This window comes from Pedobacter sp. R20-19, assembly GCF_000708265.2.
GTDB lineage: Bacteria > Bacteroidota > Bacteroidia > Sphingobacteriales > Sphingobacteriaceae > Pedobacter.
The window spans coordinates 173,015-230,685 of sequence record NZ_JCKI01000008.1; the positions used below are offsets into that span (position 1 = coordinate 173,015).

General features: G+C 35.4%; 58 protein-coding genes (2 of these 58 running past the window's edge). 36 read left to right on the plus strand and 22 right to left on the minus strand.

Features of this window, described 5'->3' with window-relative positions:
* From AN34_RS17610 to AN34_RS17620, 3 genes are all read left to right on the plus strand, one after another.
* Positions 1-1,194 carry the 3' end of an outer membrane beta-barrel family protein gene (locus AN34_RS17610; protein WP_029287575.1) on the plus strand. The gene continues 1,296 nt to the left of window position 1, outside the view, so the window shows 1,194 of its 2,490 coding nt (coding positions 1,297-2,490); its start codon lies beyond the left edge, outside the window; it ends in the stop codon at positions 1,192-1,194.
* A gap of 82 nt (positions 1,195-1,276) precedes the next feature.
* Positions 1,277-1,831 carry an NUDIX hydrolase gene (locus tag AN34_RS17615; RefSeq protein WP_029287577.1) on the plus strand — a complete coding sequence of 185 codons (555 nt, stop codon included), beginning with the start codon at positions 1,277-1,279 and terminating at the stop codon, positions 1,829-1,831.
* An 84-nt stretch (positions 1,832-1,915) separates the two neighbouring features.
* On the plus strand, positions 1,916-2,650 hold the full coding sequence (locus AN34_RS17620; protein WP_029287579.1) for a 1-acyl-sn-glycerol-3-phosphate acyltransferase: 735 nt from the start codon (positions 1,916-1,918) through the stop codon (positions 2,648-2,650).
* A 133-nt stretch (positions 2,651-2,783) separates the two neighbouring features.
* Here the strand turns inward: AN34_RS17620 and AN34_RS17625 are convergent, their stop codons facing one another.
* A complete protein-coding gene (locus AN34_RS17625) occupies positions 2,784-3,533 on the minus strand; it encodes a LytTR family DNA-binding domain-containing protein (protein ID WP_029287581.1) in 750 nt (249 codons plus the stop codon).
* Positions 3,534-3,592: 59 nt separating this feature from the next.
* The gene (locus tag AN34_RS17630; RefSeq protein WP_029287583.1) at positions 3,593-4,624 is read right to left on the minus strand and encodes a sensor histidine kinase; all 1,032 of its coding nucleotides are present in this window, start codon (positions 4,622-4,624) and stop codon (positions 3,593-3,595) included.
* A 244-nt stretch (positions 4,625-4,868) separates the two neighbouring features.
* Between AN34_RS17630 and AN34_RS17635 the strand changes: the two genes are divergently transcribed.
* Genes AN34_RS17635 through AN34_RS17645 form a run of 3 tightly spaced genes read left to right on the plus strand, consistent with a single transcriptional unit; the run spans position 4,869 to position 6,833 of the window.
* Positions 4,869-5,126: a hypothetical protein gene (locus AN34_RS17635; RefSeq protein ID WP_029287585.1), complete on the plus strand. Its 258-nt coding sequence runs from the start codon at positions 4,869-4,871 to the stop codon at positions 5,124-5,126.
* Between the two features lie 4 nt (positions 5,127-5,130).
* On the plus strand, positions 5,131-6,039 hold the full coding sequence (locus tag AN34_RS17640; protein ID WP_029287587.1) for an ABC transporter ATP-binding protein: 909 nt from the start codon (positions 5,131-5,133) through the stop codon (positions 6,037-6,039).
* A gap of 2 nt (positions 6,040-6,041) precedes the next feature.
* Positions 6,042-6,833 (plus strand): ABC transporter permease, encoded by a 792-nt coding sequence (locus AN34_RS17645; RefSeq protein WP_029287589.1) that lies wholly within the window; start codon positions 6,042-6,044, stop codon positions 6,831-6,833.
* A gap of 163 nt (positions 6,834-6,996) precedes the next feature.
* Here AN34_RS17645 and AN34_RS22160 read toward each other — a convergent pair whose 3' ends face one another.
* Positions 6,997-7,227: a LuxR C-terminal-related transcriptional regulator gene (locus AN34_RS22160; protein ID WP_029287591.1), complete on the minus strand. Its 231-nt coding sequence runs from the start codon at positions 7,225-7,227 to the stop codon at positions 6,997-6,999.
* Positions 7,228-7,429: 202 nt separating this feature from the next.
* Between AN34_RS22160 and AN34_RS17655 the strand changes: the two genes are divergently transcribed.
* From AN34_RS17655 to AN34_RS17690, 8 genes are all read left to right on the plus strand, one after another.
* Positions 7,430-7,819, plus strand: a complete 390-nt coding sequence (locus tag AN34_RS17655) for a hypothetical protein (RefSeq protein WP_029287593.1) — start codon at positions 7,430-7,432, stop codon at positions 7,817-7,819.
* A 3-nt stretch (positions 7,820-7,822) separates the two neighbouring features.
* Positions 7,823-8,482 (plus strand): hypothetical protein, encoded by a 660-nt coding sequence (locus tag AN34_RS17660; RefSeq protein ID WP_029287594.1) that lies wholly within the window; start codon positions 7,823-7,825, stop codon positions 8,480-8,482.
* Positions 8,483-8,511: 29 nt separating this feature from the next.
* Positions 8,512-9,240: a sensor histidine kinase gene (locus AN34_RS17665; protein ID WP_197285557.1), complete on the plus strand. Its 729-nt coding sequence runs from the start codon at positions 8,512-8,514 to the stop codon at positions 9,238-9,240.
* Between the two features lie 3 nt (positions 9,241-9,243).
* Positions 9,244-9,885 (plus strand): response regulator transcription factor, encoded by a 642-nt coding sequence (locus AN34_RS17670; RefSeq protein ID WP_029287598.1) that lies wholly within the window; start codon positions 9,244-9,246, stop codon positions 9,883-9,885.
* A 112-nt stretch (positions 9,886-9,997) separates the two neighbouring features.
* The gene (locus AN34_RS17675) at positions 9,998-10,375 is read left to right on the plus strand and encodes a BlaI/MecI/CopY family transcriptional regulator (protein ID WP_029287601.1); all 378 of its coding nucleotides are present in this window, start codon (positions 9,998-10,000) and stop codon (positions 10,373-10,375) included.
* Complete coding sequence (locus AN34_RS21960; protein ID WP_029287603.1) at positions 10,372-12,375, plus strand: TonB family protein; 2,004 nt, start codon at positions 10,372-10,374, stop codon at positions 12,373-12,375. The genes AN34_RS17675 and AN34_RS21960 overlap by 4 nt, the downstream gene beginning before the upstream one ends.
* A 14-nt stretch (positions 12,376-12,389) precedes the next feature.
* On the plus strand, positions 12,390-13,013 hold the full coding sequence (locus AN34_RS17685; RefSeq protein ID WP_029287605.1) for a TonB-dependent receptor: 624 nt from the start codon (positions 12,390-12,392) through the stop codon (positions 13,011-13,013).
* 21 nt (positions 13,014-13,034) lie between these two features.
* Positions 13,035-13,754 carry an energy transducer TonB gene (locus AN34_RS17690; protein WP_082468460.1) on the plus strand — a complete coding sequence of 240 codons (720 nt, stop codon included), beginning with the start codon at positions 13,035-13,037 and terminating at the stop codon, positions 13,752-13,754.
* A gap of 289 nt (positions 13,755-14,043) precedes the next feature.
* Here the strand turns inward: AN34_RS17690 and AN34_RS17695 are convergent, their stop codons facing one another.
* The 6 genes from AN34_RS17695 to meaB all read right to left on the minus strand — a co-directional run bounded on the left by AN34_RS17695 (position 14,044) and on the right by meaB (position 20,359).
* On the minus strand, positions 14,044-14,814 hold the full coding sequence (locus AN34_RS17695; protein ID WP_029287610.1) for a succinate dehydrogenase/fumarate reductase iron-sulfur subunit: 771 nt from the start codon (positions 14,812-14,814) through the stop codon (positions 14,044-14,046).
* Positions 14,815-14,907: 93 nt separating this feature from the next.
* Positions 14,908-16,887, minus strand: a complete 1,980-nt coding sequence (locus AN34_RS17700) for a fumarate reductase/succinate dehydrogenase flavoprotein subunit (protein ID WP_029287612.1) — start codon at positions 16,885-16,887, stop codon at positions 14,908-14,910.
* 19 nt (positions 16,888-16,906) lie between these two features.
* Positions 16,907-17,587, minus strand: coding sequence for a succinate dehydrogenase cytochrome b subunit (locus tag AN34_RS17705; RefSeq protein WP_029287614.1), 681 nt, complete (start codon positions 17,585-17,587; stop codon positions 16,907-16,909).
* 689 nt (positions 17,588-18,276) lie between these two features.
* Positions 18,277-18,468, minus strand: coding sequence for a cold-shock protein (locus tag AN34_RS17710; protein WP_010599638.1), 192 nt, complete (start codon positions 18,466-18,468; stop codon positions 18,277-18,279).
* A 292-nt stretch (positions 18,469-18,760) separates the two neighbouring features.
* Positions 18,761-19,264 carry a hypothetical protein gene (locus AN34_RS17715; protein ID WP_029287617.1) on the minus strand — a complete coding sequence of 168 codons (504 nt, stop codon included), beginning with the start codon at positions 19,262-19,264 and terminating at the stop codon, positions 18,761-18,763.
* 195 nt (positions 19,265-19,459) lie between these two features.
* Complete coding sequence (gene meaB / locus AN34_RS17720; protein ID WP_029287619.1) at positions 19,460-20,359, minus strand: methylmalonyl Co-A mutase-associated GTPase MeaB; 900 nt, start codon at positions 20,357-20,359, stop codon at positions 19,460-19,462.
* Between the two features lie 153 nt (positions 20,360-20,512).
* Between meaB and AN34_RS17725 the strand changes: the two genes are divergently transcribed.
* The 4 genes from AN34_RS17725 to AN34_RS17740 all read left to right on the plus strand — a co-directional run bounded on the left by AN34_RS17725 (position 20,513) and on the right by AN34_RS17740 (position 25,188).
* The gene (locus AN34_RS17725; RefSeq protein WP_029287621.1) at positions 20,513-21,391 is read left to right on the plus strand and encodes a hypothetical protein; all 879 of its coding nucleotides are present in this window, start codon (positions 20,513-20,515) and stop codon (positions 21,389-21,391) included.
* Positions 21,392-22,378 (plus strand): glycosyltransferase family 2 protein, encoded by a 987-nt coding sequence (locus AN34_RS17730; protein WP_029287623.1) that lies wholly within the window; start codon positions 21,392-21,394, stop codon positions 22,376-22,378. It begins immediately after the preceding gene.
* A 128-nt stretch (positions 22,379-22,506) separates the two neighbouring features.
* The gene (locus AN34_RS17735) at positions 22,507-24,342 is read left to right on the plus strand and encodes an ABC transporter ATP-binding protein (RefSeq protein ID WP_029287625.1); all 1,836 of its coding nucleotides are present in this window, start codon (positions 22,507-22,509) and stop codon (positions 24,340-24,342) included.
* Between the two features lie 3 nt (positions 24,343-24,345).
* Positions 24,346-25,188: a hypothetical protein gene (locus tag AN34_RS17740; protein WP_029287628.1), complete on the plus strand. Its 843-nt coding sequence runs from the start codon at positions 24,346-24,348 to the stop codon at positions 25,186-25,188.
* On the opposite strand, the gene AN34_RS17745 is transcribed toward AN34_RS17740, so the two are convergent.
* Positions 25,185-26,078 carry a glycosyltransferase gene (locus AN34_RS17745; RefSeq protein WP_051666704.1) on the minus strand — a complete coding sequence of 298 codons (894 nt, stop codon included), beginning with the start codon at positions 26,076-26,078 and terminating at the stop codon, positions 25,185-25,187. The two genes, AN34_RS17740 and AN34_RS17745, sit on opposite strands and share 4 nt — an antisense overlap.
* Before the next feature lie 162 nt (positions 26,079-26,240).
* On the opposite strand from AN34_RS17745, the gene AN34_RS17750 reads away from it, so the two are divergent.
* The gene (locus AN34_RS17750; RefSeq protein WP_029287633.1) at positions 26,241-27,266 is read left to right on the plus strand and encodes a hypothetical protein; all 1,026 of its coding nucleotides are present in this window, start codon (positions 26,241-26,243) and stop codon (positions 27,264-27,266) included.
* The gene (locus AN34_RS17755; protein WP_029287636.1) at positions 27,259-28,332 is read left to right on the plus strand and encodes an acyltransferase; all 1,074 of its coding nucleotides are present in this window, start codon (positions 27,259-27,261) and stop codon (positions 28,330-28,332) included. The genes AN34_RS17750 and AN34_RS17755 overlap by 8 nt, the downstream gene beginning before the upstream one ends.
* A 233-nt stretch (positions 28,333-28,565) precedes the next feature.
* Here AN34_RS17755 and AN34_RS17760 read toward each other — a convergent pair whose 3' ends face one another.
* Together AN34_RS17760 and AN34_RS17765 are read right to left on the minus strand one after the other, a co-directional pair.
* Positions 28,566-29,420, minus strand: coding sequence for a hypothetical protein (locus AN34_RS17760; protein WP_029287638.1), 855 nt, complete (start codon positions 29,418-29,420; stop codon positions 28,566-28,568).
* A complete protein-coding gene (locus AN34_RS17765) occupies positions 29,401-29,715 on the minus strand; it encodes a hypothetical protein (protein ID WP_029287640.1) in 315 nt (104 codons plus the stop codon). The genes AN34_RS17760 and AN34_RS17765 overlap by 20 nt, the downstream gene beginning before the upstream one ends.
* Positions 29,716-30,152: 437 nt before the next feature.
* Between AN34_RS17765 and AN34_RS17770 the strand changes: the two genes are divergently transcribed.
* On the plus strand, positions 30,153-30,407 hold the full coding sequence (locus AN34_RS17770) for a helix-turn-helix transcriptional regulator (protein ID WP_051666705.1): 255 nt from the start codon (positions 30,153-30,155) through the stop codon (positions 30,405-30,407).
* A gap of 29 nt (positions 30,408-30,436) precedes the next feature.
* Here AN34_RS17770 and infB read toward each other — a convergent pair whose 3' ends face one another.
* The 4 genes from infB to AN34_RS17790 form a co-directional block, all read right to left on the minus strand.
* Entirely contained in the window at positions 30,437-33,523 is a 3,087-nt protein-coding gene (gene infB / locus AN34_RS17775; protein ID WP_029287642.1) for a translation initiation factor IF-2, read from the minus strand.
* A gap of 60 nt (positions 33,524-33,583) precedes the next feature.
* Positions 33,584-34,828, minus strand: coding sequence for a transcription termination factor NusA (nusA, locus tag AN34_RS17780; protein ID WP_029287643.1), 1,245 nt, complete (start codon positions 34,826-34,828; stop codon positions 33,584-33,586).
* Between the two features lie 2 nt (positions 34,829-34,830).
* On the minus strand, positions 34,831-35,295 hold the full coding sequence (gene rimP, locus AN34_RS17785; protein ID WP_029287645.1) for a ribosome assembly cofactor RimP: 465 nt from the start codon (positions 35,293-35,295) through the stop codon (positions 34,831-34,833).
* A gap of 121 nt (positions 35,296-35,416) precedes the next feature.
* The gene (locus AN34_RS17790; RefSeq protein ID WP_157263352.1) at positions 35,417-35,848 is read right to left on the minus strand and encodes a hypothetical protein; all 432 of its coding nucleotides are present in this window, start codon (positions 35,846-35,848) and stop codon (positions 35,417-35,419) included.
* Positions 35,849-35,864: 16 nt separating this feature from the next.
* On the opposite strand from AN34_RS17790, the gene AN34_RS17795 reads away from it, so the two are divergent.
* Entirely contained in the window at positions 35,865-36,209 is a 345-nt protein-coding gene (locus AN34_RS17795; protein ID WP_029287649.1) for a phage holin family protein, read from the plus strand.
* A gap of 136 nt (positions 36,210-36,345) precedes the next feature.
* On the opposite strand, the gene AN34_RS17800 is transcribed toward AN34_RS17795, so the two are convergent.
* The 4 genes from AN34_RS17800 to panC all read right to left on the minus strand — a co-directional run bounded on the left by AN34_RS17800 (position 36,346) and on the right by panC (position 40,077).
* On the minus strand, positions 36,346-37,485 hold the full coding sequence (locus AN34_RS17800; protein ID WP_029287651.1) for an acyl-CoA dehydrogenase: 1,140 nt from the start codon (positions 37,483-37,485) through the stop codon (positions 36,346-36,348).
* Positions 37,486-37,673: 188 nt separating this feature from the next.
* The gene (locus AN34_RS17805; protein ID WP_029287654.1) at positions 37,674-38,672 is read right to left on the minus strand and encodes a lysylphosphatidylglycerol synthase transmembrane domain-containing protein; all 999 of its coding nucleotides are present in this window, start codon (positions 38,670-38,672) and stop codon (positions 37,674-37,676) included.
* 3 nt (positions 38,673-38,675) lie between these two features.
* Positions 38,676-39,026: an aspartate 1-decarboxylase gene (gene panD, locus AN34_RS17810; protein ID WP_029287657.1), complete on the minus strand. Its 351-nt coding sequence runs from the start codon at positions 39,024-39,026 to the stop codon at positions 38,676-38,678.
* 205 nt (positions 39,027-39,231) lie between these two features.
* The gene (gene panC, locus AN34_RS17815) at positions 39,232-40,077 is read right to left on the minus strand and encodes a pantoate--beta-alanine ligase (RefSeq protein ID WP_029287659.1); all 846 of its coding nucleotides are present in this window, start codon (positions 40,075-40,077) and stop codon (positions 39,232-39,234) included.
* Between the two features lie 149 nt (positions 40,078-40,226).
* Here panC and AN34_RS17820 point away from each other — a divergent pair, with 149 nt between their 5' ends.
* The 3 genes from AN34_RS17820 (at position 40,227) to glmS (ending at position 44,420) form a co-directional block, all read left to right on the plus strand.
* Complete coding sequence (locus AN34_RS17820; RefSeq protein WP_029287661.1) at positions 40,227-41,051, plus strand: glycogen/starch synthase; 825 nt, start codon at positions 40,227-40,229, stop codon at positions 41,049-41,051.
* A 21-nt stretch (positions 41,052-41,072) separates the two neighbouring features.
* The gene (locus tag AN34_RS17825) at positions 41,073-42,455 is read left to right on the plus strand and encodes a DUF4270 domain-containing protein (RefSeq protein WP_029287663.1); all 1,383 of its coding nucleotides are present in this window, start codon (positions 41,073-41,075) and stop codon (positions 42,453-42,455) included.
* Positions 42,456-42,581: 126 nt separating this feature from the next.
* The gene (gene glmS, locus AN34_RS17830) at positions 42,582-44,420 is read left to right on the plus strand and encodes a glutamine--fructose-6-phosphate transaminase (isomerizing) (RefSeq protein WP_029287665.1); all 1,839 of its coding nucleotides are present in this window, start codon (positions 42,582-42,584) and stop codon (positions 44,418-44,420) included.
* Positions 44,421-44,476: 56 nt separating this feature from the next.
* Here glmS and AN34_RS17835 read toward each other — a convergent pair whose 3' ends face one another.
* Complete coding sequence (locus AN34_RS17835) at positions 44,477-44,917, minus strand: single-stranded DNA-binding protein (protein ID WP_029287667.1); 441 nt, start codon at positions 44,915-44,917, stop codon at positions 44,477-44,479.
* 69 nt (positions 44,918-44,986) lie between these two features.
* Positions 44,987-46,033, minus strand: a complete 1,047-nt coding sequence (mutY, locus tag AN34_RS17840) for an A/G-specific adenine glycosylase (protein WP_029287669.1) — start codon at positions 46,031-46,033, stop codon at positions 44,987-44,989.
* Between the two features lie 169 nt (positions 46,034-46,202).
* Between mutY and AN34_RS17845 the strand changes: the two genes are divergently transcribed.
* The 11 genes from AN34_RS17845 to AN34_RS17895 all read left to right on the plus strand — a co-directional run.
* Complete coding sequence (locus AN34_RS17845) at positions 46,203-46,505, plus strand: HU family DNA-binding protein (RefSeq protein WP_010601128.1); 303 nt, start codon at positions 46,203-46,205, stop codon at positions 46,503-46,505.
* Positions 46,506-46,515: 10 nt separating this feature from the next.
* Positions 46,516-47,394: a M48 family metallopeptidase gene (locus AN34_RS17850; RefSeq protein ID WP_029287672.1), complete on the plus strand. Its 879-nt coding sequence runs from the start codon at positions 46,516-46,518 to the stop codon at positions 47,392-47,394.
* 285 nt (positions 47,395-47,679) lie between these two features.
* Positions 47,680-49,230, plus strand: coding sequence for an Rne/Rng family ribonuclease (locus AN34_RS17855; RefSeq protein ID WP_029287674.1), 1,551 nt, complete (start codon positions 47,680-47,682; stop codon positions 49,228-49,230).
* Between the two features lie 2 nt (positions 49,231-49,232).
* Positions 49,233-49,469, plus strand: a complete 237-nt coding sequence (locus AN34_RS17860) for a hypothetical protein (RefSeq protein WP_029287676.1) — start codon at positions 49,233-49,235, stop codon at positions 49,467-49,469.
* 108 nt (positions 49,470-49,577) lie between these two features.
* Positions 49,578-50,021: a 50S ribosomal protein L13 gene (rplM, locus tag AN34_RS17865; RefSeq protein ID WP_029287677.1), complete on the plus strand. Its 444-nt coding sequence runs from the start codon at positions 49,578-49,580 to the stop codon at positions 50,019-50,021.
* 3 nt (positions 50,022-50,024) lie between these two features.
* Complete coding sequence (rpsI, locus tag AN34_RS17870; RefSeq protein ID WP_029287678.1) at positions 50,025-50,411, plus strand: 30S ribosomal protein S9; 387 nt, start codon at positions 50,025-50,027, stop codon at positions 50,409-50,411.
* A gap of 18 nt (positions 50,412-50,429) precedes the next feature.
* The gene (gene rpsB, locus AN34_RS17875) at positions 50,430-51,263 is read left to right on the plus strand and encodes a 30S ribosomal protein S2 (protein WP_029287679.1); all 834 of its coding nucleotides are present in this window, start codon (positions 50,430-50,432) and stop codon (positions 51,261-51,263) included.
* Between the two features lie 107 nt (positions 51,264-51,370).
* Positions 51,371-52,216, plus strand: a complete 846-nt coding sequence (tsf, locus tag AN34_RS17880; RefSeq protein ID WP_029287680.1) for a translation elongation factor Ts — start codon at positions 51,371-51,373, stop codon at positions 52,214-52,216.
* 160 nt (positions 52,217-52,376) lie between these two features.
* Positions 52,377-53,462 carry an N-acetylglucosamine-6-phosphate deacetylase gene (gene nagA / locus AN34_RS17885; protein WP_029287681.1) on the plus strand — a complete coding sequence of 362 codons (1,086 nt, stop codon included), beginning with the start codon at positions 52,377-52,379 and terminating at the stop codon, positions 53,460-53,462.
* Between the two features lie 20 nt (positions 53,463-53,482).
* Positions 53,483-54,445 carry an MBL fold metallo-hydrolase gene (locus tag AN34_RS17890; RefSeq protein ID WP_029287682.1) on the plus strand — a complete coding sequence of 321 codons (963 nt, stop codon included), beginning with the start codon at positions 53,483-53,485 and terminating at the stop codon, positions 54,443-54,445.
* A 54-nt stretch (positions 54,446-54,499) separates the two neighbouring features.
* Positions 54,500-57,671 carry the 5' portion of a TonB-dependent receptor gene (locus tag AN34_RS17895; RefSeq protein WP_029287683.1) on the plus strand. The gene runs 98 nt beyond the window's last position, so 3,172 of the gene's 3,270 nt are visible here — the first part of the coding sequence; its start codon is at positions 54,500-54,502; the stop codon falls past the right edge of the window.

A 57,671-nucleotide genomic window follows, 5' to 3' on the forward strand; every position in this document is an offset into this window, starting at 1 on the left:
CGTGTTTTTAATAGGGGTGATAACTCCAACTATAATATCCAAACAGATTATAGCGTACCTGTTGGCAAAGTGGGTAAAGTGGAAGTAGGCTACCGCAGCCAGATTCGCTTAGCTGACAACAACCAATACGCAGATTCTATTTTAACAAACACCAGCGTTTATATAGAAAACAACAAACTAATCAATAATTTTAATAGCAAAGACCAGGTGCATGCCCTTTATGTGAACTATCAGAATCAAATTAAAGATTTTGGGTATCAATTGGGTTTAAGAGCAGAAGATGCCCGTTTGGATACGCATTTAGATGGCTACACCAATAATGTACTAACTTCAAGCGAAGGAAATATTCACTATAAAAGATTATATCCAAGTGTATTTTTAACGCAAAAGCTAAAAGGTGATAACCAGGTTCAGCTCAGCTATACCCGCCGTGTAAATCGTCCACGCCCATGGGATACCAATCCATTTTTGGATGTATCAGATCCATTTAACTACAGAGGTGGTAATCCGAATTTATTACCGGAAGACGTACATTCCTTTGAGTTAGGCTACAGCAAATACTGGAAAAAAGTAACCTTAACATCCAGCTTATATTTCCGCCAAACCAATGATGTGATTCAACGGGTAAGAAGCTCACCGGTTAATGGTATTATCACTTCAACGCCTCAAAACTTATCACGCCAGATTAACAGCGGTTTAGAATTAATTGGTCGTTTTGATTTGGTAAAGGCCTTAAACTTCACCACCAACGTAAACCTTTACCAGGCAAAATTTGATGGAGATGCCCGATTTGACATCCCCACCAGCAGTGGCTTTAGCTGGAATGCCAATTTAACAGCAAACTTAACGGTTGTTAAAAATTTATCAGTACAGGTTCGTGGTGATTATCGTGCACCGGAAGTAATGGCACAAGGTAAACGTAACGCCATGTATGGCATTGATGGTGGTGCGAAATATGACTTCCCGAACAAAAAATCATCATTGAGTTTTAACGTGAGAGACATATTTAATACCAGAAGATGGAGCATGACTACTGAAGACAAATTTACAATTGTAGATTTTCAGCGCCAGATGCAGGGAACAATGGGAAATTTAACCTACTCTTACCGATTTGGAAAAACTACATTTAGCAATGTAAAAAAACAGAAAAAAGATGAACAGCAGGATAACCGACCTGATGAAGGTTCATTCTAAATAATAGCAAGGCGTTTCGAATATCGGAACGCCTTTTTTGTTTAATTACATCTTGTAAAAATGATATTCATTATCTTGCGCTATGGAAGATCAAAACCCCTGGAAAACACTTGACAGTGAAGTAAAATACGATAACAACTGGATCAGGGTTACAGAACATCAGGTCATTAATCCATCTGGCGGTTCAGGAATTTACGGCGAGGTCCATTTTAAAAATTTTGCCATCGGTATTTTACCACTTGATGGAGAAAAAAACACGTGGTTGGTTGGACAATATCGTTTCCCACTTCAAGCTTATAGCTGGGAAATTCCGGAAGGCGGTGGTCCTTTTAATGAAGACAACCTGGAAAGTGCAAGACGTGAGCTATTGGAGGAAACAGGATTAAGTGCTAAAAACTGGAAAGAGATTCAGCGGATGCATCTTTCCAATTCAGTAAGTGATGAACTGGCCATTATTTATCTGGCAACCGATCTTATTCATGGCATAGCCATGCCGGAGGAAACAGAGCAACTGGTTATTAAAAAAGTACCTTTTGAAGCCGCCTATCAAATGGTTATCAATGGCGAAATAACCGATTCGATGAGTGTCGCAGCTATTTTAAAGGCAAAACTGATGCTGTTAAATGGCGAATTATAATCATATCTTAACAAACCTAACAGTTAACAAAAACCTGCCGGGTTTATCTAAGTCTTATTATCTTTGCGAACTATTTAAATCAATATGAGCAAGCTTTTTGGCTATATTTTAAGCCCTGTTTTCTACTTTTTCTTTGGATTGACACTTTGCATTTTTCATCCCATTCAGTGGATCTGTTATCGCTTTTTTGGATACAAGGCACATAAAGTTTCTGTTGATATCCTCAACTTTTTTTTAACTTATTGCCAAATATTTTTATTTAATTCTGTTCGCTTTAAAAACGATTATCAGCTTCCTACCGATAGGCCAATTATCTTCACTGCTAACCATCAAAGCATGTATGATATTCCTGCTATGATCTGGTTTTTAAGAAAACACAGTGCGAAATTTATCTCGAAAATAGAACTCACTAAAGGCATCCCATCCATTTCCATTAACCTAAGATTAGGTGGTGGCGCAAACATCAACAGAAAAGATAATAAACAGGCCATCTCCGAAATTATTAATCTTGGCCGTAGAATGAAACAAAACAACTGGAGTACCGTAATTTTTCCTGAAGGTACGCGGGCAAAAGACGGACAGGTTAAAACCTTCCAATTTGGTGGAATTGCGACTTTATTAAAGGTTGTTCCAAATGCATTGGTTGTACCTATTGCAATAGAAAACTCCTGGAAAATTGTGCGTTTCGGCATGTTTCCGCTCACTACAGGCCTAGCCTTAAAATGGACCGTATTAAAACCAATAGAACCTGAAGGAAAAACGGCAAACGACATTACTCTTGAAGCCGAAACAGAAATTAGAAAGGTGCTTGGGCAATAGAAGTATTAAAAGATTAGTATCAAGATGGAAATATCAGGTATCAAGACTAACGTATTAGGTATCGAGACCTATTGTGATTCTAGACTTTTGACTTGATACTTGATACTCATAACTATGGACTAAAGACTCCAAACTAAATATTCTTATTCCCGATTACCTTAAAAAACTCATCTCGATAAGTATCTCCAACCGGAATGATTTTCTGATTGATAGTGATCCTGCTTCGCTCAATACTTTCAATTTTATCTACCGCTATAATGTATGATTTGTGTACCCGAATGAATTGACTTTGTGGCAAAGCTTCTTCCATTTTCTTCATGCTTTGAAGCGTAATTACCCGTTCGGTTTTGGTAAAGATAGAAATGTAGTCTTTCAAACCCTCAATGAACAGAATATCATGTAAATAAATCTTCTGGATTTTATGTTCCGTTTTTACGAAAATATAATCCTGAACAGGATTTGCAGGAGCTGAAAAGGGTGCAGGTGTTACAATTGGCTGGGCCACACTTGCCGGTGCCTCAACGGGTTTAAATTGGTTATGAACTTTTTCTACTGCCTTATAAAAACGATCAAATGCAATTGGTTTCAAAAGATAGTCTGATACATTAAGATCATAACTTTCCAAAGCATATTGTGGATAAGCGGTTGTTAAAATATAATGGCATTTGTTTCCGGCAATTTTTAAAAATTGAATTCCGGTGAGTTCTGGCATTTGAATATCCAGGAAAACCAGGTCTATACCACCAGCCTGAACAATCTGCAAAGCTTCAATTGGATTTTCGCACCTTTTAACAAAATTTAAAAAAGGTACTTTTGAGATATAATCTTGTAGAATATCAAGCGCCAATGGCTCATCATCAACAACAATACAATTTAAGTTCATTTTAGCTTTTAGTTTAATTCATGATTTCTATAACATCCGCCAGTATTTGGATTTTCGGATTATATATCAATCATCAGTTCGCAGGTATAGTGAGTAGCCGAATTTACAACATTTAATTTATATCTGTCAGGATAAACCAATTGTAATCTTCTTTCTACATTGGTTAAACCAACCCCACCTTGCGCATCTTTATTCTGATTATTTTTCTTATTGATTACACTAAAATGAAGGATTTTTTGGTTGGCAATGATATTAATTTTCACTGGGTGTTCGGGATCATTTACCACGCCATGTTTAAATGCATTTTCTACAAAAGAGATCAACATTAGCGGAACAATTTTCTGATCGTCTATTTCTCCATTTAAAGTCAATTCAATATATGCACCATCCTTAAACCTGATTTTCTGTAAATCGATATAATTCGTTAAATAATCAACTTCTTTGCTTAAAGCTACCGTTGGCGTATTGCTTTCATAAATCATGTATCGCATAATTTCCGAAAGCTTCATGATGGCATCAGCCGTTTTATCTGACTTCTGGTAAGCAAGTGAATAAATGTTATTCAGTGAATTAAATAAGAAATGTGGATTTAATTGCGATTTCAGAAATTGTAATTCCATTTCACGGCGTTCACTCTCAAGATTTCGCTGAATGCGTTCATTGGCAAACCAATCTGCCGCAAATTTGATCAGGCAACTGGAAACCAGAAAGAAACCACAAAGAAACAATTGTGCGAAGAAATATTGGTCTACAGATATTGTTTTTCGCTTGCCTTCATTCATATACTCCATCATCTCTTTCGGATTTAACACTGCAATTGCAGTTTTAATAAATGCAGCTACGCCAAGAAGGATAATAAAAATGAAAATATAAAGAAAGTATTTTTTTTTCTTTTTAATGAATTGAGGAATGAGGATCAGGTAGTTAATATAAAACAGCGAAACATTTATAATCCCGAACAATACAAGCGATAATAAAAAGTGCTTTATATTTTTTGTATCAGAATCAAAAAAGGCACTCAATGCAATGATGATTAATATAACCGCCCAGTACAACGCATGCAATATAATAGGGCCTTTGCTTTTTGTCATTATTCTCCGCTTATTACAAATCGTATTTATCTTTCGATTTGAGCATCCAAAGTAAAAAAACTTTCCTTTCTAATCCAACACAATCTACCAACTGGCTTTTTTTTTCTACGAACGGCCAAAACGTTAAAATTTATCGACCAACGCCAAAATTAACCCGTTGATCTATAATCTTGAACACTTGGTATAATAGATTTTAACAGCCAGTTTTCATTCTGTTCCTTTGAATCATCAAAACGAAACAACCATGAAAAATTCAGCAGCAATCAACTTCACTAATCAAACAGTAATTACTAATGATGCTTTCACAACCTCTCATATTAAATTAAACGTTATGAAAAAATTAGCCAATACCTCGCCATTTTTACTTTTATTATTACCGGTTTTTATGATGATCATATTAACGCTTACCGTTAATACCAATCAAAATGATGCTGAAATAGTAGTTAAACCCGCTAAGGCACCTACTTCAATAGTGAAACAAGCTACGGCTATTTTTAAGTAGTGTAATGAGCACTTTTGCAATAGAAACCGTAGGACTAAATTTTAACTTTGGTCAACAGGCAATTTTAAATAACTTAGCCCTACAGGTTCCCAAAGGTAGCATTTATGGTTTTCTTGGACCAAATGGAGCTGGAAAAACCACTACAATAAAAATTCTGCTTAACCTCTTAAAATCTCCATCTGATCAGGTTTTTATTTTCGGAAAAGAGATTAACAATAACCGCATTGCCATATTAAAGCGAGTGGGTGCGCTGGTAGAGCAACCCGCTATTTATGGGCATCTTACTGGAAAAGAAAACCTGGTTAACAGGTGTTTACTTTTGGGTATTAAAAGAAGTAAAGCTGATGAAATGCTGGCGATTGTTGGCTTAACTGAAGCTGCAAATAAAAAATCAAATCAATATTCTCTAGGGATGAAACAGCGGCTGGGTATTGCCCTCGCTTTAGTTTCCGACCCCGAGCTCTTGCTTTTAGATGAGCCAACAAATGGCCTTGATCCAAACGGCATCATCGAGATCAGAAACCTGATGATTGAGCTGACTACAAAACACCACAAAACCATTCTGGTATCCAGCCATCTTTTAGCTGAAATAGAAAGAACTGCAACCCACGTCGGCATCATTAATAAAGGAGAATTACTTTTTCAGGGCACCATTCAGGAGCTTCAGTTACTTAATAAGCCTTTGCTTGAAATTGATGTGAATGATATTGATGGGGCATCAATGCTGCTCACAGAAAATGGATATGAAATTGCAACCAAAACGGATGCAAAAATTTGGATTCCATTTGTATCTCAAACAGAAAGTGGAATAATAAATACTTTATTGATACAAAACGGCTTTACAGTAACCAGTCTTTCACTGCAAAGAAAAGATTTGGAAAACCTATTTCTGGATATTACTAAAACAAACTAAAAATGCGCTCTTTATACATTTCAATATACTCAGAATTTTATAAATCCAAAAAAACACTTGCATTTTGGGCATCTATTTTATTGCCGCTAATTATTTGTAGTTTAATCACTTTTGGCTTTTATAGCAGTTCAGAAAAGATTTTAAATCTTCACCAGCCACCAATGATTCTTTGGCTGCGTTACATAGGTGCAGCCCTTGGTGTAATGGGCATACTGATTTTGCCATTTTATGTGATTTTTATGGCATTTTCAGTAAATAACATCGAACACAAAAACGACACATGGAAATCTCTCTTTGCTCAACCACTTAATAAATTCTCTATTTACGCAGCAAAGTATATTTTTGCCATCATCCTCATATTTTTATCACTGTTCCTGTTTTGCAGTCTTACTTTTGCATTCGGACATTTATTGCAGCTCCTGGTGCCAAAATTTAATTTTAATCAATATGATCCTTCAATGATTCTCATTAAATTTTATGTTAAACTCTTTTTATCCTCACTGGGAATCTTGTCTATCCAGTTTATTTTAAGTTTGCTTTGGGGAGATTTTTTGAAACCAATGGGGATTGGTTTTGTGGGTACTATTATGGGCATTATTGCAGGCAATGTGGGTTGGAAATATGCTTATTTAATCCCTTATAGTCATCCATCATTGGTTTTAAGTGGCAGTAAGGCTGCAGCAAATCCTTTAAATTTCCCCATTTTCACACCTGAAATTTACAGCAGTTTAATTTATGCCTCCATCCTTTTCATACTGGGTTATTTCATCGTCATGAAAAAAAGTATTAAATAACCTTGCGTTTCAATTGCTGCAATAAAATCCCCATCACCTTCTGGTAATTAAAAGCAGATCTTATAATCATACAAAAGCCTGCTTTTTTGATCATTTCTGATCAAAAGGCAGGCTTTGTTGTTTAGAGAGAGAGATGCGTTAAATGGAGAGCGTTATTCCTTTGCTAAAAGGACAAAATTCTTTGTTTAAATGCCCAAACTATGAGCTGATAAGAGTTGCGTAAATCAAGTTTTCTTACCATATTTCTTCTATGTGTATTTACAGTATGCTCACTGATAAAGAGCATATCGCCAATTTCCTTACTGTTATAACCTTTTGATAAAAGACGTACAATGTCTATTTCCCGTTCAGTTATCAAACTATTATTTTCATTAACTAAAACATCGTTTATCATTTCAAAAAATAAATGTGGTGAACAATAGAATCTATATTTCGTTTGTTTCTATAATCAAAAGTACATGCATCTACTGATTTATGAGTAGCATAAAACACCCTAAATAAAAAGGTGATTTTACGGTATTAAAAAAAACGTTCGCTCTTGCCTGCCATCATCTAAATTCCGACTTTAGGGATCTAAATCATTTATAAATACTAATATGGAAAAAGTAAACAAATCGCAGCCTATTGATAAAGATATAGCGCAAAAAATGGTTAATGCTTATAGTGAAGAGGCTACAAGCCTTAACTCCAGGTCATATACAAAGGCAGTATGGTTCCCCGCAGAACAGATTCTGGCAATGGCAAAAAAAATTAGTGAGGGTAAACATGATGGTTTGAGAATATACTTTGCTCAATATATATCTGAATCTTTAGAAGGTTTACCTGAAGATCATAAAGGGCGGAATACGGTACTGTTAGTGCCTACTTATGCAGCTGGCGAGACCAATGCACGTGGTGAGGTAACCAATCCGCATGAGGATGATATAGATGATATAGAAAACAGAGGCGAGCTTTGTCCGACCATGTGTGATGGAGTAGAATTGTAATTTATGAATTTTTTTACCCCTATTGTTATAGCAGAACTAATCTGTCTGATCACAGCTGTATTTTTTTTATTTAAGGATAACATTTCATTCTGGAAAATTAATATTGCTTATCTGTTGATTGCATTATCTGCGGAAGCGAGAGGATCATTTCTTGCTGCTCACCATCACCATAACGTGGGGTTGTTTAATACATTCGTTTTATTTGAAATTGCATTTATTTCTTATGGGATGTATTATTGTTTAAAAAAATACACCAATCCAAGGCCTGTAATATTTACGGGCCTTGGTATTTGTTACCTGATCTTTACCTTCTTTACAGTTAAAAACGGCATACGCGCTTATAATGATGTATTCAATGACATTACGGTAAGTATAATGTCTGTAATATTTGTATTATATTGCCTTTATTACTATTACAAGCTTTTGAATGATGAAGAGGTTCTTGATCTAAAATATCATCCGGAATTTTGGTGGGTAAATGGGGTTTTATTCTATTATTTTGGCGGCACAGCCATTAATCTCTTTTATGGCCTGTTTAATATCCGCATATTTGAGCATATTCCTCTTCGGTTATTTATTTACAATATCATTAACATTATCCTTTATAGTAATTGGATATACAGTTACCTATGCAGAGCCAAGCAACGCAAATTGCAATCTTAATCTTGATTACAACATTTATATTCCTGCTCATGCCTTTATTTCTGATTATTTATATCAGATCATATACCAGGCATAAGAAAAATCACTTGTTGGAAAAAGAGCATATGCGTCAAAAATTCGAATCAGAAATTTTGCATGCGAGGATCGAGGTACAAGATCAAACCATGCAAACCATCGCCACAGAACTGCATGATAATATTGGTCAGCTCCTTAGTCTGACCACTTTAACACTTAATTCTGTAAACCTGGATGATAGTGAAAAAGCAGGAAAAAAAATTGGCAATTCTTTATCACTGATTAATAAATCAATCAAAGAGCTGAGGGAGCTGGCAAAGCTCTTGCATGGAGAACAAGTTGTTGAAAATGGAATCGGTTATGCTCTTGATCAGGAAATAAACTGGTTAAACAAAACGGGCGCTTACGAAATAGAAATAAACAATAGCCTGGTTGATCTGACAGAAAAATCACCAGATAAAGACCTGATCATTTTACGGTTATTGCAAGAAATCATCAACAATATTATTAAGCATGCCAATGCTACAGCAATTACTTTTAATGCTCATTATGAAGATAAGATTCTTCATTTGCAGATTAAGGAAAATGGAATTGGCTTCAATTATGAACAAGCTGCAGTTGCACCATCGGGAATGGGTTTAAATTCTATCCACAAAAGAATAGAAATGATCAATGGAAAATTAATATTAAATTCGTCACCTAGTAACGGTACAAATATTTTAATTGAAATTCCCTATCCCTAAAACATGCCTGCCCTATCCATCTCTATTGCTATCGTTGATGATCATACACTTTTTCGTTCAGGTTTGGCGAGTTTGTTAGATGAGTTTGATGAAATTAAAGTATTGTTTGAGGGCATTAACGGCTTGGATCTTCAAAACAAAATCAAAAATCATCCTGATTTGCAGCTTATTTTAATGGATATAAATATGCCTGTAATGGATGGATATGCAGCTACAAAATGGGTTAAAGAAAACTATCCTAATATAAATATACTGGCACTAAGCATGCTGGAGGATGAGAAAGCCATTATCGGAATGCTGAAAGCTGGTGCAGGCGGCTACATGCTTAAAGAATCTACACCGATAGATCTCCTAAATGCCATCAAAGCCATTACAGAAAAAGGATTTTATGTTAATGACCTGGTGTCTGGCCGATTGTTGGTGGCACTTAAAGATGGTGATGCTAAGCCGATTTTTAGTGCACGTGAATTAACATTTCTCCAACACTGTAGTAGTGAGCTCACCTATAGAGAGATTGCAGATCTTATGAATGTTAGTCCGCGGACAGTAGATAATTATCGGGAATCTCTATTTGCCAAACTAAATATCAAATCTCGTACTGGCCTGGTGGTTTATGCCATTAAAAATAACCTGATTAAGATATAACTTCTTAATTTTCTAGACATTAATTTCTAATATAATTTGGATAACTAAGTAATTAGTTTTAACTTTAGTTATGACAACATTTTGTTGTTCATCCTTATTGTAATAATTTATCATGGAAATTAAAGATTTAACTAAAGCCGAAGAACAGATTATGCAGGTTTTATGGCAACTGGAAAAAGCGTTTGTTAAAGAAGTTATAGACCAACTTCCTGTACCTAAACCCGCATACAATACAGTTTCAACAATTATCAGGATTTTGGAAACGAAAGGCTTTATTGGTCATGAGGCTTTTGGAAAGGCACATCAGTATTATCCCCTAATCAGTAAAGAGGAATATAAGCGCCATGCTACAGAAAAACTCCTGGGAAATTACTTCGAAAATTCTGTAGAAAGCATGTTTTCCTTTTTTGTAAAAGAAGAGAAACTGGATTTAAGTGATGTAGATGAAATTTTAAAAATGATAAATAAAATTAAACGCAGTCCAAAATGAGTTTCGCCCACTACCTGCTGCAGGTAAACTTATACCTGATTGTTTTCTATAGCTTTTATAAATTACTGTTAGATAAGGAGACCTATTTCTTACTCAATCGGATCTATTTAGTGGTTTCGGGTATGTTATCTTTATGCATACCCTTTATACGACTGGAATGGATTACCCGGCAGGAAGCTGCGCAAAAGGTTTACACCACGGTAAACTGGGAAGCCCTTTTAGAAAAGGCAACAATAGTCCCTGATCATCAAACAGGTTTGGGCTGGGCAAGTGTTCTTGCCTTCATCTATTTTACAGGTATATTGTTCTTTTTTGGTAAACTAATAATTAATTTATTGGTGGTTAAAAATCTGATCAACTATGCGAGAGCTGGTTCAGCATTTTCATTTTTCAGCAGAAAAGTAATAGACAAAAACCTGCCTTTATCAAATGTAATTGATGTACATGAGGATGCACATGTTAAGCAATGGCATACGCTGGATATTTTATTTTTTGAGGTATTGGGTATTTTAACCTGGGTAAACCCATGTATATATCTCTATAAAAAATCAATCAAAAATATACATGAATTTTTAGCTGATCAGCAGGCTGCAGAATTTCAAGGTGATAAGGCAGACTATGCTATGCTGATTCTGAGCCAATCTTTTGGAGTATCTCCAAATAGCTTAACGAATGGTTTTTTTGAAAAATCACTCATTAAGAAAAGAATCTTCATGCTTCAAAAAGAAAGATCTAAAAAGGTAGCCATTATGAAATATGGCTTTTTTATCCCCCTGTTTGCTATTTTAATCATCTTTTCTTCAGCTACAGTTCGGAAGAATAAGAAACTGATGGCCCTTTCGGATCAGATTCCTTTAGAAAAACCTATCGAAATTATGCAGGATATGGTGGATCCAAAAAATGAACTTTCAAATGAAACATTATCCAAAAAAGTGATTTTTCCTTCAGTAGAGAAAATAGATGTAAACTGGGCTGGATTTTATCGTTTCATGGCCAAAACAATAAAATATCCGTCAGAAGCTCATCAAAATAATTTACAAGGCAATACCCAGATTAAATTTACACTTCAAAATAATAAAGTAACTCAAATAAGTAGTGTTGTAGATTTAGGTGATGGTTGTGATGAGGAAGTAATGAAAGCAATACTCTCATACAGAAGTTTTAAAAATATACCGAATGGTAAATATACTTTAGCGGTTGGATTCAGATTAGCTGATCGCAAATCGGCCACTAAAAACAAAAATTTTATTGCTGTACCCTCCTACCAAAAATTATCTACCATTAATATTGTTGGCTATTCTGCTACACAAAAAGATAATCTTCACCATGAAAAAGTATTCGATTTCGTGTCCATTGATCAACAGCCTGAATTTCCCGGAGGAATTGCTAAGTTTTATGAATATTTAGGAAAAAGTATTAAATATCCTGCACAAGCAATACAAAATAATGTTCAGGGAAAAGTGTTTTTATCTTTTATTGTGGAAAGAGATGGCAAGCTATCCGATATAAATATCACACGTGGATTAGGTAGCGGAACAGATGAAGAAGCAGTAAGAGTAGTTAGTGGATCACCCAGATGGAATCCTGGTATTGCAGACGGAAGACCGGTTCGTGTAAAATACAACCTTAATGTAAATTTTAAAATGAACGCGAATGACGAGCCATCAGTTCCTTCGAAAATACAAAGTCTCACTTTTAGATCAGATCAAAACCTGACTTCTATTCATTTAAATGAGGATACATTTAAGGGGATGATTTTTATTGATGGGACTAAAATAGCAGATAAGAAGGTTTTAAATACAATGAATCAAAAGAATATTGAATCTGTAAATGTATTAAAAGGCAATGCTGCGACCAGCTTATATGGTTCAGAAGCAAGAGAAGGTGTAATACTAATCACTACTAAAAAGGGAAAGACTAACTTATTTAGAGATCTGAATCAAAAAGAAATTACGATTGACAGGAATACGACTGTAGACTATTTACCTAAAAAATTCTAACCTAAATCAATGATATGAAAAAGATATTAATTTTAATTATTGTACTGGGCTTTGGTTTGCAAGTTTACGCACAACAAGCAGATACAGTTAAAACACAATCCAGCATATCATTCCCTGGTTTGTCTAAATCAGACAGTAAGGAACCGTTAATTATTATTGATGGAAACAAGCAATATTTAAGAGGTACTACACCACTAAAAGATATGAATCCAAATAATATTGAATCCATAAATATTTTGAAAGATAGCGCTGCAATGCGTAAATATGAATTTGATGGCAGTGCGGGTGTAATTGAGATTACAACCAAAAATAGCCAGGCAGGATTTTATAACAAAGCCATCGATACAGATCATATAATTTTAAACGGTAAAATCAAGCCAGGCTTTCGGTCGACACATCCACCAAAGGTTATCATTAGAAACTTATTACAAAAAGACCTAGATCCTAAGGCTAAACCCATGTATGTTGTAGATGGTGAAGAGGTTCAGGATATTAAAAATCTAGATCCAGGCACCATAGCCGCTGTTAGTGTGATTAAAGATGCTGCAGGAAAATCATCATATGGTGATAAAGGAAGAAATGGAGTTGTTATAATTACCACAATAAAAGCTAACAAAAAGTCTGAAAAGAAAAACTAAATAAAACCTTAATAAAATTTAATGATGAGAAAGCTAATGATTTTAGCCCTAATGGGCATCGCCATGTTTGTTAATGCTGTAAAGGCACAGAAAATTTATGATTTTGTATCTGTAGAGAAGCAACCAATTTTTCCTGGTGGTATTGCAAAATTTTATGAATACCTCGGTAAGGAAATTAAATATCCGGAGGTAGCAAAAAAGAATAAAACACAGGGAAAGGTATTTGTAAGCTTTACTGTTGAGCAGAATGGAAAATTAAGTAATGTTAATGTAACTAAAGGCCTGTCTGCAGAAACTGATGCGGAGGCACTTAGAGTACTTAAAAACTCCCCTAACTGGAACCCCGGCATATTAAATGGTAAGCCAGTAAGGGTAAAGTATAATATTAACGTTAATTTTAATCTCTCAACAAAAACAGAGAAAATGACAGCGGTTAAATCTGGCATACAACCAGAATATCCAGGAGGCACAAGTAAACTTTATAGTTATTTGGCAAAGCATATTAAATATCCTGCTCAGGCCAAAAAAGATAAAGTAAAAGGGAAAGTATTTTTAGCTTTTAATGTAGAACAGGACGGCACATTATCAGATTTGCAGGTTACAAAGGGGCTCTCAAAGGAAACCGATGCAGAAGCCTTAAGAGTCATGCAATCTGCTCCAAGATGGAATCCTGCGATTGATGCAGATGGTCATCCAGTTAAAGTTAAATACCAAATGGCGATCAACTTTACCATGATTTAATTAGATCCAATTTAAAAACACAAAAGCCCTGCTAAAAAATAGCCGGGCTTTTGTGTTTTCTCTCCTGTCTCGGAAGTTTAAATCTATAAATTTTTTAGGGTTTATACAAACTTTACAGAATATAATTTTTAATAGTAAAATTTTTAATATGCTAACATAGAATTATTTACGTTTTACAAACTTATATTTTGTTGCATTTGATTTCAAAAGCATTCAGCTAAAACTAAAAAGCCCCAAACTAGGTTTGAGGCTTAAGATTCAACTTTTCAGCTGAATGCACAGTATATTTTTAAACTGTTTCTTCCGAAACAAATTTTGCACTGGCAAAGTCGCGATTCATGCGTGCTATATTTTCCAGAGAAATCCCTTTAGGACATTCCGCCTCGCAAGCACCCGTATTGGTACAGTTACCAAAACCTTCAGCATCCATTTGTGCAACCATGCTTTGTACACGACGATAGCGCTCTGGCTGACCTTGTGGTAATAACGCCAATTGAGAAATCTTAGCGGATACAAATAGCATTGCTGAAGCATTCTTACAAGTGGCCACACAAGCACCACAACCAATGCACGCCGCAGCCTCAAATGCTGCATCAGCCTGCATTTTCGGAATTGGAAGGTTGTTGGCATCCTGCGCATTACCAGTATTCACAGAAATGAAGCCACCTGCTGCAATAACCCTATCAAATGCAGAACGATCTACAGTTAGATCTTTTACTACCGGAAAAGCAGCTGCTCTCCATGGCTCTACCACAATAGTATCACCATCTTTAAAAGAACGCATGTGTAACTGGCAAGTGGTAACTAGGTCTTTCGGTCCGTGAGGGCGGCCATTAATGAACATGGAGCACATACCACAAATACCTTCACGGCAATCATGATCAAATACCACTGGTTCTTCACCTTTCGTAATCAGATCTTCGTTTAACACATCGAACATCTCCAAGAAAGACATATCTGGTGATATACCAGCTAGTTTATAATCTACCAAAGCACCTTTGGTATTGTTATTTTTTTGACGCCAAACTTTTAGCGTTAAGTTCATATTTCCTGTACTCATGATATTGAGATTTTGGACATCAGACAGGAGAAATTAGATTTGAGATTTGAGACATTATTGCCCTTCTCACATCTTACATCTCACATCTCATATCTATTTATAACTTCTTTGTGCTACTTTAATATTTTCAAACTTCAATTCTTCTTTGTGAAGTTCGAAGTTTACACCTTCTTTAAATTCCCATGCTGCAACATATGCAAAGCCTTCATCATCCCTTAAGGCTTCACCTTCTTCCGTTTGATATTCTTCACGGAAGTGACCGCCACAACTTTCATTACGGTTTAAAGCATCGATACACATTAACTCACCTAATTCAATGAAATCGGCTACGCGACCAGCTTTCTCCAGTTCAGGGTTTAATTCTTCAGCAATTCCGGGTACCCGAACATTACTCCAGAACTCAGCACGTAAGGCCCTTATTTCTTCTATAGCTTCTTTTAAACCCTTCTCATTACGGGCCATACCACATTTTTCCCACATAATGTGACCTAAACGCTTATGGAAATGATCTACAGATTTAGTACCTTTTATATTAATCAAGGTATTTAATATGCCTTTTGCTCTTTCCTCTGCCTCTACAAATGCAGGATGATCCGTTGGAATGGCTTTTACTGAAATTTCTTTTGATAAATAAGCACCAATAGTATAAGGAAGAACGAAATAACCATCAGCCAAACCTTGCATCAAAGCAGATGCACCTAAGCGGTTTGCACCGTGATCAGAGAAGTTCGCCTCACCTGTACAATATAAACCAGGAACAGATGTCATTAAGTTATAATCCACCCATAGTCCACCCATAGTATAGTGTACTGCCGGATAAATCCGCATTGGTGTTTCATAAGGATTTTCGCCTGTGATTTGCGCATACATATCAAACAGGTTTCCGTATTTTGCTTTAATTACCTCAGTACCTAAGCGCATACAAGTTTCTTTATCCGGATTGTGAATACCTGATTTAGAGGCTTCAATTTTACCGTAACGTTCTGTATTTGCTTTGAAATCAAGATATACCGCTAATTTAGAAGCTCCTACGCCATAACCAGCATCACAACGTTCTTTTGCAGCACGTGAGGCCACATCACGAGGAACCAGGTTACCAAAAGCAGGGTAACGACGCTCTAAATAATAATCTCTTTCATCTTCAGGAATTTCTGAAGCTTTACGGTTATCATCTTTCTTTTTCGGAACCCAGATCCGTCCATCATTACGTAATGATTCAGACATTAGGGTTAGTTTAGACTGGTGATCTCCGGAAACCGGAATACAAGTCGGGTGAATTTGCGTATAGCAAGGGTTTGCAAAGTAAGCACCTTGTTTATGTGCCTTCCATGCTGCTGTAACATTACTTCCCATGGCATTGGTAGAAAGGTAAAATACGTTTCCATAACCACCTGTACCTAATACTACTGCATGACCAAAGTGACGTTCAATTTCGCCAGTAATTAAATTGCGGGCAATAATACCACGTGCTTTACCATCAATTTTTACCACCTCTAGCATTTCATGGCGGGTATACATCTCTACTTTACCCATGCCAATCTGGCGTTCTAAAGCAGAATATGCACCTAATAATAATTGCTGACCTGTTTGGCCGGCTGCGTAAAAAGTACGTTGTACCTGAGTACCACCAAATGAACGGTTATCTAACAGGCCACCATATTCACGTGCTAATGGCACACCCTGAGCCACACATTGATCTATAATGTTGGCACTTACTTCTGCCAAACGATGCACATTGGCTTCGCGGGCACGATAGTCACCACCTTTAATGGTATCATAGAAAAGACGGTAAACACTATCACCATCATTTTGATAATTTTTTGCTGCATTAATTCCACCCTGAGCTGCAATAGAGTGCGCTCTACGAGGAGAATCCTGAAAACAAAAACATTTTACTTTATAACCCATTTCAGCTAAGGTAGCTGCTGCAGAGGCACCTGCCAAACCTGAACCTACTATAATTACTTCAATCGTTCTTTTGTTCGATGGGTTAACCAAAGGCACAGAAGACTTATATTTAGTCCATTTATTGGTTAATTCACCTTCTGGAATATTTGAATTAATATCTGACATATCTCTTTTGTGCTAAAAACTAATTAATTAAACCGGTATAAACTGCTATTGGCATCAATGCGAAAACGATCGAAATGATAATTGAGTACCAAACACTAGCTCCCTTAATTATTCCATTATATTTTGAATGATTCCAACCCATTGTTTGGAAAGCAGAAGCAAAACCATGTAATAAATGATAACATAATGAAATCATTAGTAATACGTAAGCTGCAACTCTAACAGGATCCTGAAATTTTTCCCTCATCACCGCATACAAATCTTCATGTCCGTTAGCATCAACAGTTGGAATACCTGTAAAGCGAGATACTACCCAAAAGTCTTTTAAGTGAATTACCAAGAAGATCAGTAATAGGGTACCTAATAAGCCCATGGAACGGCTGTACCACTTACTGTTCGCACTACCATTATAAACTGCATAAGTTTGTGGCCTTGCTTTTTTATTCTGAATAGTTAGGTTTATAGCTTGGTAAATGTGTACCAATAACCCTAAAAACAAAATGTATTCACCAGCCCTGATGATCCAGTTGGTTGCCATAAAATGAGCTCCAACATTGAATGTTAAACCATTATCATCAAGAAAAATTAACGAGTTAATACCCGCATGTACTATTAAAAAGAGTATCAGGAATATTCCTGTAACACCCATCACGTATTTTCTTCCTATTGATGAAGAAAGTGCATTTCCAAAACCGCTCATTTGATTAGGATTTATATCTAAATTTCTTGCAAAAGTATCTAATTATGAGTTTAATTTATAAACGATTATGACAAAACGGCGATAAAACATTTATTTAGAAACATTCTAAGTCAGAAACGAAAGAAATTGAAAGATTTTGCTTTAATCTAAATTTAGGAGGTATCAAAAGTGAATTGGAACATAAGATTTTTTTAATGGTTCAAAAAGGTATTAATGAAATAATAGGGTGCAATAAAAGGTTAAGCGTTAAGTACAATAAGATCAACACCATTTAATTAGCATGCTAACTAACATAATTTTTAAAACTTAATGTATCAACGGTTCAAAAACAATAATAGAAAAGGAGGTAAAGTATTTTATGATATCATTGGCTGCGTCATTCGCGTACACAAGCACCGGGAAATAGCCTATAAGAAAGTGTTTATGAAAAATGCCTGAGCTATGAATTAGAGAAAATGAATATTAGGTTATTAGCAAGCAATTTTTCCAGTCGAATATGACGACTTATTCATAGACGTAGGATTATGAATGGACTTAATTGGTAGATAATAATATTATCACCGTGGAACTTAAAACTGTTGAACATACAACATCTTAAAGGATGAGCACTTACACCATCCAAATATTTAGGCACAAAAAAAGTCCCGATTTGCATCGGGACTTTCAACGATTTATGTGTTCGAGTTTTCTTAAGCTACTTTTACATTTACCGCGTTAAGGCCTTTTCTACCTTCTTCTACATCGTAGTTTACGGTATCATTCTCACGAATGTTGTCAATTAAGCCTGAAGCATGAACAAAAATTTCGGCATCGCCATTAGATGGAGTGATAAATCCGAAACCTTTAGTTTCATTAAAAAATTTTACTGTTCCTTGTTGCATTATATTGTATTTTAATTTGCACCAAAGATAGGCTTAAATACCTATAAACCAATTTTTTATTTTAAAACAATAAAATTGGTTTGAAAATACTGGCTGATTGGCCGTTAAACGCTATTTATTTGATGAATTAAATTCAGAAATACTTTCAAAATCCGGAAATTAGATCATATTTTGAGCACTAAATCATAATCCTCAGGCTATAATGTGCCTAAAATTGTTCTTTATTAATGATGCTTAATCGCTTTAGTCAGTCGATATATGATATGTCTATTACTCACCAGAGATACAATCATTAAGCAAGTTTTAAGTTTTTATCATAATTTACGACTAAATCATCTGTCAGTTTAACCATAAATATTTCATTAAAACTATCTTTTGAATGATAACTTAGAATTAAATAGTCGTCGATAGTTTTATGCAAAATCATTTTCGGACTTGTATAGGTTATCTCCACAACGTGAGCGGCCTTATTCAATAGGTCTGAGGAAAGGATATGAAGTTCAGCCCAATCGAAAAGAATTGATTGCCCTTGCAAATCAATCAAGTCAGGCATTTTATTTTTTAAAGAAATCAATATATCCATTACAGATGATTCCAGTTTTTGATGCAAAGAATAGGCTTTCGCATTTTCTTTCAACATTTGAGAAAAGGTATGTGAACTTTTACCCTGGTTATAAGGCTTAGACTTTTTTTGAAATTCGCGATAGGTACTGTGAAATATGTTTCGTTCAAAATCCGTTCTGCACATGAAGTTAATGTATTGTTTTGAACTGAGGTTAACGTAAGCTAAAGCCATATAACTGTTTTATTATTGATCCAAATACGAATAATTGACTATTAAGTTCACCTTTACTAGCCAATCGATAAACGATTAAATAACACGCATATTATAAACATGCGGTTAACATCGTTTTTAATTAAAACGTTCAATCTTGGCAATTCGCTTCAATAACAGAAAAATTAAATAGATGCTGTAACAGTCAGCTAATTATTATCCATTAATGAAGTGATCTGCAAAACGATAAATATTAAAATCTGCTTGTTTTAACGCCTTCTGAATATCCTTTATAAGCTTCTTTTTGTCAACATTACGCATTTTATTGTTTTGAATCAGCTTCCAGGCCTTCTCGGCAAAAAGAAATTCCTGTCGATGACTGGTATTGAAAATTGGTTCCATAATCCAGCGCCCTAACTCATCAATGCCTATATCTTTATCTGCTACTGTTTTTAAAACCGGAATTAATTTCACCCCTTGATGAACCATTTTTTTTAGATTATTAGCAAAAGTATCGGCCCCTTCACGATCGGCTTTGTTCACAACAAAACAGTCAGCAATTTCCATCAATCCTGATTTAATATGCTGAACATCATCTCCTGATTCGGGAACTAAAACTACAATCGTTTTGTCGGCTAAACCAGCAATTTCCACTTCAGATTGCCCAACACCTACTGTTTCAATCAGAATAAGATCAAAATTTGATGCCTTTAAAACATCCACCATTTCAATTGTTTTTGCAGAAATGCCACCTAATGCACCTCTAGTAGCTAAAGATCTTATAAAAACATTAGGATTATTAAACTGTCCGGCCATCCTGATTCGGTCGCCAAGTAACGAACCAAAATTAAATGGAGAGGTTGGATCAATCGCCAGAATGGCAATTCTTTTATTTTTAAGGGTAAAAAAATTCGTTATGGCATTTACCAGTGTACTTTTTCCTGCGCCAGGGGGGCCTGTAATACCAATAACGGGAGTTCCTGAACGACTATCCAGATTTTTGAGAATAGAATCCGCTGGCGAAACATCATTTTCAACAAGCGTTAATGTCCGGGCTAAAACCCTGTAATTACCTTGTTTAACTTCGCTTAAAATGGATAGAGGGGTATTATTCATCAATAAAACTATCTTTGTACAAATTAACAAAATAATACCAACCAAGCGCAAAACAATGTAGACAGAATGAAACCATTATGATTTACCAGAACCTATAGGGAAATTATAAACAAATCATGATCACATCATTACCGTTAAAACATATTTAAACCGATGAAAGTTACCGGCTTTACCTTCTTAAGAAATGCAGTTGCTAATGATTATCCGGCAAAGGAAGCCATACTTTCAGTTCTCCCTTTATGTGATGAATTTATAGTGGCATTGGGTAATTGTACTGATGAAACAGCCTATTTAATTAAGAGCATTGACTCAAAAAAGATCATCATTATTGATACCATTTGGGATGAATCCATCCGTGAGGGGGGACGTGTTTTTGCTGATGAAACCAATAAGGCACTGGCAGCAATTTCAAAAGATACGGATTGGATGATTTATATTCAAGGTGATGAAGCTATCCACGAAGACTATCTTCCACTGATTAAAAAGGAGATGGAACTGGAGCTCAAGAATAATCGGGTTGAGGCCCTGCTATTAAAATATAAACATTTTTATGCCTCTTATGATTACCTAGCAGAATCAAGACGATGGTACAGAAGGGAAGTTAGAATCTTAAAAAATTTACCAGGGATTCATTCTTATCGGGATGCACAAGGGTTTAGAATTAACAACAGGAAATTGAATGTTAAATTAATTGATGCCTATATTTATCATTATGGTTGGGTAAAACCACCAAAAGGTTTACAGGGAAAAGTTCGAAATTTTAATCAATTCTATCAGACAGAAGAATGGATTGAACAAAATTATCCCATTCAGGAAACGTTTGATATGCATAATGCAGATCGGTTAGTGCATTTTAAAGGCACACACCCTAAAGTGATGGAACAGAGAATTGCTGCTGCGAACTGGAAATTTGATCAGGATTTAACCAAAGTAACCCCAGAAATGAATTTCAGAAGAAAGCTCTTGCAAAAAATTGAAGATTTGACAGGGCTGCGTATTTTTGAATATCGTAATTATAAAATTGTGAAGTAAATGCAAAAAAGCGTTTCTATTGTCATCCCCAATTATAATGGCAAACATTTGCTGGAAAAATATCTGCCTTCTGTTTTTGTTGCAGCACAGAATGCCGAAACAGATTTCGAAGTGATCGTGATTGATGATGGCTCAAAGGATGATAGCATCAACTTCATTAAACAGCATTATCAAAATATCAAACTTCTGATTAACGATAAAAACAGAGGCTTTTCTTATACCTGCAACCATGGCATCAGTGAATCTAAACATGAGCTAATTTTATTATTAAATTCAGATGTAAAGCTAGATCCTGATTATTTTAAGCATCAATGGAAATATTTCAGCAAAACTGATACATTCGGCGTAATGGCCAGAATTATGAGTTTTGATAAAACCAGAATAGAAGATGCTGCCCGATTACTTTACTATTCAGGTTGCCGGGTAAAGGCGAATAAATTCTATTATAGCGAGAACACTGAAGATGAAAATGTTTATACGGCTTATCTTTCTGGTGCTAATGCATTAGTTGATGCAAAAAAGCTCAAAGAATTAGGGGGCTTTGATGAAATTTTTTCTCCTTTTTCATCAGAAGATTTTGATTTGAGCCTACGTGCATGGCAATTGGGATGGAAATGTTATTATGAACATCGATCTTTTTGTTTTCATCATGTTAGCGGAAGTACTAAAACACAAATCAAATCAAATTTTATTAAGAAAGTATATTACCGAAACAGATTTATCTTACAGCGCATTCACCTGAAAGGTATTCGATTGAGTTTACTCCCCTTTTATTTATTATTCGCAGAAGTTATTCCTAAAATTTTAGCAGGAAAATTTTGGATCTGGGATGCTTACAAACAATATTTAGCCTCCTTTACAGCAATTAACTACAGTCGTGATCAATTGACTAATTTAAAAGAGAAATATCATTCTGCCACAAGTATTGCTGATGTAATAGAAATTATTAACAAATCTATAAAAGATAAAAACATAAAACGATTGTAATTTTATGACTCGCAAAGATTCAGAATTTAAAGGTCTGTATGAAAACCGTACATTTGCTAAGTTTTATTTAGATTTTTAAGGAGAAATTTTAGACTGTTCTCTAGACTTATTATATACATTTTTCATAAATGAAAATTTACTTTCGCTTATTATCGTTTGCAAAACCAATTGAGAAGTTCGCTATTCCCTATGTCATTGCCACATTATTATCTATTCTGTTTGGAACATTTAACTTGGCCCTTCTATCGCCTTTATTTGAAACTTTATTAAACGCAAATAAACCTGCGGCTAAAACACCTACACTTACTGATAAAGCTACTGAATCATTCAGTTTGCTAGGAAAACTTAGAGAACTGGTTACCGATTCAATAGCCAAAAATTCGATTGAAAAAACCTTACTTTACGTATGCGCCATCATCGTGATATCTGTTCTATTATCGAATCTATTCAGGTACTTTTCTCAACGTTACATGGAAGATTTAAGGGTACATACCTTACTAAATTTCAGGAAAAGGGTATTTGATAATGTGATGAATTTGCATGTAGGTTTTTTTAGTAATGAGCGCAAAGGCGATATCATTTCAAAAGTAGCTTCTGATGTTCAGGTGGTGCAATTCACCGTAACCAATACATTGCAGGTAGTTTTTAAAGAGCCTGTTACTTTAATTGTATATGTAGTTCTACTATTTAATATTTCTGCGAAGCTTACATTATTCTCGCTTTTAGTAATTCCGATCTCTGCTTTTATCATTAGTAAAATTGTGAAAAGATTAAAACAACAAGCAAAGGAAGCTCATGAGTCTTTTGCAAAAATGATTGGTTTTTTAGATGAAGCTTTAAGCGGTATAAAAATAATTAAAGCTTTTAATGCAACAGAAAGGACAAAGGATAAATTCAATAATGAAAATATCTTCTATTCTAATTTAAATCGGAAAATGGTAAGAAGACAGCAATTAGGTTCCCCGGTTTCTGAATTTTTAGGTGTATTAATGATCGCTATTATTGTTTGGTATGGTGGAAGTTTAATATTGCATAACGATAAAAATGCACTCGCAGCAGCCGATTTCATAGCCTACATTGCTATTTTTTCTCAAGTGATGCGCCCGGCTAAAGCATTAACGGATTCGTTTAGTGGTATTCATTCTGGAATTGCTGCCGGAGAACGCGTTTTAGAATTGATCGATACTAAACCAGAAATGGTTAATAAAATTGATGCAATAAGTATTGCTACGTTTAATAAGGCATTAGTTTTCGATAATGTTGCTTTTAGTTACGGAGAGAAACAAATTTTAAAGAATATAAATCTTGAAATAAACAAAGGTCAAACGATTGCTTTAGTTGGTCCTTCTGGTGGTGGAAAAAGCACATTAATGGATCTAATTCCTAGGTTTCATGACCCTAAATCTGGAGCAATCAAAATTGATGGCTTAGATTATAGAGATGTAAAAGTTGAAGATCTCCGTTCACAAATGGGTACGGTTAATCAAGAGTCTTTTTTATTTAATGACACTATTTTTAATAACATCGCATTTGCCAAACCGAATGCAACTGAAGCGGAAGTTATAGCAGCCGCAAAGATTGCCAATGCACACGAGTTCATTTTGAATACAGAAAATGGTTATCAATCTTCAGTAGGAGATCGTGGTAATAAATTATCTGGTGGGCAAAGACAGCGTGTGTGTATAGCCAGGGCTGTTCTGGCAAATCCGCCAATTATGTTATTGGATGAAGCAACCTCTGCGTTAGATACGGAATCAGAGAAGCTGGTTCAGGATGCATTGAACAATTTAATGAAGAACCGCACATCAATCGTAATTGCTCACCGTTTAAGTACCATACAACATGCAGATAAAATTTTGGTGATTGATAAAGGCGAGGTGGTAGAAACCGGAAGCCATGCTGAATTGATGGGTAAAAATGGATTGTATAAAAGGTTAATTGACATGCAGACTTTTACGGATTAATAGATGAGTTTAGCTTTAAATATTGCTCGTTCTGTTACTGTACCAATATATGAGTATGAATATTCAATTTGTACACTCGTAACACGCAAAGCAGAATATAATGAAATGCTCAGCTCGTTTTTGCAAAAAGGCTTTGATGAGCAGAGTTGTGAATATTTATTTATAGATAATTCAGAAAAATGTACATTCGAGGCATTCAGTGGATTGAACCATTTTCTCCAACAAGCTAAAGGGAAGTATATCATTCTATGCCATCAAGATATTATCATACACGATCATGACCGAAAACATCTGGATGCAAAAATTGCAGAGATTGAAAGAAATGATCCAAATTGGGCATTACTGGCAAATGCAGGCGGAATTAATTTTAAGTGGATTGCTACCAATTTAACACAGGGATCTGGGAATAGGATTAAAGAAAAACGTTTGCCACTACTTACTAAAACTGTTGATGAAAACCTTATGATTGTAAAAAATAGTGCTAACCTTGCACTTTCTCATAATTTGTCTGGCTTTCACTTGTATGGAACTGATTTATGTCTTGTTGCTGATGTTTTAGGCTTTAATGCCTACATCATTGATTTTAATATCATTCATAAAAGTGACGGTAATGCAGATCATAGTTTTTATAAGTTGCGGAAAGAATTTATACATAAATATGAGTACGCCTTTCGAAGCAGATTTTTAACTACTACTATCACTCGTTTTTATCTATCCGGTAATTGGTTCACAGCCAGGTTTTACAATCTGCAACCTGTGAAATTCTTTGTTAGACAATACTATAAGGTCTTCTTGCATAAAAAAAAGTATTTATTAAAAGATAACACAACAAATCAGGCCAATTAAGCTTTTTTTTTGAAAAGAAAATATTTGTAGATATAATAACTTAACTTGTAAAATAACATACTCGGAATTTTGCCCTGTCTGTAGTATTTAAGAAGCAGTTCTTGGATGAAATTTATACTGTAATCCATATTAACCAATTTTTCTATAAATAAGCGAAAAGCTCTTTTCTCTATCTGGTATAATTCATCTTCTTCGATAGCTACAGTGCTCAAAGGCAAGATGCCCATAAACTTATCATGCACCTTTATGGTATCTTCAACCCATCCTCTAGTATAAGTTCCTTCAGAAAAATGTTCCATAAGTATACTAAAGGTAACAGCGATATCATGTTTTCTTCCTGCCGATAAGCAAAAATCAATATCGTAGCAATGAAATCCTGTTAATAATTTTTCATCAAATGGATTATCTCTTGCCACTTGTCTAGTCGTACAAATCCACATCCCATCTACAGTTACTACATTAGCCAAATCTGTATTGGTTGGGTTATAATAGATCAGTTCGGAGGCCTTATTCAAGTGTTTGTAAGATTGAATATAGTTTGAGAACTTTACTAAATTCATTTTAGATTCAGCACCCCATCCTGATGGAGAGATTGATTTATATGCACTGCCTACAACGCCAAGTACGCCAATTTTATTATTTTTTTTGAATATATCTATAACGATTAAGCCCCAATCTTGAGTAAGTATTTTGAGGTCTTCATGCATGTAGCATAAAATTTCAAACTTTGCATTTTTAGCACCCTCATTATATATCCTACAAATTCCGCTTTCTCCTTTGCTGTTATCAACAGATATGATTTCGAAGGGAACACCAATTGTCTGATTTATATTTTGATTAATATCTGTTAAATATTTGTCGTTTGCAGAAGATATAATAATTGAAATCATAGTTCAAATGAGTATTCAAAGATACCAAAATGTTTAACTTTGACCCCCAGCATCATTTTCTCATCTTAAGTAATATTTATATGACCAGGTTTATCATATCTAAAGTTTATCACACTTCTCTGTAACAATTGTTTATTTTTGAAACCATTGTAAACCTTGCAAATGCAATTTAGTTTAGATTCCAAGATATATATATTTTGCCCGGCGAACTTTGCAACCGGTGGCCCTGAAGCATTACATCAACTAGGATATTGCTTAAAATCTTTAGGGTATGATGTTTATATGCATTATTTTTACTTAGATAAAGGAGATCCTGTGCATGAAAGTTATAAAAAATATAATTTACCATATACCAATGAACCGTTAAATAGTAAGGGAAATTACATCATCACCCCAGAAACATATTTAGATCCTATATTTAAGAAGGAATATGCTTTTTTGATAAAAATCGTTTGGTGGCTTAGTGTTACAAACTATAATATCACGCTGGGTTATGCAATAGATGAAGTTAAGCATAAGAAATTTTATAATTTAAAATCTCTTCTTAATCCAAAAAAGTATAAGCCTTTACCAACCATTTCATCACTTAAAAAGAAAGGCATTTTAAGCTTGGCCCATTCCTATTTCTCTTTGGATTTTCTGAAGAAAAATAAGATGAACATCCTTGGGAAAATATCTGATTACATGAGTGATTCCTTTTATGAAAGAGTGAATATGGCAACTGTTAAAGAAGATATCTTACTATATAATCCTAAAAAAAATGGTGAGTATTTAGAATTGCTTAAGGCAAAAAGTCCTCATTTAAATTGGAAAGCTTTAATAGATATGTCCCCAGATGAAGTTGCCTATTGGATGAATAAGAGTAAATTATACATAGATTTTGGCTACCATCCTGGACAAGAGCGAATGCCAAGGGAGGCGGTTTTAATGGGATGTTGTGTCATTACGGGGAGTAAAGGTTCTGCTGCTTATCACGATGATGTACCTTTACCAGATGGATTTAAATTTGATGAGGATAAAGATTTACCAGAAAAGGTCTTTTGTCTGATCGAAGAGGTATTGATTAATTTTGATACGAATATCAAGCTCTTTGAAAATTATAAGAAAACAATACTAGCTGAGAAAGAAAATTTCGATAAAGCAGTACGAAATGTATTTGGAGGCGAAAAAAAAATAAAAAATGATTAATCAGAAAACTTCAAAAATTAATTACGATTTTATTGATTCATTAAGGTTTATTTCCATGTTTGGAATTGTAATGGAGCATAGCTCATTTTTTTTTGGCGCAAAGTTCAAGTCATTTGATGAAAAGATAGTTCAAATTTTTAGTCTTCAGTTTTTCAAATTTGGAACCATTATATTCTTTCTTCTTGCCGGATTTTTAATAGGAGATAAGTTTAATAGGTATAGTACGAAAGAATATTTAAAAAGAAGAATCGACAATACGGTAAAGCCCTGGTTTTTTTGGGTAGTACTATTATTTATTCTTAATTATATAGATGTAGCAGTTCGAAATCTAAAATCAGGCGAATCAATTTTTATGGGAAAGACTCTTGTAAACATTCTAGTTGATTTTGGAGATATCGTTTTTAATACAAGTTTTTGGTTTATACCTAACTTTCTTATTTGTATAGCTATTTTACTATTGTTTAGGAAATATTTATACAATAAGTTCTTTGGTATATTTTTGCTTTGTCTATCTTTATTTTACTCCATTAATCTTTATTTTGATATTTTTCCAACTTCACATACAACAGCTTTATTCGGTTTTATATTTTATTTATGGCTTGGCGTTCAAATCAATAAACATTATGAAAATTTTAAAGAGTTAATTCGGAAAACTTCTCTTTTACTTTTAGTAACGTTTACTATTGTAACATTCATTCTATCGAGTTTAGAAAGTTATTACCTCTTGGTAAAACTTCCAATAGATCCTTTTAATACTTTAAGAATCTCTAATATCATTTATTCTCTTATATGCTTTTCATTATTATATAAGCTAGGTGATAAAATTGCAATTAAGCGATTTAACTCTAGTACATTGACATTTGGAATTTATTTGGTTCACCAGCTATTAATTTTTAGATTAATGCCTCTTATTTTCAGACCGCTTCATATTGACTTCGAAAATAAATCTGCATATTACTTTTTAATCATTCAGTTATTCACTTTTGCCATTGTTTATACAGTAAGTGTTTTAATCGTTTATTTAATTAATAAAAACTCAAAAATTAAGTGGGTCATTGGTAGATAAACCGCTCAAAGAAATTACAATTTAACATAAATGATGCCTTTGATGTATTAATAAATTGAAGTTTGATTTGTAGTATTTCGCATGCTATAAATATTTCCCATTTTAGTTAAATAATTAACTTCAAAAAATAGCCTCAATAATTAATTGAAGCTATTTTAATATTTATTTAGCTGACATACATAGATATCTATGATATATCAGACGCTTAATTTAAAAAGTAATAATAATATCTACTACTGAACGTAGAATGCAATTCCTTCATATTGCCAATCCCGAACGCCAGCCAATTCACCAGCATCTCTAGTATAAACTCGGTCACCACTTTTTGAATTATAATACTTATAAACTGCCTTAGTGTCATTGCCAGATGAAATAAGAACATATCCTGCTATTCCTTCACTATCATACCCGGGAGGAGGAGTTGGGTTATTTGGTTGAAATACATGATCATCAGCACGAGGTCTATAAAACCTATATAGTGGAACATAAGAACCTTCTTGTACAACTTTAATAAGTCCGTAATCACCTTCAGATTGCCATCCTATTTTCAATAGTTCTCTTTTTTCCTTTACTGAAGCAGTAATCATATGCCGCCCCCCACTTGGATTGAAAATACGAGTTAGAAGCATCATATTTGAAGATGGAACAAGCATAATCGGCATAGAAAAATTAGTTGAGTTATCGTTTGATTCACCTTCAGCACGAAATTTTAGTCTTATATTACCAGTTGTAAAGCCTGCTGGTAAAGTAAAATTAAAGCTGCCTTGATAAAGTCTTGCAGCGCCCATAGCGAACAACGGAAGGTTAATAGGATTGTTTATAGGAGTATCTGTACCATCATCAGCATGGTGATATAGTATTACTTCAATTGATCTTGGAGCAGCTTGTTCTATTGAAAAGAAATTAAGGGAGGCAGTGAATGGTGTTGGCGTAGAAGCTACAACAGGTAGCTTATCATAGAGTATAGAACCATTTGAAATTTCGATAGTCAGTGGTCTTACAAGAGCTTTTGTTGCTAAATTTATTGAAAACAAAAACAATAATGATAGTAATAGTATTTTCTTCATTTTACTTTCCCTCACTTTCATATTCAGCTTGATAAACATTTGAATTATTATAAAGATTCTCTATCATTTCACGTTCAAAATGATTGCTTCCAAAAACATATTGATTAGAAGTTGGATTAAATTTTACATTGTCAAAAGGAACTTCTGATATTATAGAGATAAACTTTCGAACTTTTAAAATCTTAACAGATTCTTGAGTATTAACAACCTTAGGTAATTTACTAACTTGTTGTAAATCTTTTTTACAACCCAGCATAAGTAATATTGATGCTAATGTAATTGACATGCAACAATAACGAAGAATATTTTTTTTCATATATTTTTTTTTAAAATTAGCAATGAAAAATATAAAGTATGACAACTATTAGTTGTCATACTTTATATTTTTCATACATCATTGAATAGTTAAAAACTATCTTTTAGAGATGACAGTTTACGTGAGAATAGTTATTATATTGAAAAAATTTCTTTTGTATCTCTATTCTCCTGCAGCTTGCAAAGGCAAATGATAATAAAAAAAATATAGTAGCATATTTATATCTATACCAATCTTTTGTTGTGATGTGAATTTCCAAATCTTAACTCTTAAATAATCAATCGATTACAGCAATACTAATAAAAGACGTTAATGCAATATTTAAGACACAAATTAAGCCATTTAAATTATTAATATTGATAATCTTTACATATTAATATTTACTTATTATACCTACATTTGCACACTAGAAAAACTAATTATTATCAGTTCTTAGCATGTTAGATATAGGAAATACCTTAAGAAGATATAGAGATGAACGCAAATATACCCAGCAATACGTAGCCAATATCATAGGGATAAGCAGAGTAGCCTATAGAAAATGGGAAAACAATGAAGTTGATTTTGCCCTCTCCCAATTAAAGAAAATAGCCGATTTGTATGAGATTCACATTCATGAAATCATTATCCAATCGAAATTTAATAAGAATCAAATAATTCCAATACAACAAAAAGGGCATCAATATTATTGATGCCCTTGGTATATCTATTTACTAGCTAATTACAATTTTCTAGCTACTTCTACTTGTTCGTAAGCTTCTACAATATCACCTACTTCAATGTTGTTAAAGTTCTGGATGTTCAGACCACATTCGTAGCCTTTAACCACTTCTTTTACATCATCTTTAAAGCGTTTCAATGATGCTAATTCACCAGTGTAAACGACAACCCCGTCTCTAACGATACGGATTTTGCTGTTACGGGTAATCTTACCATCCAACACCATACAACCTGCAATGGTACCCACTTTAGTGATTTTGAAAGTCTCGCGAATTTCAACGTTAGCCACAATTTTCTCTTCAAATTCTGGATCCAACATACCTTCCATCGCAGATTTAATCTCATTAATGGCATCATATATGATAGAATATAAACGAATATCGATTTGCTCTTGCTCAGCTAATTTACGTGCACCAGTCGATGGACGAACCTGGAAACCAATAATAATCGCATCAGAAGCAGAAGCTAACAATACATCAGACTCTGAAATCTGACCAACACCTTTGCTGATGATATTAATTTGGATTTGCTCAGTTGAAAGTTTCAATAATGAATCGGCTAATGCTTCAATTGAACCATCAACATCACCTTTAACAATGATATTAAGTTCTTTAAAGTTACCAATAGCCAAACGACGACCAATCTCATCCAATGTAATGTGTTTCTGTGTACGTAATCCCTGCTCACGTTGTAATTGCATTCTTTTGTTTGCAATATCACGTGCCTCAGTTTCACTTTCCAATGCATTGAAACGATCACCTGCTGTAGGTGCACCTTGCATACCCAATACTTGTACTGGTTGTGATGGACCTGCTGAATCTACTTTAGCACCACGCTCATTAGTTAATGCCTTAACACGTCCGCTAAAGCTACCCGCTAAGATCGGATCACCAACTCTTAATGTACCCGCCTGAACCAATACTGTAGTTACAATACCTCGACCTTTATCTAATGCAGATTCAATAACTGAACCTGTAGCTCTTTTATTAGGGTTAGCTTTAAGTTCTAATAACTCAGCTTCTAGTAATACTTTATCTAAAAGTAAATCAACATTTAATCCACTTTTGCTTGAGATTTCCTGTGATTGATATTTACCACCCCAGTCTTCAACCAAAATGTTCATTACCGATAATTGCTCACGAACCTTATCTGCATTTGCACCAGGTTTATCCACTTTAGTAAAAGCGAATACCAAAGGTACACCTGCAGCTTGTGCATGATTAATAGCCTCTTTTGTTTGAGGCATCACTGCATCATCCGCAGCAATAACAATAATTGCAATATCGGCAACCTTCGCACCACGGGCACGCATCGCTGTAAATGCTTCGTGACCAGGTGTATCTAAGAAAGTTACTTTTTTACCAGTTGGTGTTGTTACCATATAAGCACCGATGTGCTGGGTAATACCACCTGCTTCACCAGCAACTACATTTGCTTTACGGATATAATCCAGCAATGAAGTTTTACCGTGATCGACGTGCCCCATAATTGTAACAACCGGAGCTCTTTCAATTAAATCAGCTTCGTTATCTTCTTCCTCAATTACGTTTTCTTCATCTTCGTCTGGTTTAACGAATTGAATTTCATAACCAAATTCATCAGCAACAATGGTTAATGTTTCAGCATCTAAACGCTGGTTGATGGAAACAAACATACCCAAGCTCATACATGTACCAATAATTTTGGTTACCTGTACATCCATCATACTTGCTAACTCATTAGCCGTAACAAATTCTGTTACCTTTAATATTTTAGATTGAGATTCAAGTTCATTTGCTGCTTCTTCTGCATTAAAGGCAACATCATCACGTTTCTGACGACGCAATTTAGCACGTTGAGCAAATTTACCAGACTTACCAGCTCCACTTAAACGAGCAAGTGTTGCCTTAATCTGATCTTGAATTTCTTTCTCAGTAGGCTCTTCTTTAGGTCCGCTTGGTGTAGCATTTCTATTTTGGAAACCTGGTCTGTTATTATTTCTATTTCCTTGATAAGGTGTACCACCTTGTCCGGCAGGGCGGTTACCTTGATAAGGCGTACCTCCACCTGGCCTGTTACCTTGATATGGTGTACGTGGCGTACCTGATGCACCTGGCTGACCCTGACCTGCAGGATTTTGTCCTTGCTGACCTTGGCCACCATGTTGACCTGGCTGCCCTGGGGCTCCCGGAGTTTTTTTACGCTTACGTTTACGCTTGGCAGCTTCACTATCGCTAGATGATGCTACCGGACCATTTCTTCTATCAGGAGTGGTAGGTAAAACAATCTTACCAATAATATTTGGGCCTGTTAATTTTACAGTACGGGCTTTGATTACTTCTGGCTCGTTGCTCACTGGCTTAACCTCTGGTTTTGCTTCTACAGGTTTTTCTTCCGCTTTTGGCTGCTCAACAGGTTTTACCGGTTCAGGTGCTTTTGCAACTGATGAAGGTGTAGGCGCAGTAGTAACTGGAGTTTCCTCTTTCTTAACCTCTACAGGTTTTTCTTCAACTTTAGGCTGTTCTACAGGCTTAACTGGCTCAGGTGCTTTTGCAACTGGCGCAGGTGTAGGTGCCGGAGCAGCAGGAGTTTCCTCTTTCTTAGCAGGGCGTGTTTTTGAATTAAGATCGTTTAAATCAATCTTTCCTACAATTTTAACGCCTGGTAATCCACTCTCTTCAGCTTTATCTTCTGCCTTATTTGCAGCTACTGGTTCTGCTGCCGCAGGAGTCGGTGCCGGCGTTTCAACCTTCGGCGTTTCAACAACCTTAGGTTTTTCTACCGGAGGTGTAAATGTTTGAGTATTCTTGATCAGAATCTCTTCATTTTTCTCAAAATCGGTATTTTTCTTCGGCGCTTCTACTGGCTTTTCAGTCTCAGGCTCGTCACGACGTATTTTACCAATCACTATTTGCTTGGCTTCTTCTCTTACGATCTTATCTCCCTGATACTCTTTCAATAAGGCACTATACATGTCTCCCGTAAGTTTAAACATAGGGCTCTTCTCGGCAGAGAATCCCTTTTTGTTTAAAAACTCAACGGCCGTACCCATGCCTATATTAAGTTCCTTAATAGCTTTAATTAAAATGATTGGTTTGTCGTCTGACATTTAGCTCCTGTTATTTTTTAATATAATACAAAAGTAGTGTTTATTTGGCAATTACACCACTTATTCAAATTCTGACTGTAAAATCTGAACCACTTCTTTAATGGTTTCTTCTTCTAAGTCTGTGCGTTTTACCAAATCTTCTACTGTAAGTGCCAAAACACTCTTAGCAGTATCGCACCCGATAGCCTTCAATTCATCAATAATCCAGCTATCAATCTCATCTGAGAATTCTTCCAAATCCACATCTTCGTCACTTTCTTCTCCAGCTTCACGGTAAACATCAATTTCATAACCAGTTAATTTACCAGCTAATTTAATGTTATGTCCGCCACGTCCAATTGCTAATGAAACCTGATCTGGTTTTAAATAAACCGAAGCATGTTTAGTCTCATCATCTAATTTAATAGAAGTGATTTTTGCCGGGCTTAGCGCACGGGTGATATATAATGAGATATTATTGGTGAAATTAATCACATCAATATTTTCGTTTTTCAATTCGCGAACGATACCATGGATACGAGATCCTTTCATACCCACACAAGCACCTACCGGATCAATACGATCATCGTAAGATTCTACAGCAACTTTAGCACGTTCTCCTGGTTCACGAACAATTTTCTTCACGGTAATTAAACCGTCAAAAATCTCTGGAACCTCCAATTCGAACAAACGTTGTAAAAACTCAGGCGCTGTTCTTGAAATAATAATTTTTGGATTCGCATTAATCATTTCTACTTTAGAAATTACAGCTCTCACCGAATCCCCTTTTTTGAAATAATCTGCAGGAATCTGCTCTGTTTTAGGCAATAAAAGTTCATTACCTTCATCATCCAAAACCAAAGTTTCTTTTTTCCAAACCTGATAAACCTCGCCTGTGATAATTTCACCTACACGATCTTTATATTTTTTAAAGATCTCATCCTTTTCTAATTCCAATACTTTAGAAACCAAAGTCTGGCGGGCAGCTAAAATCGCTCTCCGACCAAAGCTTTCTAAAGTAATTTGTTCAATATAGTCGTCACCAACTTCTAAACTTGGGTCAATTTTATTCACTTCAGCAAGTTCAATCTCTAAATCATCATCTTCAGAAAACCCATCTTCCATTACTTTTCTGGTTCTCCAGATCTCTAAATCTCCATTATCCGGGTTCACAATTACATCACAGTTTTCGTCTGTCCCGTATTTTTTACGTAACATACTACGAAAAACTTCTTCCAACACACTGATCACCGTTGGGCGATCTATATTTTTAAAATCTTTAAACTCCTGAAAAGAGTCGATTAAATTGATTGTTGTAGTACTCATTTTTATTTAAATGAAATTAACACACTTGTTTCTAATATATCATTAAACGGCACAGTTGTTTGAACATTTACCGCTTTTTTTCCTTTTTCTTTTACCGATTCTTCCAGCAACAAGTTCTCTTCTGTAACCTCCAGAAGCTTTCCTTCTTTTTTTCGCCCATCCTTTAATTTTACACTTAAGGTACGGCCAACATTCTTAATATACTGGCGATTCAACTTCAGTGGTTCACCTACACCAGGAGATGACACTTCTAAATTATAAGCCTGCTCGATTACATTTTCTTCTTCTAAATGAAATCCCACATGCCTGCTTATGGCAACACAATCTTGTATACTAATACCTTCATCGCCATCAACATGAATAATTAATTTATGGTTTGGCAACATTTTCACTTCTACCAGAAAAAGCTCTGGCCGATCTGCTATCTTTTCCTCAACAAGAACTGCAACTCTCTTTTCTACCTGCATATTTTAACCTAATTTCATAGAAAAAGGGGACATTGTCCCCTTCTCTTTTCTTCGATTACAATGCAAATGTAGGTATATTTTCTATAAAATCAAATACCAGCCTTAATTATTATGCTGATTATTACCGTTTAAGTGTTTGCCGTTGGGGCTGCAGGCTTTGTTTAACCTGACTTAAAATTAATTTTTCTACCGTTGCAAATTCAACACCTATTAAACTTTCAACTACATAATCCTTTCCTTTTACAAAAGGTAAATCTGGCTTAAAAACAATAGAATCTCCAATTAATTTAATTTTACCATGAACTAAAGTTTCATCCTGCAGACTATCCTGTTCACCAGGTTTAATTAAAACAGTAAATAGCTGATTAGAATCTGCATCTATCGCATACGCGTCTCTAACCTTTAATAAGCTTGCCTTATCCAGATTTTTAATTACTATTGATGCACTATCCTGTGAAAACTTAATGATTGGTTTTTTGTTTGTACCAGAACAAGAAATCAATAACAGTGCGAATAGTGCAACTATTAAAAATTTATATAAGCTTTTAAACATTAACAAATTTAACATTATGAGATTAATTATTGAAGTTCTTTTGATGGGACTTGCCTTTTTTATCGGGGCCAAACTTGTACCTGGTGTAGAAGTTACAGGATTTATGAGCGCACTTGGGGCAGCCGTATTAATCGCACTAGCTAATGCAACGATTGGCTTTATTTTGAGGCTACTAACCTTCCCAATCAACTTTTTAACATTAGGCCTGGTATCATTTATCATCACTGTCTTAATGATTCTTTTGGTAGACAGCATGATGACCTCTTTCAATACTTCAGGATTTTTCGCTGCTGCATTTTTAGCGATCATAGTAGCCTTGATCAAAGCAATTTTTGGTGCTGTTGCAGGAGAGAAAGAATAGTGGGGAGTTTGGAGTCTTTAGTCGAGGGTTCATAGTTCAAAATCGTAAGTCTAAAGGCTTCTTCGATAAAACAAAAAAGACTGTAGTCTTGAGTCAGTTGGACTCATGACTACAGTCTTTCAACTTCAGACTAAATTTAGCGAATCACCTCTCTAGAAATAACCATTTTTTGAATTTCTGATGTACCTTCATAAATCTGCGTAATTTTAGCATCACGCATTAAACGTTCAACATGGTATTCCTTTACAAATCCATAACCACCATGCACCTGAACGGCTTCAATAGTTACATCCATAGCTACTTTCGAGGCAAATAATTTCGCCATTGAGCCAGCTTGTGTATATGGCAACCCTTGATCCTTTAACCATGCCGCTTTATAAACGAGTAATCTGGCAGCTTCAATTTGCGTGGCCATATCAGCCAATTTAAATGCGATGGCCTGATGTTCTGAGATAGGTTTCCCAAAAGATTTCCTTTCTTTGGCATATTGTGTTGCCAATTCGAACGCACCCTGAGCAATACCTAAAGCCTGTGCTGCAATTCCAATTCGGCCACCTTCCAATGTTTTCATGGCGAATTTAAACCCAAAGCCATCTTCTCCTATTCTATTTTCTTTAGGCACTTTAACATCATTGAACATTAAAGAATGGGTATCAGATCCACGAATTCCTAATTTATTTTCTTTTGGACCAATAGTGAAGCCCTCCATGCCTTTTTCTATGATAAAAGCATTGATTCCTTTATGCCGTAATTCCGGATGAGTTTGTGCTATAACTAAATATGTAGATGCAGAATTTCCATTAGTGATCCAGTTCTTGGTTCCATTTAGTAAATAATAATCGCCCTTATCTTCGGCAGTTGTACTTTGAGAGGTAGCATCAGATCCTGCCTCCGGCTCTGAAAGGCAAAATGCCCCAATCTTTTCACCAGAGGCTAAAGGTTTCAGGTATTTTTCTTTTTGCTCTTCGGTTCCATAAGCTTCTAAACCATAGCAAACCAGAGAATTGTTTACAGAAACTACAACTGATGCAGATGCATCAATTTTGGAAAGTTCTTCCATTACCAAAACATAAGAAATGGCATCAAGTCCACTCCCATTATATTTTTCGCTGACCATCATCCCCAGGAAACCTAGTTCTCCTAGTTTCTTCACTTGCTCTGCAGGAAACTTTTGATGCTCATCGCGCTCAATTACACCTGGTTTCAACTCCTGCTGCGCAAAATCGCGAGCCGCTTGTTGAATCATCAATTGCTCTTCACTTAATTCAAAATGCATAACATTTATGTATAAAAGGTTTAAACCAAATGTAGCATTTCTAAATGAAAATTACTATGGCTGCATAGTAATTTTTTATTCAAAAAACTTTCATAAAATAAAAATATGATTGCTTTATGTGTTTAAGTAGCTTAAGAAATTAATTAAGTTGGACACTCTCAATCTTCAATGAATGAATGAATAATAAGTTATCGATGGTTAGTTTCGAGTTTCTTTTTAGAAGCCATGATAACTTTGAACAAGCTTAAACCACCTAAAATAAGGATGATCAATACCTGAGATGAATGAATGATTGTGGCATAAGCCAGTCCATCTTTAAAAGAAATTGAATATAAAGCTAAAGATTGACCAACCATCCAGTGAAAAACCCCTATTCCGCCTTGTACCGGTGCAGCCATAGCAAATCCTGAAAATACGAGTGCGGTAAAAGCAGCATCAAATTGCAAATTCCTGGTAACGGCAAGGGCAGAAAAGCAAAAATACATGGAAAGCAGATAAAGACTCCAAATTCCAATGGTATATAGTAAAAATGTGCGTTTTCTTTTCATTTTGCTATACGACCCAAATCCTTGCCTGAGGCTTACAAAAATTCTTAAAAATTTCTTACCAACCTTTCTACGCAGTATATAAATTGAAATGCCAATACAGAAAATCAACAATGCACCTAATATGAATAACCATCTATAATTTATCTGATTAAATTTTTCTCGAATATGGTGATAAATGATATTTTGAAGAAAATGAGATACGAGGTCATATTGAAAAATTAATAATGCTAACCCAGCTAAAAGCAGCACTAAAACATCAAAAAGTCTTTCTGTGATCACAGTACCAAGAGATGCAAAGAGAGGAACTTTAGTTGATTTATGAATCGCTGAACAGCGAACAATTTCACCAAAGCGAGGCAAAGCAAGATTAGCCAGATAGCCTATCATTACGGCATGGTAAGCGGTAGAGAAATTTACCTCATAATGAATAGACCTATAAAGCATCTGCCATCTTAATGCCCTAAGCACATAAGCAAGCCATGCTGAGAGCGATGAAACTGCTACATAATAAAGATTAGCCGCTTTAATCTCCTGCCAAATCTTCATTAAATCCTGCCCCTGAAACGCTAAGTATAAAATCCCCATTCCAATCAAAAACATGATGAGGTATTTTACTGCCGCTTTGAGGTCGAATGTCACAATTTATTTCAGCAAATGATTGTTATCGTCAGGAAAAACAAGAATAGGATTATATTTTTTCGCATCTTCTATTGGAAGGCTACCATATGACATGATGATTAATACATCACCCAATTGAGCCAAACGGGCTGTTGCGCCATTTAAACAAATTGTTCCTGTACCACGCTCTCCTTTAATCACATAAGTTTCGAAACGTGCCCCATTATTATTATTAACAATCTGCACCTTCTCGTTAGCGATAATATTTGCCGCATCCATCAAATCTTCATCTATCGTAATACTGCCAACATAGTTTAGTTCAGCCTGTGTAACTTTAACGCGGTGTATTTTCGATTTTAATATTGTGATAACCATTTGGCAAAGTTAGTAATAATGTTAGAATGAATTAGTGAATGATAGAATTATTGGACGATGGAAGGATTGAATAACTGAATTGGTAAATGATCGAATTAGTGGATGATCAAATGATTGAATAACGGAATTAGTGAATGATTGAATTAGTAAATCTAGCTTTGGGAACAATAACATTCAATCATTCATTCATTTTAAAATTCAATTATTATTTAATAATCATATTATCGATTAATCTCGTTGATCCTACTTTTGCGGCAACTAGTACCACCAGATTTTCTTCCTCTTTTGAAGCAGCTGGCTCTAAGGTACGTCCATTAGCGATGGTAAAATAATCCAGTTCAACACCTTCTATATTTTCATAAAAGGCTTTTGCCTTTGCTTCCAGTTCATTAATTGAGTATTCATTAAAATGTTCCATTACAAACTGAAGTGATTTATTTAATACCAGTGAATGCTTGCGATCTTCTGCAGATAAATGGATATTCCGGCTACTCATGGCCAGGCCATCATCCTCACGAATAATAGGACAAGTAACAATCTGAATAGGAAGATCAAAATACTTAACCATATTTCCAATCATTAGTACTTGCTGAAAATCTTTCTGACCAAACATTGCTACATCTGGTTCAACGGCATCAAAAAGCTTCTTTACAATTTGTGTAACACCCTGATAATGGCCTTTTCTAAATTCACCCTCCAGTAAAAATTCTGCTTTACCCAAATCAATGTGCCAATGATCATTTTCACCAACCGGATACATTTCTTTTACATTAGGCATTAACACACCAGTACAACCAGCATTTTGAAGCATGGCTAAATCGTGCTCAATGGGGCGTGGATATTTCTCCAGATCTTTAGGGTCTGTAAATTGGGTTGGATTTACAAAAATGCTACAGATAATAACGTCAGCGTATTGCTGAGCCAGTTTGATTAAAGAAATATGGCCGTTATGCAGTGCACCCATAGTAGGTACGAGAGCGATTTTTTTACCAGATTCTTTTAATGGTTTTAAGAAGGCCTTAAGCTTAGCCTTGGTTTTAAATATTTCCAATTCGGTCTATCTAAATTAAAGCCGTAAAGGTGTAAATTAATCTAAACGAAACCAAACAAATGCTTGCTATATTGATAAATAGTATTATTATGCTTACCTTTGCAGCTCATTATCTTTTATTTAACTTAATATTTTCTTATCATATGGAGATGGCAAAAACGAAGCTGCTGATTGTTACACACGAGATGTCGCCTTTCCTCGAGCTTACTAAAATTTCTGAAATTACGCGTCAACTACCACAAGCCATGCAAGAAAAAGGATTCGAAATCCGCATCTTGATGCCTAAGTTTGGTAACATCAACGAAAGAAGAAATCGTTTACACGAAGTAATCCGCTTATCTGGAATGAACATCATTATTGATGACAATGACAATCCTTTAATTATCAAGGTAGCATCCATCCCAGCTGCACGTATGCAGGTTTATTTTCTAGACAACGAAGAATATTTTCAACGTAAGCAAGTCTTCAGAGATGCAAGTGGAAAATTCTTTGACGATAATGACGAACGTACAATTTTCTTTTGCAAAGGCGCATTAGAAACGGTTAAAAAATTAGGCTGGGCACCAGATATCGTTCATTGCCATGGTTGGATGAGTGCTTTAGTTCCTGCATACATCAAAACTACTTATAAAAACGATCCTACATTCAAAAACTCTAAGGTGGTATATTCCATTTACGAAGATGGTTTTACAGAAAATCTAAACACTAAATTTGCCACTAAAGCTGTAATGGCTAACATGACAGAAGAAGATACTAAAGCTTTTGCTGCTGCAGATTGCAATAGCATGCATATAGGTGCTGTAACACACGCTGATGCAGTAGTTTTAGCAGACGAAAATCTTGATTCTGCTGTGTTAAAATTTGTTAAAGATTCTAATAAACCAACATTAGCTTTTAACTTAACCGATAATTTTGAAAACTTCTATACTTTTTATGAAGAAATTTCAAATGATGAATTGGTTTCAGTTGCTTAATCAGGTATTATTATTTTAAATATGAAATTTACAAAACAAGACTTATTAACCCTGTTGATAAGTCTTTTTCTTTTTGCATCGTGTAAAAACCCAGGTGCTGTTGGCTTAGATGTTGATCCTAATGCAGCTATTGAGGGTACTTTAGTAAATAGTGAGCGCATCACCTCACAAACTATTAAAGAAAACGACATTGCCACCAACGCTTTAACTCAACATCCAATAGGCTACATGATTGATCCAACCTTTGGAAAAACAGAGGCTAGCCTGGCTATGACAGTAAATCCTCCTACCTCGTTAACACAGGATTTCGGCACAAACTCTACCCTTGATTCTGCAGTACTGGTTTTGAATATTGGCACTCAGTTTTACGGTGACACTACTACTTCTAAATACAGTATTGATGTTTATCAGCTAACCAATAGAATTACAAATTATAAAAGCTCTGATGTGCAGGCACACAATAGCACTTTATTGGGTAATTTTAACAGCAAGATATTCCCTAAAACACCCATCAAAATCACTGATGTTGTTGCTTCGGGTAAGGATACAGTGAAAACAGTAAAAGCACAGATCAGAATTCCTTTAAATAAAGCATTTATTCAGAATACTATTTTAGCTCAACCAGCAGCTACATTTACAACTAATGCAAAATTTGCAGAATACTTTAAAGGTTTATATGCAGAGATTAATAAAACTTCTTCCACCATTGCCGGCGGGGGTATGGCTTTTATAGATTTCGCTGCATCAAATTCTTATGTGCAGATGGTTTATAAAAAACCAAATACTTCTAATGGTATTGATACGGTTTCAGTAAATTTCCCGATTTCAACTGCAAGTTCTGCTGTTACAGCCAATATTAAACATGATTATACGGGTACGGATATTCAAACACAAATAAGCAATCCGGCGATACAATATAATGTAACTTATTTACAGGCATTGGCTGGGGTAAAAACTAAAATATCTTTTCCTGATCTGGCGAACTTCTCTAATACTTATGGGAAAGTAGTTGTAAATAAAGCAGAACTGGTAGTAGACTTAAGTACGGGATCTGTTACAAATCCTTTTGCCCCGGCAGAAAAAATAAGTTTATACCGTTGGGATATTGCACAACAACCTGCAGATTTACCAGATTATACTAACCTGGCAACTTCTGGAGGATCTTCTCTATTTGGAGGTACATTTGATTCAACCAATAACAGGTATATATTTAGTGTTACTTCTTATGTACAGGGTTTAATTGATAAAACGATAACTGATTACGGAACATTTTTAGCGCCAACTTCTACAAGTGAATTCCAGATTACACCTTCAGGTACGTCTGCAGGAAGATCTGTTATTGGATCGTTTGGTAACACAACAAATAAAATAAAGCTGAATATTTATTACACGAAAATAAATTAACAGGTTTTAATCTTATAATGAACCTCAGCATTTTACTGCTGAGGTTTTTTTATGCCAAAAAAATATTTTAATACTAAACAAAAGTTTGTTTAGTATATTCGTCCACTTTAGAAATATCCTAAAATTATGTGCGGAATAGTAGGTTACATCGGCTATAGAGAAGCCTGGCCAATTGTATTGAAAGGCCTGAAAAGACTAGAATACAGGGGTTATGACAGTGCTGGAATAGCATTGATAAATGAGAACGGACAAAGTATTTATAAAAAAGCAGGGAAGGTTGCCGTTTTGGAAGATTATGCTGCAGACCAAGACCGCAAAGGTACCATTGGAATGGGACATACCAGATGGGCAACCCATGGTGTACCATCAGACCGAAACTCTCATCCACATACTTCAGCTAATGAAAAACTATCGATTATTCATAATGGTATCATCGAAAATTATGCTACGCTCAAAGAAGAATTAATTGGCCGCGGACATGAATTTAAAAGCGATACAGATACAGAAGTACTGATCCATTTAATTGAAGAAATACAAAAAATTGAAAAAATAGATTTGCTGGAAGCGGTTCGCCTGGCCTTGCATGAGGTTAGCGGCGCTTATGCCATCGTAATTATGGATAAAGATCACCCAGATCGCTTAATTGCAGCGAGAAAGGGCAGTCCGATGGTAATTGGCGTAGGTAAAGGCGAATATTTTATCGCCTCTGATGCTACGCCTATTATTGAGTACACTAAAAATGTAATTTATTTAAAAGATGGTGAGATTGCTTTAGTTACTAAGGATGATTTATTGGTAAAGCAATTGGATAACATTGTTCAGACTCCCCTCATTCAGGAACTTGAGCTTAAACTGGAAATGCTGGAAAAAGGTGGCTTTGAGCATTTCATGTTGAAAGAAATCTACGAACAACCCCGATCGATTAAAGATTGTATGCGAGGACGCATTTATCCCGGGGAAGGAAAGGTTCAGTTGGGCGGGATTAAAGAGTTTGCAGAAAAACTAAAAAATATTGATAGAATCATTATTGTAGCCTGCGGAACTTCATGGCATGCTGGTTTAGTTGGAGAATACCTGATTGAAGAATACGCCCGGATACCTGTAGAAGTAGAGTATGCTTCTGAATTCAGGTACAGAAATCCGATTATTACGGAAAAGGATGTGGTTATTGCCATTTCCCAATCGGGAGAAACTGCAGATACGATGGCGGCTATAGAAATGGCTAAAGAACGTGGTGCCACTATATTTGGAATATGCAATGTAGCAGGCGCATCTATTCCACGCCTTACACATGCGGGGGTTTACACGCATGCAGGCCCCGAAATTGGTGTAGCATCTACAAAAGCATTTACTGCTCAGGTTACCGTTTTAACTTTAATGGCTTTTTACATGGCACAGCAAAAAGGTACCATTACCGAATCGAAAATGATCGAGCTTTTAACCGAGCTGGATCACATTCCTGAAAAAATCCAGAAAGCGCTTGAATCAAATGACATCATTAAAGAAGTTGCAGAAAAAATCAAAGATTCAAGGAACTGCCTGTTTTTAGGTCGTGGAAGTGGCTTCCCTGTAGCCCTTGAAGGCGCATTGAAGCTAAAGGAAATTTCATATATCCATGCAGAAGGTTATCCTGCTGCCGAAATGAAGCATGGTCCTATCGCATTAATTGATGAAGAAATGCCAGTGGTTTTTATTGCCACTCAGAATTCATCTTATGAAAAGGTAATCAGCAACATTCAGGAAGTTAAAGCCAGAAAAGGAAAAGTGATTGCCATTGTTACCGAAGGCGACACCGAAGTAAAGAAAATGGCAGATTATTGTATTGAGATTCCGGATGCGAATGAAGCATTTTTACCACTTCTAGCTACCATACCACTACAATTATTATCCTATCATATTGCGGTAATGAGAGGCTGTAATATTGATCAACCCAGAAATTTGGCAAAATCGGTAACGGTTGAATAGATATACTTAAACAACGAAAGCTACTTTTCAAGTAGCTTTCATTGTTTAATCAGGATTTAAAAAGGTAAATCGCCATTTTCATCTGATGGTCCGATTGTAAATTCATCCTCAATTTTATTCTCAGTTGAACTCTGGTGAACCGGAGCAGCAGGACTTTGCTCAAAATCGCTTTTTCTACCTAACATGGTAAAGTTTTCAGCAACAATTTCAGTTACATATTTTTTAACTTTTTCTTTATCTTCAAAAGATCTTGTTCTTAATTTCCCTTCAATATAAACAAGCTTACCTTTCTGTAAATACTTTGAAGCCACTTCAGCAAGCCCCCTCCACAATACAATATTGTGCCATTCTGTTTGTTCTACACGTTTTCCATCTTTGTTGTAGGTTTCTGAAGTAGCAAGCGGAAAACTTGCAACGGTAACGCCACCATCTAAATGACGTACTTCTGGGTCTTTACCCAGATGGCCTACTAAAATCACTTTGTTAATGCCAGACATAAATATTTTTTGGTTAGATTTTTTTAATTCTAAATGATTTTCACAAAATGGTTAGTTAGTCCATCCTTTTTATAAAAGATAATCAGTGATGAAATCATGAATAACTTTTGGCTGTGGCAATTCATCTAATTCTATTAAAGAAACCCACTTAAGTTCCTTTTGTTTACTAAAGTTAAATATATAATTTTTTAAAGAGAAAAAATGCAAATGGATAATTTGGTGAGTTAAAATATGTTTTTTACTCGCCAGAAGAGTAAACTCTGTTTCTTTCCCAAAGGTATCACAAACTTTTTGTGCAAATGAAACACTGTTTAAATCTACCTCTTCTGAAGTTTCAATGGATGGAAAATCAAAAAGATGTTGCCATATGTCTCCTGCTTGCCGCTCACGGATCAAAACCCCTTGCTCACTTTCGCAAATAAAGTAGTTTATATAACGGTGCTTTTGCGCTGCCTTGCGTATTTTAACTGGCAATAAATTTACTTGCTGGTGCATAAAAGCATAACAAGTTTGATTTAGCGGGCATATGCTACAATTTGGAGATTTAGGCTTGCACTGAATGGCTCCAAATTCCATAATCGATTGATTATAGGTAGCTGGATCATCCAGATCAAGCAGTTCATTTGCCAGCTTATAAAATTCCTTTTTGCCAACCGGAGAATTGATTGGCGTTGAAATTCCAAAGTACCTGGCTAAAACCCTAAATACATTTCCATCAACAACTGCCCTTGCCTCGCCAGAAGAAAAAGATGAAATAGCCGCCGCCGTATATTCTCCTATACCCTTTAATTTGATGAGCTCATCATGGTTAACCGGAAAGATTCCATTATGATCATTTAATACAGCCTGAGCAGTTGCATGCATATTTCTACCCCTGGAATAATAGCCCAATCCCTGCCAAAGCTTAAGTACCTTCGTTTCAGTAGCCGATGCAAAATCACTTACTGTAGGGAAATTTTCTAAGAATTTATTGAAATAGGGCAAGCCTTGTTCTACCCTTGTTTGCTGAAGTATAATCTCTGATAACCAAATGATATAAGCATCATTTGTGTGCCTCCAGGGCAGATCTCTTTTGTTATTTTGATACCAATTTATCAGTTCAGCTTGGAATGTCATTGGTGCAAATTACGGCGTATTTATTGGATTAAAAAAAAACTTGCATTTAGCTGATATCTTAACTGATAAAAAAATCATCTTTTATTTCCCTATCTCATTAAAAAGCAATACTTTTGCAACCCCAAAACAGTTATAATATTAAAACACAATATATATAAAATCAGTAAATATGACTAAGGCAGATATTATTTCAGAAATATCAACAAAAACCGGAATTGAGAAGGTTGATGTACAGGAAACGGTTGAGGCATTTTTCAAAGTTATCAAAACAAGTATGATTGGCGGTGAAAATGTATATGTAAGAGGCTTCGGAAGCTTTGTTGTTAAAAAGAGAGCACAAAAAACTGCTAGAAACATCTCTAAAAACACTGCAATAATTATCCCAGAACACTTTGTACCTAGCTTTAAACCAGCAAAAGTTTTTGTTGATAAAGTTAAAAGTAACTCCAAAAAAATTAGCGTAGAAGCTTAAGTCTTATTACATGAATAGCAGCATCAGATCAAAACAAATCATCATTATCGGAGCAGTTTTATTGCTTGTTGCTTTTTTATTTACAAGAGACATTAAAGGCTTGGTTAAGCCAACAGAAGAGAATGGCAAGATGCCTGAAAAAGGCCAGATGGCTGGAACAGAATCAACACCATCAACTGCAGTACTCAGTATCGAAACTACATCTACAGCTGCTAAAAATGTACTAAACAAAAATTTGGCTACAGATATTACGGCATTAGAAAATAGTTATAAAGGTGCAAAGGGTGCAGAAAAAATTGAATTAGCAAAGCAACTGGCTCAGAAATGGGACGATGTGGAGCAAATTACACCTTCAGCACTTTATTTAGAAATGATTGCTCAGGAAGAACCATCATCAAAAGCATGGTTAGCCGCAGGTAATCAATTTATGAAAGCGTTTGAAAGTACTCAAGATAGTTTAGCACAACCTGCATTATTGCAGAAAGCAAATACATCTTACAAAAAAGTATTGGAGAAGGATGCTACAAACATTGAAGCTAAAACAGGATTAGGCGTAACCATAGTAAATGGCTTAGGCGCACCAATGCAAGGTATTGCAATGTTGCTTGAAGTTGTTGCTAAGGAACCAAAAAATGTAAAAGCGAATATGAATTTAGGAATCTTCTCTATAAAATCAGGTCAGTTCGATAAAGCAATTCCACGTTTTAATACCGTAATTGCAATAGCGCCTACACCTGAAGCCTATTTTTATTTGGGAACAGCCCTTGAAAATTTAGGCAAAAATAAAGAAGCAGTTGATGCTTATTTATCAAGCAAAAAATTAGCAGCTAATCCTACCTTATCTTCATTTATTGATAAGAAGGTTACAGAGCTAAAGAATAAAAATTAATTAACGGATTAATAAAAACATTTAAAACTTAAAACTATGCCAAGCGGTAAAAAAAGAAAAAGACATAAAATGGCTACCCACAAACGTAAAAAACGTTTAAGAAAAAACAGACATAAGAAAAAATAGATTCTTATTTTGATAAAGCCTAATAAACCTCATAGTGAAAACTGTGAGGTTTAAAGTATTTATATGATTTTTTTTAATTGCATAGGTATTCGGCTAAATCAAGTTTTTTCTCGTTTACTATCCATTTGTTAATAGGCGAAAGCCTTAAATCTGTAGCTGTTGGTAAAAGAATTAATTATCAATTCGACTCCTGCCGGAGTTACCATAGCATTGATTGAAGACAAACAACTTGTTGAGCTTCACAAAGAACAAATCAATAATAACTACGCTGTAGGCGATATTTATTTAGGCCGCATTAAAAAAATTATGCCCGGCCTGAATGCTGCTTTCGTGGACGTAGGTTATGAAAAAGATGCCTTTTTGCATTATTTTGATTTGGGGCCTCAGGTACAATCTTTAATCAAGCTAACTAAAATCAAGCGTAATGGCTCGGTTACAGGCACATTATTAGATCATTTAAAGCTGGAAGCCGACATTAATAAGGCAGGCAAAATCTCTGATGTGCTGGCAAAAAACATGCTTCTTCCTGTACAAATTGCGAAAGAACCAATTTCTACAAAAGGACCACGTTTGAGTTCCGACATTTCAATTGCCGGCAGGTATGTGGTACTGGTGCCCTTCTCCAATACCATATCTGTATCAAAAAAAATTAAAAGTAATACCGAACGTAATCGTTTAAAGAAGATTATTGAAAGTATTAAACCTCAAAATTTTGGGGTAATTATCAGAACTGTTTCTGAAGGCCGAGGAGTTGCCGAAATGCAAAAAGATTTATTAGATCTAATTGCAAAATGGGAAAATTTCATTAAAAAGGTACCTTCTACCGAACCTTCAAAAAGGGTTTGGGGAGAAATGGACAGATCATCTACGTTAATTCGTGATATTCTGAATCCTGATTTTACAAACGTTTACGTGAGCGCGCCAGAGCTGTTCGATGATATTCGTTCTTATGTACATGATATTTCTCCTGAAATGGAAAAAATCGTGAAACTGTACAAACAGAAAGAGCCTATATTTGATCACTTCGGAATAGAAAAGCAGATTAAAAATGCTTTCGGAAAAACAGTAAACTTACCAGGTGGTGCTTATTTAGTAGTAGAGCACACCGAAGCACTTCACGTAATAGATGTGAATAGTGGAAACCGTACGGCCAGTAAAGAAAACCAGGAGGAAAATGCTTTACAGGTAAATAAAGAGGCGGCAAAAGAAATTGCCCGACAGTTGCGCTTGCGTGATATGGGCGGCATTGTGGTCATCGATTTCATCGATATGCACAAGCCAACAAACCGTAAAATACTATTCGATTATTTGCGTGAGCTGATGTTATTGGATAGAGCCAAACACACTATTTTGCCTCCAAGCAAATTTGGTTTGGTACAAATCACCAGACAACGTGTTCGTCCGGAGATGAATATTGTTACGGTAGAAAAATGTCCGGCTTGTGGTGGAACCGGAGAAATTAAAGCAAGTATTGTTTTAATGGATGATATTGAGAATAACCTTAATTATATTTTACGTGAGCAAAATGAAAAAGGAGTAACATTAAGTGTGCACCCTTACATTGAAGCTTACATTACTAAAGGAATCTTCAACTTACAACGCCGCTGGTTCTTTAAATATGGCCAGTGGATTAAAGTTAAAGCACAATCATCATACTATCTAAATGAGTTTCATTTTATCTCATCAAAAGATGAAGAAATAAAATTATAAACTTGAAAACACACCTTCAACAAAAGCCTGAATCTAAAAAATTCAGGCTTTTTGCTTTTGAAGTGGTTTCATCTGCATACCATATTAATGTAGAAATACCTTTTAATAGCAGCGACATTGAATATGCTGTCATGCTGAGGCATAAAGCATCTGCAAACGATGAAACAGATTCTTCGTGCCTCAGAATGACAAAAGTTTTTCAAAAAGATGTAACCAAATGCGGAACCGAAGCTAAATAGTTCAACTTTTTTCCATTCAACTATTTGATAATAAAAGTTTTCTATCTATCTTTGCAGTCCCAATTTTAATGGGAATAATAAATTGTTTAATAAATTAAATACAAGCAAGTGAATACGTTAAGTTACAAAACTGTCTCGGCCAATGCGAAAACTGTTAACAAACAGTGGATTGTTGTTGATGCGCAAGGCGAGATTTTGGGGCGCTTGTCATCGAAGATCGCTATGATCATCCGTGGTAAAAACAAGCCTGAGTACACCCCACACGTAGATTGCGGAGATAACGTAATTGTTATCAATGCAGACAAGGTTAAATTGACAGGAAACAAATTCAGCGAAAAGCAATATGTTTCTTATACTGGTTATCCAGGTGGTCAACGTTTTATCTCTCCAAAAGAGTTAATGGCGAAACACCCTCAACGTGTAATCGAGAAAGCGGTACGTGGTATGTTACCGAAAACTAAATTGGGTAAAAAATTATACACTAATCTTTTTGTGTATGCAGGTGAAAACCACCCACATTCAGCTCAATCTCCAAAAACCATTAAACTTTAAGAAATGTCAGTTACTAACACTTCAGGAAGAAGAAAAACAGCTGTTGCACGTATCTACTTAAAAGATGGTGCTGGCGAAATTACCGTTAACGGTAAAGACCACAAAGTATATTTCCCAACTTTACCGTTGCAATATATCGTAAACCAAAGTTTAGAAGTTTCTGAACTTACTGGTCGTTATGATATCACTGTAAATGTACAAGGTGGTGGAGTAAAAGGACAAGCAGAAGCTGTTCGTTTAGCTATTGCTAAAGCGATTGTTGAACTAGATGCGGAGAAAAAACCTGCATTACGTGCTAAAGGCCTAATGACGCGTGATATGCGTATGGTTGAGCGTAAAAAACCAGGACGTGCAAAAGCCCGTAAGAAATTCCAATTCAGTAAACGTTAATCACAGGAGGCAAAGACAATGGCAAGAACAACTTATCAAGACTTATTGGATGCAGGTGTACACTTTGGTCACCTTACCCGTAAATGGAATCCAAAAATGGCTCCTTACATTTTCATGGAGCGTAATGGAATTCACATTATAGATTTAAATAAAACATTAACTAAAACTGAAGAAGCTGCGGCTGCGATTAAACAAATCGTAAAATCAGGACGTAAAGTTTTATTTGTTTCAACAAAAAAACAAGCAAAAGGAATCGTAGCTGAACAAGCTAAGAAAGTAAATATGCCTTTCGTAACCGAGCGTTGGTTAGGTGGTATGTTAACCAACTTTGCTACTGTTCGTAAGTCAATCAAAAAGATGTCTAACATCGATAAAATGACTAAAGACGGTACTTATTCTATCTTATCTAAGAAAGAACGTTTGATGATTCAACGTGAACGTATTAAATTGGAATCACTTTTAGGTGGTATTGCTGATTTAAACCGTTTACCTGCAGCTTTATTCTTAATTGACGTTAAGAAAGAACACATCGCAGTTACTGAAGCGTTAAAATTAAACATCCCTACTTTTGCGATGGTTGATACTAACTCTGATCCTTCAAACATCGATTTCCCTATTCCAGCGAATGATGATGCAACTAAATCAATCTCTTTAATTACTGATGTAATTATCAAAGCAATTGAAGAAGGTTTAGATGAACGCAAACGTGAGAAAGATGACGAAGCAGAAAAAGAAGCAGTAGCGGCTAAAGCTGCAGCTGATGCGCCAGAGGTTAAAGAACCAAGACGTAAAAAAACTGCTGAAGCTGAAGTTGAAGCATCTTCATCAGAAGAAACTAAAACAGAAGAATAACCCCCAACCCCTAAAGGGGAGTAAAAGGTTACAAATTCAAAATTCATAAAATTATTTAATCACTCGCAAGCCCCCTTCAGGGGGTTTGGGGGTAAAAAGGAAATAAAATGTCTACAGTACAAATTACTGCCGCTGATGTAAACAAATTGCGCCAACAAACTGGTGCAGGTATGATGGATTGCAAAAAAGCTTTAGTAGAAGCTAATGGCGATTTCGAAGCAGCTGTTGATTTATTGCGCAAAAAAGGTCAAAAAGTATCTGCCGCTCGTTCTGGTAATGCAACTTCTGAAGGTCTGGTATCAATCAATGTTTCAGCAGATGGCACAAATGGTAAATTAGTTGCTTTAGCTTGTGAAACTGAACCAGTTTCTAAAGTTGAAGATTTCCGTAATCTAGCTCAGGCTGTTTTAGCTGCAGCAGTTGCTAACAATCCTTCTACTACTGAAGAATTATCAGCAATTACTTTGGAAGATGGACGTACAGTTGCTGAAACCATAACTGAACTAACCGGTAAAATCGGAGAGAAAATCGTTATTCAGGAGTACGCAAATGTATCTGGCGAAAAAATCGTTTCTTATATCCATTCTAATGGTAAAATGGGCGTTTTAGTAGTATTTGAAGGTGCTAATGGCGCAGATATTACTGAAGCTGGTAAAGATGTTGCAATGCAAATTGCTGCAATGAACCCAGTTGCTGTTGATAAAGACGGTGTTGATCCTGCTACTATTCAACGTGAAATTGAAATTGCTAAAGATGTAATCCGTCAAGAAGGCAAACCAGAAGAAATGGTTGAAAAAATTGCTGCTGGTAAATTGAACAAATTCTATAAAGACAGTACTTTATTAAACCAGGAGTTTGTTAAAGACAGTTCAGTAGATGTTCGTAAATTCTTAGATAATACATCTAAAGGTTTAACAGTATCTGCTTTCAAACGTGTTCAATTAGGTGCATAAGCATTTGAAATAATATAAAATCCGGTTAGCTAAAAAGTTAACCGGATTTTTTTTTGTCCAAATTATTCCAGCAATTTAGTTAACATAGTATTACAATTAAAGCATAAAACTTAAATTCAGCGGTCAACTTAGTAACTTAGACGAGTAAAAACAAAATCTTATGCTCAACATTCCTAATGCTAAATTTTATGCTGATGATATTTTACAAAAAGAACAAAGCATCAGTATCCATAATGGTAAAATTTCATCAATCGAAAAATCAGTTTCTAACTTAACGGATGAATATGTTCTTCCAGGATTGATTGACCTTCAGATTTACGGAGCAGGGGGAAAACTGTTTTCTGCAGAACCTACAGTAGAATCGCTGAAAATTATAGAAGACAATCTGCTAAAAAAAGGTACTACAGGTTTCCTCGCTTGTATGGCCACTAACGCTCCAGAAGTTTTTAAAGCCTGTATCACGGCTGCAAAGGAATATCGTTCATCTGCCAGAAACTTATTAGGCTTGCACCTAGAAGGACCTTTCTTAAATCCAAAACGTTTGGGTGCACACGTACCTGCCTTTGTAAGAAAGGCTACCTTAGATGAAATAAAATCGCTCCTGGATTTTGGTGACGGTGTGATTAAAATGATGACCATCGCACCTGAAATAAATGATGACGAAGTAATCCAATATCTTTTAGATCATGATGTGGTGGTTTCATTAGGGCACAGCAATGCTACCTTTGCCGAAGCCACTGAAGCATATAACCAAGGTATCCAAACCACTACACACCTTTTTAATGCCATGACGCCAATTCATCATCGTGAGCCCGGGATTCCAACCGCCTTCTTTAATCATGATCAGGCCATGGCGAGTATTATTGTAGATGGTAAACATGTAGATTTTGAAGTTGTAAAGTGGGCACATAAGCTCGCTGGTGACAGATTGTTTTTAATTACAGATGCCGTTACCCCTTGTACAACGGGTCCTTATCAACACATTGAAAAAGATGATAAATTTGTAATGCCTGACGGAACACTTTCAGGATCATCCTTAACCATGTTACAAGCCATTAAAAACTGTGTCAATTATTGTGGCATCAACCTGGCTGATGCCATAAAAATGGCCAGCCAATACCCTGCAAAATTAATAGGCTTAGAAAATTTTACAGGAAAGATTGAAGCAGGATGTCAGGCTGACTTGCTTATTTTAGATGAGAATTTAAATTTAAAGAATGTAATCTTCAAGGGAGCGTTACAATAAATCAATTCAAACCCATAACGATGTTAAAAAAGCACAGCCTGATTTTAATGCTTTTACTAGTGATCTCCATCAACGCCTGGTCACAGAAAAAGGATTATACCTTTAAAATCATACCGCTAGGTGTAAAAGGTGGCGATGATGAAAGTAATTTATCATCATACATGCTGGCTCCAAATGGCAGCAATCATTTTATTTGCCTGGATGCAGGAACCATTAATGCGGGCATTCAGAAAGCCATAGACAATAAAACATTAAAAGGCATTAGTGAAGACATTCAACGCAGACAAATTAAGGGCTATTTAATATCGCATGCACATTTAGATCATGTTGCCGGGCTCATTATAAATTCTCCTGCAGATACAACCAAGAATATTTATGGAATATCATCCGTTTTAAATATCCTCAGAGATAAATACTTTACCTGGGATGCCTGGGCAAATTTCGGAAACGAAGGTGAAAAACCTCAACTTAAAAAATATACTTATAACACTTTAGAAGAAGGACTTACTTATCCACTGGCTGAAACTGAAATGAAAGTTCGTGCTTTTGAACTCAGCCATGGTAAGCCTTATAAAAGTACTGCATTTTTAATTCAGGCAAAAGATAACTACGTTTTATATCTGGGTGATACTGGTGCAGATGAAATAGAAAAATCTGACAAACTTTCAAAGTTATGGCAGGAAGTGGCTCCTCTTATTATTACTGGTAAACTGAAGGCAATATTTCTGGAAGTTTCTTTTCCAAATGATCAACCTGACAACCAATTATTTGGCCATCTTACTCCCCGGCTATTCTTTAATGAGTTTGCAAAATTGCAAAATGTAACAAGTCTTGAAGCGATGAAAAAGGTATCTTTCATTGTTACACATAGGAAACCTCCGCAAAAAAATATACTTAAAATAAAAGAGCAATTACTGATGCTTAATACGGCTGGATTTAAATTAATATTCCCCGATCAAGGAAAGCTATTAACAATATATTAACATAAGTAACATATTGGATACAGAAAGTGAATGTACTTTTGTGAAAAAAAATTCATGAAAAAAACCTTACTTTTATTTATTCCATTTATATTTTTAATTTTTTTAAAGATAGATGCAGTAGCTCAAAATGAAACAACGGCGTCTATAAATGGTACCGTAGCAGATACCAAAGGACCAATCAGCGGTGCTACGGTAATTGCCATTCACGAACCTTCTGGTTCTCGTTATGCTACATCTACCCGATCTGATGGTCGCTATAATTTACCTGCCATGCGTATTGGTGGCCCCTATTCTATTACCGTATCTTTTATTGGTTTTAAAAATCAGGTACAACGTATAGAGAAATTAGCACTTGGACAAAGCTCTACCTTAGACATCATCTTAAGTGAAGATGCAAATAATCTATCAGAGGTAATGGTATCTGGTAAGCAGAGTAAAATTTTCAATTCAGGCAGAACAGGTGCATCACAAAACATCTCCAGAACGGCAATTCAAAATTTACCAACCTTAAATAGAAGCTTTACAGATTTTGTGAAGCTTACACCCCAGTTTTCTTTACAATTTGGTAGTCCGAGTATTGCCGGGAGAAGTAATCTCGCCAATAATTTTACTGTAGATGGTGCATTATTTAATAACGCATTTGGTTTACAAGGTACAATTGGTAGCCAAACTGGCTCTCAACCCATTAACATGGATGCCTTCGAAGAAATTACAGTAAATATTGCTCCATATGATATCCGCCAAAGTGGATTTACTGGTGCAGCCATAAATGCAGTAACCAGAAGTGGTACCAATGAATTTCAAGGCTCATTGAACACATATTACAGAAATCAAGACCTGGTGAGTGACTACAACTATGCAAACCTTAAAGTGCCGGTAACCAATTTCAACTTAAAAGGTTATGGATTTACTTTTGGTGGCCCTATTATTAAAAACAAATTATTTTTCTTCGCAAGTGGTGAATTAGAAAGAAGATCAGATCCTGGAACAGGCTTTACAGCATCAAGAGGTGGAAGTACGGGCCCAAATATTTCGCAGGCTAAAGGAGAAGACCTGGATAAATTGAGTACTTTCTTAAAAACATTGGGCTATGATGCTGGTGGATATGAAAATTACGCATTGAAAACAAGAAGCGACAAATTATCTGCCAAATTGGATTATAATATTGATGACAAAAATACCCTAAGTTTAAAATATTTTTATTTCAGGTCATACAAAGATATTTTACCAAGCAACAGTGGAGCACCAAAAAACAACCGTCAACCATCACAACTTGGGCTTCCATTTCAGTCTGCAGGATATGGCATCAACAATAATATGGATAATGTTAACCTGGAGTTTAGAACACGTTTCAATAATAAATTCTCTAACCAGTTAACAGTGGGTTATAATAACATGAACGATTTCAGGGAATCTAAAGGGAACAAACCTTTTCCGCTGGTTGATATTATGAACCCTGATGGAAGTTCTTACACTGCTTTTGGTTACGAACCATTTACTGCATTTAACAGTTTAAAAACCAAAGTTTATCAGGTTACAGATAACTTTAACATTTATGCCGGCCGTCATGAAATTACACTCGGAGCCAACTATGAAGGATATAGAACCAGCAATGGTTTTGCGCCAAACTACTATGGTACTTATACTTTCAAAAGTTTAGATGATTTTTACAATAGTGCCAACAATGGTGTCTCCAACGCCACACGTTATCAGGTTCAGTATTCTGTATTGCCTGATGGATCATTTCCTTATGCAGAAATTCAATCCAATATGTATGGCTTATATGCACAAGATGCTTTTACGGTTAGTGATCAATTAAAATTAACAGCTGGCTTACGTGCAGATTTAACAAATGTTTCTTCCTCATCTTTAATAAGCAATCCAAACGTAGAAAAGTTAACTTTTGAAAACGGCCAGAAAATTGATGTTGGCAGATTTCCTAAAAATGCCATATTATGGTCGCCACGTGTGGGCTTTAACTGGAATGTAAACAATACAGGAAAAACTCAGGTTAGAGGTGGAACTGGTTTATTTACAGGGCGACCTCCTTTGGTTTGGATTTCGAATCAAGCAAGTAATAATGGTGTTCAGTTTGGTTCAGAATCTATAGCTAATCCAACAAACAGACCTTTTACGCCCAATGTTGATGCTTACCGCAATTTAAACAAATCTACCGCAGCAAATAATACCGCATACAATCTTGCTGTCGCTGATCAGAATTTTAAATTCATGCAGGTTTGGCGTTCCAATTTAGCCATTGATCAAAAATTACCCGCAGGCTTTACCGGAACACTTGAAGCCTTATATTCAAAAGATATCAACTCTGTTTATTTTCGCAATGCGAATTTAAATACGTCTGCATATACACTCCTACAAGGTGCTGATAATCGTCCAAGGTATACCGCTTCAAGAATTTATGGTTCAGCTACCCCAACACCTGCAAACCCAAATATATCTGATGCCATTGTGATGACCAATACCAATAAAGGCCATAGTTTATCCCTTACCGGAACCATATCGAAGGAATTTGCCGGAGGATTGTTTACAACAGCGGGTTATACTTATACAGATTCGAGATCGGTTAATGATGGCGGCTCTATTGCCCAATCCATGTGGAGAGATCGTCAGGTTTCTGGCAGCCCGAATACAGATGCGCTTTCTTATTCAAGCTACATGGTTAAAAACCGCTTTATTGCCTCTGTTGTGTATAGAAAAGAATATATCAACCATTTAGGAACAACATTTTCTATGTTTTATCAGCTGCAAGATGGCTTCAGGTATTCGTACACTTATGGTAATGATTTAAATAATGATGGTTTAAGTGGTAATGATTTAATTTTTGTTCCGGCAAATAAATCTGACATTGTTTTGGTGCCAGAAAATTCCGGAGATACGAGAACCACAGATCAATTATGGTCACAATTAAACAGTTACATTACTCAGGATAGCTATTTAAATCAAAGAAGAGGACAATATGCAGAAAGAAATGGCCTAGTTGGTAATGTTATCGGAACATTAGATATCCGCATTGCTCAAGATTTATTTGGAAGTTTGAAGGGTAAAAAACATTCATTACAGCTTACTTTTGATGTTTTTAATTTTGGAAACATGATCAATAAAACATGGGGTGTTCCAAAGTTTGCAAACAGGGCAAATGGTTTGCTTAACTTTAAAGGGATTGATGCTACTGGTAAGCCTACATTCTCTTTCCCATATCTAAATGCAG

Bases quoted from the DNA above. Each gene is read 5' to 3' on its own strand.
- AN34_RS17615 (WP_029287577.1), top strand. From the start codon at position 1,277: ATGGAAGATCAAAACCCCTGGAAAACACTTGACAGTGAAGTAAAATAC.
- AN34_RS17620 (WP_029287579.1), top strand. From the start codon at position 1,916: ATGAGCAAGCTTTTTGGCTATATTTTAAGCCCTGTTTTCTACTTTTTC.
- AN34_RS17625 (WP_029287581.1), bottom strand. From the start codon at position 3,533: ATGAACTTAAATTGTATTGTTGTTGATGATGAGCCATTGGCGCTTGAT.
- AN34_RS17630 (WP_029287583.1), bottom strand. From the start codon at position 4,624: ATGACAAAAAGCAAAGGCCCTATTATATTGCATGCGTTGTACTGGGCG.
- AN34_RS17635 (WP_029287585.1), top strand. From the start codon at position 4,869: ATGAAAAATTCAGCAGCAATCAACTTCACTAATCAAACAGTAATTACT.
- AN34_RS17640 (WP_029287587.1), top strand. From the start codon at position 5,131: ATGAGCACTTTTGCAATAGAAACCGTAGGACTAAATTTTAACTTTGGT.
- AN34_RS17645 (WP_029287589.1), top strand. From the start codon at position 6,042: ATGCGCTCTTTATACATTTCAATATACTCAGAATTTTATAAATCCAAA.
- AN34_RS22160 (WP_029287591.1), bottom strand. From the start codon at position 7,227: ATGATAAACGATGTTTTAGTTAATGAAAATAATAGTTTGATAACTGAA.
- AN34_RS17655 (WP_029287593.1), top strand. From the start codon at position 7,430: ATGGAAAAAGTAAACAAATCGCAGCCTATTGATAAAGATATAGCGCAA.
- AN34_RS17660 (WP_029287594.1), top strand. From the start codon at position 7,823: ATGAATTTTTTTACCCCTATTGTTATAGCAGAACTAATCTGTCTGATC.
- AN34_RS17665 (WP_197285557.1), top strand. From the start codon at position 8,512: ATGCCTTTATTTCTGATTATTTATATCAGATCATATACCAGGCATAAG.
- AN34_RS17670 (WP_029287598.1), top strand. From the start codon at position 9,244: ATGCCTGCCCTATCCATCTCTATTGCTATCGTTGATGATCATACACTT.
- AN34_RS17675 (WP_029287601.1), top strand. From the start codon at position 9,998: ATGGAAATTAAAGATTTAACTAAAGCCGAAGAACAGATTATGCAGGTT.
- AN34_RS21960 (WP_029287603.1), top strand. From the start codon at position 10,372: ATGAGTTTCGCCCACTACCTGCTGCAGGTAAACTTATACCTGATTGTT.
- AN34_RS17685 (WP_029287605.1), top strand. From the start codon at position 12,390: ATGAAAAAGATATTAATTTTAATTATTGTACTGGGCTTTGGTTTGCAA.
- AN34_RS17690 (WP_082468460.1), top strand. From the start codon at position 13,035: ATGATGAGAAAGCTAATGATTTTAGCCCTAATGGGCATCGCCATGTTT.
- AN34_RS17695 (WP_029287610.1), bottom strand. From the start codon at position 14,814: ATGAGTACAGGAAATATGAACTTAACGCTAAAAGTTTGGCGTCAAAAA.
- AN34_RS17700 (WP_029287612.1), bottom strand. From the start codon at position 16,887: ATGTCAGATATTAATTCAAATATTCCAGAAGGTGAATTAACCAATAAA.
- AN34_RS17705 (WP_029287614.1), bottom strand. From the start codon at position 17,587: ATGAGCGGTTTTGGAAATGCACTTTCTTCATCAATAGGAAGAAAATAC.
- AN34_RS17710 (WP_010599638.1), bottom strand. From the start codon at position 18,468: ATGCAACAAGGAACAGTAAAATTTTTTAATGAAACTAAAGGTTTCGGA.
- AN34_RS17715 (WP_029287617.1), bottom strand. From the start codon at position 19,264: ATGGCTTTAGCTTACGTTAACCTCAGTTCAAAACAATACATTAACTTC.
- meaB (WP_029287619.1), bottom strand. From the start codon at position 20,359: ATGAATAATACCCCTCTATCCATTTTAAGCGAAGTTAAACAAGGTAAT.
- AN34_RS17725 (WP_029287621.1), top strand. From the start codon at position 20,513: ATGAAAGTTACCGGCTTTACCTTCTTAAGAAATGCAGTTGCTAATGAT.
- AN34_RS17730 (WP_029287623.1), top strand. From the start codon at position 21,392: ATGCAAAAAAGCGTTTCTATTGTCATCCCCAATTATAATGGCAAACAT.
- AN34_RS17735 (WP_029287625.1), top strand. From the start codon at position 22,507: ATGAAAATTTACTTTCGCTTATTATCGTTTGCAAAACCAATTGAGAAG.
- AN34_RS17740 (WP_029287628.1), top strand. From the start codon at position 24,346: ATGAGTTTAGCTTTAAATATTGCTCGTTCTGTTACTGTACCAATATAT.
- AN34_RS17745 (WP_051666704.1), bottom strand. From the start codon at position 26,078: ATGATTTCAATTATTATATCTTCTGCAAACGACAAATATTTAACAGAT.
- AN34_RS17750 (WP_029287633.1), top strand. From the start codon at position 26,241: ATGCAATTTAGTTTAGATTCCAAGATATATATATTTTGCCCGGCGAAC.
- AN34_RS17755 (WP_029287636.1), top strand. From the start codon at position 27,259: ATGATTAATCAGAAAACTTCAAAAATTAATTACGATTTTATTGATTCA.
- AN34_RS17760 (WP_029287638.1), bottom strand. From the start codon at position 29,420: ATGAAAGTGAGGGAAAGTAAAATGAAGAAAATACTATTACTATCATTA.
- AN34_RS17765 (WP_029287640.1), bottom strand. From the start codon at position 29,715: ATGAAAAAAAATATTCTTCGTTATTGTTGCATGTCAATTACATTAGCA.
- AN34_RS17770 (WP_051666705.1), top strand. From the start codon at position 30,153: ATGTTAGATATAGGAAATACCTTAAGAAGATATAGAGATGAACGCAAA.
- infB (WP_029287642.1), bottom strand. From the start codon at position 33,523: ATGTCAGACGACAAACCAATCATTTTAATTAAAGCTATTAAGGAACTT.
- nusA (WP_029287643.1), bottom strand. From the start codon at position 34,828: ATGAGTACTACAACAATCAATTTAATCGACTCTTTTCAGGAGTTTAAA.
- rimP (WP_029287645.1), bottom strand. From the start codon at position 35,295: ATGCAGGTAGAAAAGAGAGTTGCAGTTCTTGTTGAGGAAAAGATAGCA.
- AN34_RS17790 (WP_157263352.1), bottom strand. From the start codon at position 35,848: ATGTTTAAAAGCTTATATAAATTTTTAATAGTTGCACTATTCGCACTG.
- AN34_RS17795 (WP_029287649.1), top strand. From the start codon at position 35,865: ATGAGATTAATTATTGAAGTTCTTTTGATGGGACTTGCCTTTTTTATC.
- AN34_RS17800 (WP_029287651.1), bottom strand. From the start codon at position 37,485: ATGCATTTTGAATTAAGTGAAGAGCAATTGATGATTCAACAAGCGGCT.
- panD (WP_029287657.1), bottom strand. From the start codon at position 39,026: ATGGTTATCACAATATTAAAATCGAAAATACACCGCGTTAAAGTTACA.
- AN34_RS17820 (WP_029287661.1), top strand. From the start codon at position 40,227: ATGGCAAAAACGAAGCTGCTGATTGTTACACACGAGATGTCGCCTTTC.
- AN34_RS17825 (WP_029287663.1), top strand. From the start codon at position 41,073: ATGAAATTTACAAAACAAGACTTATTAACCCTGTTGATAAGTCTTTTT.
- glmS (WP_029287665.1), top strand. From the start codon at position 42,582: ATGTGCGGAATAGTAGGTTACATCGGCTATAGAGAAGCCTGGCCAATT.
- AN34_RS17835 (WP_029287667.1), bottom strand. From the start codon at position 44,917: ATGTCTGGCATTAACAAAGTGATTTTAGTAGGCCATCTGGGTAAAGAC.
- mutY (WP_029287669.1), bottom strand. From the start codon at position 46,033: ATGACATTCCAAGCTGAACTGATAAATTGGTATCAAAATAACAAAAGA.
- AN34_RS17845 (WP_010601128.1), top strand. From the start codon at position 46,203: ATGACTAAGGCAGATATTATTTCAGAAATATCAACAAAAACCGGAATT.
- AN34_RS17850 (WP_029287672.1), top strand. From the start codon at position 46,516: ATGAATAGCAGCATCAGATCAAAACAAATCATCATTATCGGAGCAGTT.
- rpsI (WP_029287678.1), top strand. From the start codon at position 50,025: ATGTCAGTTACTAACACTTCAGGAAGAAGAAAAACAGCTGTTGCACGT.
- rpsB (WP_029287679.1), top strand. From the start codon at position 50,430: ATGGCAAGAACAACTTATCAAGACTTATTGGATGCAGGTGTACACTTT.
- tsf (WP_029287680.1), top strand. From the start codon at position 51,371: ATGTCTACAGTACAAATTACTGCCGCTGATGTAAACAAATTGCGCCAA.
- nagA (WP_029287681.1), top strand. From the start codon at position 52,377: ATGCTCAACATTCCTAATGCTAAATTTTATGCTGATGATATTTTACAA.
- AN34_RS17890 (WP_029287682.1), top strand. From the start codon at position 53,483: ATGTTAAAAAAGCACAGCCTGATTTTAATGCTTTTACTAGTGATCTCC.